This window comes from Streptacidiphilus monticola, assembly GCF_042658505.1.
Taxonomy (GTDB): Bacteria; Actinomycetota; Actinomycetes; order Streptomycetales; family Streptomycetaceae; genus Streptacidiphilus; species Streptacidiphilus monticola.
The window spans coordinates 1-48,206 of the sequence record NZ_JBHSQJ010000117.1; the positions used below are offsets into that span (position 1 = coordinate 1).

A 48,206-nucleotide genomic window follows, 5' to 3' on the forward strand; every position below is an offset into this window, starting at 1 on the left:
CCCGGGTGGTGTGTTCTCGCGCAGTTCCCCGCGCCCCTGCGGGTTACCGCAGCTGCCTCGGCTTGCCGGCGCCGAGGCCGGCGGTGAGGCCGATCGCGCAGCAGAGCAGGAGCAGGGCCAGGGGCAGATTCCAACTGTGCGTCAGCTGCCGCAGCGCCCCGAAGCCCACTGGGCCCGCCGCGGCGATGAAGTAGCCGACCATCTGGGCCATGCCGGAGGCCTGCGACGCCACCGACGCGCTCGGCGAACGCAGCACGATCAGGGCCATCGCCAGGCCGAAGCCGCCGCCCTGGGCCACGCCGAGCAGCGTCGCCCAGGCCCACGCGCCGGGCACGGGGGCGGCGAGCAGGTCGGCGATGCCGCCGGCGTTGCAGGTGACCATCAGCGCCACCAGCTTGCGCTGGTCGCTGGTCCGGCCCGCCGCCAGCGGCACCAGGAAGGCGCCCGCGATCTGGATCAGGTTGCTGTAGGCGAACACCGCGCCGGCCGTGCCGCGGGCCATGCCCTGGCTGGTGAGCACCGTGGGAAGCCAGGCGATCAGGGTGTAGGACAGCAGGGACTGGATGCCCATGAAGACCGCCAACTGCCAAGCCAGCGGCCGGTTCCAGAGTCCCGGCAGCCTCGGGGCGGTCGTTGCCGGCCGGTGCTCGGCCGGGGCCTTCCGCAGTTGCGGCAGCCAGGCGGCTATCGCGACCAGCGCGAGCACCGCCCAGGAGGCCAGCGAGCCGCGCCAGCCGCCGAAGGCGTGCTCCATCGGGACGGACAGCGCCGCCGCCAGCGTCGCGCCGACGATCATCGAGGTGGTGTAGACGCCGGTCATGGCCGCCGCGCGGTCCGGGAAGTCGCGCTTGACCAGCCCGGGCATGGTCACGTTGAGCAGCGCGATCGCCGTGCCCAGCACGACGCTGCCGGCGAAGAGCGCCCACGCGCCCGCCGCGATTCGCAGCAGCACGCCGACGGCCAGCAGGAGCAAGGCGGCGGCCACCACCCGCTCGGTGCCGAGTCGCCGGACCAGCCGTGGCACGAACGGGGCGGTGGCGCCCATGAGCAGGACCGGAAGGGTCGTCAGCAGGCCGCCGGCCGTGGCGGAGAGGTCGTAGTCGCGGCTGACGTCGTCCAGGAGCGGCGAGACCGCCGAGAGGGCGGCCCGCATGTTGAGCGAGACCAGCAGGATGCCCACGAGCGCGGTGACCGGGTGGGCCACGACGCGCACGAGCGCGGGGGTACGGACGGTGGACGCGGGCGACAGCGTGGTGCGGGACATGCGTGTCTTTCGAGGGAGAAGGACCGGGGAAAGGCAGCGTGTCGAGGCGCACCGCGGCGCGGCCCGGCCGGCGGGGAACAGCGCGGCAGGCAGGGAGGCAGAAGTGGTCCGGTGACGCCCGACTGAGGCGGCGTCAGCTACCGGGGCACTTGATCTTGGCGTCCAGCAGTCGGGGGACGACGGAGAGGATGGCCGTCGCAGGGGTCACGGTGCGCATCGGCTCGACCCCTTCCTGATCCCGTGCAAGTGGTGTGACTGCTGGACGGCTCATCCTAACAAGGGGGATCGGACTGCTTGAAACTGCCTATAGCATCCGCATGGCGAGCAGTTTCGAGCAGATCAGGGAGCGCACCGTGATCGTGACGCTGACCCCCAACCCCGCGCTGGACCTCAGCCACCAGGTGGACGCGCTGGTGCCGGGGACCACCCACCGGGTCCGGACGGTGCACGAGCGGGCGGGCGGCAAGGGGCTCAACGTCAGCCGCGTGCTGCACCAACTGGGATGCGCCACCCTGGCGTTGGCCCCGGTCGGGGGGCTCGTGGGCGAGGCATTCCGGGCCGAGCTGGCCGGGTCGGGCGTGCCCCACGGCCTGCTCCCGGTGCGCGGTGGCACCCGCCGCACGGTCGCCGTCGTCCCGGCGGACGGCGCGGAGCCGACGCTGCTGAACGAGCCGGGCGTGCCGCTGTCCGACGGGGAGTGGGCGGCCCTGCTCGCGCTGCTGGAGGTGACGCTGCGTCAGGCGCGGGTCCTCGTCTGCTCGGGTTCGCCGGCAGGGCCGGCGGAGCGGATGGCGGATGTGGTCCGGAGCGCTCGCGCGGCGAAGGTCCCGGTGATCGTCGACACGACCGGCGAGGCCCTGCTCGCCGCCGCGCGGGCCGGTGCCGACCTGCTCAAGCCCAACGCGGCGGAGCTGAGGGAGGCCACCGGGATCGCCGAACCCGTGGCCGCCGCAGGGAAGTTGATAGCAGCCGGTGCGGGCGCGGTGGTGGTCTCGCGGGGCCCGGAGGGCCTGCTGGCCGTCCTGCCGGACCGGGTCGTGGCGGTGGCTCCGCCGCGTAGGGTCGCCGGCAACCCCACCGGCGCGGGCGACGCCGTCGTCGCGGCGCTGGCCCGCGGCCTGGCGGAGGAACAGGGCTGGGAGGCGATGCTCCAGACGGCGGCCCGCTGGTCCGCGGCGGCGGTAGCCGCCCCGGTGGCAGGGGAGTTGGACCTGTCGGTGCTGGAGCCGCGGCCTTCGCGATCCTGAGCGGCGCCGCCGCGTCGCCCATCCGGCCCCGCCTCCGAGGCCGGCGCCCGCCCGGACCCCCAGAGGGCCGGGTCGACCTCCGCCGACGCGCGTGCGCTGTCTCACGGCCCAGACCGCGCGCCACCGTCGCGGCCGCGGGCGGGTGGCAAGGGGCGTCGCGCTCGACGAGGCGGACGCGGGGAGGTTCGCGACGCGGCGGGGCTGTCCGCCGGGAAGGCACGAACCGAGGCGGCGCGACAAGGGCCGACCGCCTGAGAGGCCGGGGCTTCAGCCGAAGAGGCGTTCCAGGACCACCGCGACGCCGTCCGCGTCGTTGGAGAGGGTGACCTCGTCCGCGACGGCCTTCAGCTCCGGGTGGGCATCCGCCATGGCCACGCCGTGGCCCGCCCAGCGGAACATGGGCACGTCGTTGGGCATGTCGCCGAAGGCGATGGCACGTCGGGCGGAGAGCCCGAGGCGCGAGGCGGCGAGCCGCAGCCCGGCCGCCTTGGTCAGGCCGACCGGCAGTATCTCGACGAAGCCCGCGCCGGAGACGACCACGTCGACCAGGCCGCCCGTCGCCTGGCGCGCCGCGTCCGCCAACTCGTCGTCGCCCAGCGAGGGGTGCTGGATGAACAGCCGGCTGATCGGCCGCGCCCAGAACTCCTCGGGGGCGGCGACCGGGACGCAGTCCAGCGCGTCGCCCACTATCCGGTAGCCGGGGCCGGTGAGGACCTCGCCGTCGACGCCGTCGCGGGAGGCGGCCAGGGCCACGTCGCCCACCATGGCCTCGATCTTGGCCAGGGCGACCCGGGCCACCTCGCGGTCCAAGGTGATCGAGGTCAGCAGCAGGTGCCGCGACGAGTCGTAGACCTGCGCGCCCTGCCCGCACACGGCCAGGCCCCGGTAGCCGATGGCGTCCAGGGTCGGCCGGGTCCAGGCCGCGCTGCGGCCCGTGACCACGATGTGCGCGGCGCCCGCCTCCGCCGCCCGGGCGAGCGCCCGCCGCGTGCGCTCGGAGACCGTGTGGTCCGAGCGCAGCAGCGTGCCGTCGAGGTCGGTGGCGATCAGGTCGAACGGCCGGTCGGTGGAGCTCACTTGCCGACGGGCTCCAGGATCTCCCGGCCGCCGAGGTAGGGGCGCAGTGCTTCGGGGACGACGACCGAGCCGTCGGCGAGCTGGTGGGTCTCCAGGATCGCCACGATGGTGCGCGGGACCGCGCACAGCGTGCCGTTGAGGGTGGCCAGCGGGCGGTTGCCGTCCTCGCCGCGCATCCGGATGTTCAGTCGCCGCGCCTGGAACTCGCCGCAGTTGGAGGTGGAGGTCAGCTCGCGGTACTTGCCCTGGGTCGGGATCCACGCCTCGATGTCGTACTTGCGCATCGCGGAGGCGCCCAGGTCCCCGGACGCCACGTCGATGACGCGGTAGGCCAGGCCGAGCTTGTTGAGGAAGTCCTTCTCCCACTGCAGCAGGCGCTTGTGCTCGGCCTCGGCGTCCTCCGGGGCGACGAAGGAGAACATCTCCACCTTGTCGAACTGGTGGACCCGGATGATGCCGCGGGTGTCCTTGCCGTAGGTGCCCGCCTCGCGGCGGAAGCAGGGCGAGAAGCCGGCGTAGCGCAGCGGCAGCCGGTCGGCGTCCAGGATCTCGTCCATGTGGTAGCCGGCCAGGGTCACCTCGCTGGTGCCGACCAGGTAGAAGTCGTCCTGCTCGAGGTAGAAGACGTTCTCCGCGGCTTGGCCCAGGAAGCCGGTGCCCTCCATCGCGGGGGGCTTGACCAGCGACGGGGTGATCATCGGGGTGAACCCGGCCTCGGTGGCCTGCGCCATGGCCAGGTTGACTAGGGCCAGTTCGAGCAGCGCGCCGACGCCGGTCAGGTAGTAGAAGCGCGAGCCGGAGACCTTGGCGGCGCGCTCGGTGTCGATGGCGCCGAGGATGCGGCCCAGCTCGACGTGGTCGCGGGGCTCGAAGCCCTCCGCCCCGAAGTCGCGCGGGGTGCCGACCTCCTCCAGTGTGACGAAGTCCTCCTCGCCGCCGATCGGGACCTCGGGGCTGAGGAAGTTGGCCAGCTGCTTGAGCAGCCGCTCGGTCTCCGCCTCGGCCTCGGTCTGCTCCGCGTTCGCGGCCTTGACCTCGGCGGCGAGCGCACCGGTGCGCTTGAGCAGCTCCGCCTTCTCCTCGCCCGTGGCCTTCGCCACGAGCTTGCCCAACTGCCGCTGCTCGTTGCGCAGTTCGTCGTAGCGGGAACTGGAGGACCGGCGCCGCTCGTCGGCGGCGAGCAGGGCGTCGACGACGTCGACGTCCTCACCTCGGGCGCGCTGGGAGGCGCGCACACGGTCGGGATCCTCACGGAGCAGGCGAAGGTCAATCACGAGGTAGAGGGTACCGGTCCGGGGCTCCCGGCCGTCCTGCGGATTCCCGCGCCACGCGGGCTTCGCGTGGGTTCTGTCACATCTTCGTCGCCAACCGGGCTCAGCTGTGCGATAGGACACGCTCAGCTGATTTTCAGCCTGGCACCCTGGGTCGGGTTGTCGAGCAAGGGAACAGGAACATGGCCATCCGAACCAGGCGTTGGACCACGGGCACGATCGCGGCGGGCGCGCTGCTGGCGCTGACCGCCTGCGGCAGTGCCGCCGTCGGTCACACCTCGGCGGACAGCCGCAGAACCGCTTCCCCGTCCGCGAGTTCGGCCGCCGGCCAGGGGGCGGTCGGCGGGGGCGGTCAGGGCGGCGCCACCCCGAGCCCGACGCCGCGCGCCACCTCGGGCGACATCGCCCCTTCCGGCGGCAACGCCGCCGTGGATCCGCGGATCGAGTACACGATCGCGCACGCGCCCGGCGAGAAGAACATCGCGCTCACCTTCGACGACGGGCCCAGCCCGCAGTGGACGCCGAAGATCCTCGCGCTGCTGGCGCAGTACCACGCGCATGCGACGTTCTGTCAGATAGGCCCGAACGCCCAGGCCCACCCCGAGCTGGTCAAGCAGATCATCGCGGCGGGCGACCGCCTCTGCGACCACACCGTCTCCCACAACGAGCAGATGTCGCGGACCAGCGTGCAGAACCAGACCCGGGAGATCCTCGACGCCCGGACGATGATCGAGACCGCCGGCGGCCCCGGCACCCAGGTGGGCTGGTTCCGCGCACCCGGCGGTGACTTCTCCCCGGTGAACCGTCACATCGCGGCCGCCGCAGGACTGCGTCCGCTGGGCTGGTCCGCGGACAGCGAGGACTGGAAGCGTCCCGGCGTCCCCCGCATCGTGCACAACGTGCTGGCCCAGCTGCGCCCGGGCGCGATCGTGCTGATGCACGACGGCGGCGGCAACCGCGGGCAGACCGTGGCGGCGCTCGCCCAGCTGCTGCCGAAGCTGGTGGCCCAGGGGTACACCTTCGACTTTCTCGACAAATGACCAAGTGGGGTTGTCCACAGGGCCTGTGGACAACCCCACCGCTGTGGAGATCGCGCAGCGCGGGCCCGGAACGGGTTCTCAGCTCGTCAAACCTTGAATTCACGCCCGTTTGCGTGATTTTCGGTATCCAGGAGGCGGCTGGAGCGGAAACTGGTCCTGCAAATCCCTACAAGTCCGAAATGACCTTGTTCGGAGCTTTGGGGATTCGCCTGTGGATAACTCAGGCCGACCTGGGGACAACCGGCGCGCCGTGTCAGAGCCGTCCGTCCAGGGCCCGGGAGAGCCAGTCGGCGGCCTCGGAGAATTCCTGGTCCGAGACGCCGCGGCGGATCTGCGGGGCGATTTCGTCCGCCCGGGGATAGGACCCGAGGAACCGCACCTGCGGGCAGATCCGGTGCAGACCCATCAGCGCCTCACCGACCCGGCGGTCGGTGATGTGCCCCTCGGCGTCCACGGAGAAGCAGTACTGCCCCAGGCCGTTCCCGGTCGGCCGGGACTCGATGCGGGTCAGGTTCACGCCGCGGACGGCGAACTCCTGCAGCAGTTCCAGCAGGGCGCCCGGGTGGTCGTCGCCCAGCCAGAAGACGGCCGAGGTCTTGTCCGCCCCGGTCCGCGCGGAGGTCCGGCCGGGACGGCCGACCAGCACGAAGCGGGTCGTGGCGTTCGCGGTGTCGTGGATGTCGGTGGCCAGCGGCTCCAGGCCGTAGAGCGGCCCCGCCATCTCCCCGGCGAAGGCCGCGTCGAAGCGCCCCTCCTGCACGAGGCGGGCACCGTCCGCGTTGCTCGCCGCGGACTCCCAGTGCGCCGTCGGCAGGTGCTCCGCCAGCCAGCGCCGCACCTGCGGCTGGGCGGCGGGGTGGCCGGTGACCGTCTTCACGTCCTCCAGCTTCGTGCCCGGACGGACCAGGAAGGCGAAGGCGATCGGAAGCAGGACCTCACGGTAGATCATCAGCGGCTGGCCGGTGGCGAGTTCGTCGAGGGTGGCGGTGATGCCGCCCTCGACGGAGTTCTCGATCGGCACCAGCGCGGCCGCGGCCTCCCCGTTCCGCACGGCGTCCAGCGCGGCCGGCACGCTGACCGAGGGCACGAGCTCGCGCGTCGCCGCCTCGGGCAGGGTGCGCAGCGCCTGCTCGGTGAAGGTGCCCTCCGGCCCGAGGTAGGTGTACCGGTTGGTCGAGAGCGGCGAGGGCGGGATGGCCATGAGCGGGTCCTCCGGGGACGTCAGGTACGTCTGATGCAACGTTAACGACTCGGCGGCAGGCCGGGGTCCCCGTCTCGCCATGCAACCACCGCCCCCCGCGGCTACTCGAGCAGCGCCTGGCCGACGTAGCCGCCCTCCGCGGCTCCGCCGGGGACGGCGAACAGGGCGCTGCTCTCGTGGACGACGAAGCGGGACAGCGCGTCGCCCCGGGCCAGCTTCCGCTGGACCGGGACGAAGCCCGTCAGCGGGTCCGCCTGGAAGGCGATGAACAGCAGGCCCGCGTCCGGGGCGCCGTCCGGGCGGAAGCCGTCGTGGTAGCTGTAGCCCCGCCGCAGCATCGCCGCGCCCTGGTTGGAGGCCGGCGCGGCCACGCGCACGTGCGCGTCCCCGGGGATCGCCAGCGAGCCGTCCGGGTTCTGCTTCTCCAGGTCCACCGGCGTCGTCTCGGTCCCGCCCGACAGGGGCGCGCCGCTTGCCTGGTGACGACCGATCACCCGCTCCTGCACCGTGAGGCTCTGCCGGTCCCAGCTGTCCAGCAGCATCCGGATCCGCCGGAACACGACGTAGCTGCCGTTCGCCATCCACGCCGGGGCGGCCTGCGCCGCGGGCACGAACACCTTGGCGGCGAAGTCCTCGTCGCCGGGCTTGGGATTGTTGGTGCCGTCGATCTGGCCCATCAGGTTCCGCCCGGTGTGCGGGTGCGCCGTCGCGCCGGGGGAGCGGCTGAAGCCGTTCATCTGCCAGCGGACCGTCGCCTTGCCCGCCGCCTCGCGCTGCAGCGTCCGCAGCGCGTGGAAGGCGACGAGGGGGTCGTTCGCACACACCTGCACCCAGAGGTCGCCGTCGCTGCGGGCCCGGTCCAGCTGGTCCTCCGGGAACGCGGGCAGCGGCGCGAGCGCCTCCGGCAGCCGCGCCTGAAGCCCGGCCTTGGCGAACACGCTCGCGCCGAAGCCGAAGGTGACCGTGAGCGAGTTGGGCCCCGCGTCGGTGGCGACGTGGTCCTCCCGCGCCCCCGGCGCGGGCTGACCCTGCGTCAGCGCGGCGACGACGACGGACCACCGCTTCATCAGCGCGGTCAGCCCCGGGCGACCGGTGCCGGGGGTGAGATCGAACGCCGCCGTGTGCAGGACCGACTGCATCGGCTCCACGATGCCCGCCTGGTGCGTGCCGTGGAACGGGACGGCGTCGCCGCCGACGGTGGTGAGGGCGGTGGGAGCCTTCGGCTCCACCAGCTCGCCCGCCCCGAAGCCGGCCGCGGCGGCGACCGCGCCGGTGATCCCCGCCGCGCCGAGCAGGCTGCGGCGGCTGAGGTGTCCTGCCTGATGGTTCGTCATGTCGCTTTCCTGCGTGGCGCCTGGCGCGTGGAGCGCGGGTCGGACTTCCGGGTCAGCCGATGGTGACCGCTGTGGTCACGGTGGCCTCGTCGATGTCGTCCGAGCGGATGCTCGTGCTGAGCGTCCAGGTGCCGGGGAGCGGGAGGGAGAGGCTGGTGCTGCCCCAGTGCCCGATGTCCAGCTTGGTGAGCTGGACGTTGAGCGGCCCGAGGCTCTTGGCCGGGAGACTGAGCGAGAGGTCCACCTCGGGGACGTCGACGGGCCTGCCGGTGCGGTCGTAGAGGTAGACGTGCACGGTGTTGAGCCCGGTCCGGGCCGGGTCGATGTCGACCGTCACCTTGCCCTTGGCACCGGCGGTGCTGCCGCCGGTGTCGTAGGCGAGGGTCACGTCCACGGGCTTGACGGCGGCGGCCGCCTGCTGCTCCGCGACGGCGCGGCCGGGCGGGGAGTTGGTCAGCAGGGTGGTGACGACGAGGACGACGACGGCGAAGAGCGCTTCCAGCGCGACGCTGCGCCCCAGCATGCTCCTTGCCGGGGCGGCCTCCCGCTCCCGCCTCACCGCGGCCTCGGCGCGTGCCCGCGCCTGCCGCTCCAATTGCCCCTTCCGCTCCGCGGACACGCCCCCGCCCCCGGTACCGCCCTCCGCGGTGGACGGTGCCCCGCCCCCGCCGGACCCCGCCGCCCCACCGGCGCGGTCCGCGGCTTCGCCGCGACCGGCGCCCGCCGCCCCCAGGGCTGCCGCGCCTTCCGCGCGGTGCGCGGAATCGCCGCCCACCGGGGCTGCCGCCCGTGCTGAGCCGGCGCCTTCGGCGGAGGGCGCCGCCTCGTCTGTGCCGGAGGTGGCGGCTTCACCGCGCCCGTGCCCAGCCTCCCCCGTCGCCCGTGCGCCTTCGGCGCGGAGCGCCGAGGTCTTGGGGCGGTGTCCCGCGCGAGCTTCGACGCTGCCGCAGACTGTTGACGTGGCGTCAGTTTCCGTTTCCCCTTCCACTGCAGTGCCTTCGGCGCGCAGCATTTCCTCCGGGCCGGATGCCTGGGGTGGCCGCGTGCCACTGGCGCGGAGCGGCACTTCGCCGTGGCGGGAGTCCGCCCCCACAGCAGCCGCGGCTTCGCCGCTCGGCGATTCGGCTTCGTCCGTTGCCCGCTCGCCTTCGGCGTGGGGCGGGGCGGGGTCGGTGGGAACGGGGGCGGGGGTGGGGTCGGTGCGGAGCAGCGCGACCCAGCGGCGGGAGATCCAGGCGGCGGCGAGGATGACGAGGACGAGGCCGACCTTGACCAGCAGCAGCCGGCCGTACGTCGTGGACGTCAGCGCGCCCCAGGAGCCGACGCCGCGCCAGGACTGGTAGACGCCCGTGGCCACCAGGGCCGTGACGCACACCAGCGCGATGCGCGAGAAGCGGTTCACCGCGGCCACCGGCATGTCCGCGCGCAGGCCCAGCCACACCGCCGCGAGGCCGCCCAGCCACAGGCCCATGCCGAGCAGGTGGACGACGTCCAGCGGCACCGCGAGTGCCGCCTGCATGCCCACCGAGGCGTGGTCGCCGAGCGCCCATGTGCAGGCCAGGCCGACGGCCAGCAGGGCCGCACCCGCCCCCAGGCCGGCCCGCTGGCGGCGGTCCTCCAGCGCACCGCCCAGCAGGGCGAGGAAGACGCCCATCGCGGCCAGCAGCAGCACCCGCACCACCAGCAACGTCCCCAGCCGCTCCCCCAGCACCTGCTGAAGGACCGTCAGGTCCACCGCCTTCCCCACGCCCGTCCCCGCCTCGTACGGTCCGCGCAGCAGCAGCTGGGCGATGGAGGCGACCAGCAGCCCGGTCCACCCCGCGAGGGCCAGGCGGGGGATGCCGCGCACCCGCAGGCCCCCGGGCCAGCACAGCAGCACCAGCCCCACCGATCCGAACAGCAGCGCGAACGCCGCGTACTGGACGGTTCTTGACGCCCCGTAGAGGAAGCCGACGAGCGCGTCGCCGCTGCTCGGTCCGGCCGTCACCGAGGTCGCCGAGGCATGACCGAAGGAGAAGGTGAACGCGCCCGCGACCGGGTGGCTGTCCGCGGAGACGACGCGCCACGCCACCGTGTAGGTGCCCTGGGGCAGCGCGGCGCTCAGCGCGACGCGCGCCGTGGAGGCGTCGGAACCGGCGTGGCCGGAGGCGCCGTTGTCGACCCGCTTGCCGGCCGGGTCGAAGACCCGGATCGCGTCGGTCTCCAGCACCACCGTCTCGCTGAAGTGCAGCGTCACCGCGCTGGGCGCGGTCGCCAGCACCGACCCCTGGGCCGGGTCGGTGGAGAGCAGGGCCGCGTGCGCGGAGGCGGTCCCCCCCGCGGTGAACAGCAGCGCCGCCACCGCCGCGAGCAGCACGGCGAGGCGTCGGAAGAGCGTGGGCACGGCGGGGCTCCTCAGCTGCCGGGCGGCTGGTAGGTGAGCGGCTCTATGGTCGCCGAGACGGTCACCGTACCGGCGTCCTTGAACTCCAGGCGCAGCTGCACCTGATGCCCCACCTTCGGGGTCTCCGCGAGGCCCATCAGCATCAGGTGCCGTCCTCCCCGGGCGAAGGTGACGGTGCCGTGCGCGGGGACGGGTACCGCGTCCAGCGGCTGCATCGTGGTGGCGGTGCTCTGGTGCATGGTGACGCTCGCGGCCTGGGGGCTGCTGACGCCCGTCAGGGTGTCCGCCTGGCCGCCGGTGTTGCGCAGCACCAGGTAGCCCGCGGCCATCTCGGTCGAGCCGCCGGCCGGCAGCGGGATGTAGGCGCCGCTGACGCTGATCCGTGAACCGGGCGGTGCGGACGACGTGGTGGCGGTCGCCGACGAGCAGCCCGCGGCCGCGGCGGTGAGCAGCACGGCGGCCGTGCCCCGCAGCAGTGCCGTCCTCACGATGCCACGCCCTTGACCAGAAGCGGCAGGTCGTGCCGGAACACGGAGGAGGGCGTGCCACTGGTGTAGAGGACGTGCGCCTTGTCGTCCGTCGGCAGGAAGGCGAGCACCTGGGCGCCGTGCACCGGCTCCTGGCCCTTCACCGGCGCGGCCACGAACACGCCCACGCTCTTCGCGGCCGCGATGATCGTGTTGATGTCGCCGGTCAGGCCGACGAACGCGGGGTTGAAGGAGTCGAGCCACGAGCGCATCTCGGACGGGGTGTCCCGCGCCGGGTCGGTGCTCACGAAGACGACTGCGATCTTCTGCTGGTCGGCCTTGGGCAGCTTGCTCACGGCCACGGCGATGTCGCCCATGGTCGTCGGGCAGACGTCGGGGCAGTGCGTGTAGCCGAAGTAGAGCAGTACGGCCTTGCCGGCCGTGGCCTTGGCCAGGTCGTACGGCTTGCCGCTGGTGTCGGTGAGGGTGACGTCGGGCTTGGCGAAGGTGCGCTGCAGCGCGGTGCCCTGGTAGGCGCTGGACGCGGCCAGGTGGCTGGGCCGGGCGTCCCCTGCGGAGGCGGACGCGGCGCTGCCGCCGGAGGAGCCGCAGGCGGACAGCACGAGGGCGGCGGAGGCGGCGAGCGAACCGAGCAGCAGGGCGCGGCGGGTGGTGGGCTGGGAGGACACGGGGCGGTCCGTTTCTTGGCGTCGTGCGGAAGGCGAAGGGGGTGCGGGGTGGTGCCGGGTCCGCCCCGTACCGCGAGGGCACGGGGCGGACCTGAGGGCCTGTCAGGTCACGAGGCGTCAGGACGCCTTGCGGCGCCAGCCGAAGAAGCCGAGCAGCGCGCCGCCGAGGCCGACGGCGATGCCGACCGCGCCGAGCCAGCGGGCCGTGGTGTCGGCCGCCTCCTTCTTCCCGGCGACGGACGCGGCGGTGGCGGTCGCGTCGGCGGAGCCGTGGGCGGCGGACGAGCCGGACGCGGCGGTGAGCTTCAGCTCCGGGGCCGGGTTGGCCGGCTCGGGCTGGCCCGCCTTCGCCTCCTGGATCCACCGCACGACCTGGCCGTTGCTGTAGGTCTGCAGCGCCTTGAAGGTGAGCGTGTCGGTGTCGGTCGGCAGCGGGCCGAGCGAGACCGCGAAGTCCTGGAACTGGCCGGGCCGGATGGCGCCCTTGGTCCAGGTGATCTCCGAGACGGCCTCGGTGACCTGGCCGTCGTCGGTGGTGATCGGCTTCGCCAGCTTGGTCTTGGTGACGGTCACGTCCCAGCCGGGGACCGGGGTCGTGGAGACCGACGCGATCGGGTGGTCGGTCGGCAGGAAGACCTGGACCTGCGTGGTGTCGGCGCTGTCCTGCTCGTTCGGGACGTGGAACGCGACCTCGGTGTAGCCGCCCTGGACGGCGGTGTTCGGGGTGACGGTCACGTGCGCGGACGCCGGTCCGGCGGCCAGCAGCAGGCCGGCGGCGGACAGGACGGCGAGGGCCGCGCCGCGGCGGCGCATGGTCGAAGACATGGGTGGACTCTCTCCCTGAGAGACGTGACGGATGCACGGGAAGTAATGCGGAAGTGGTGAACCGCCCCGGGCACGGGCCAAAGGTGCCGGGACGTCAGGCAGGGAGGAGGACCGGCGGACCGCGCCGGGAGAGCAGGTGTTCCAGAGTCGCCGCGGCGGGCAGCCGCCAGGCGTCGGCGGCCCAGCGGCGGACCGGCCGCTGGGCCCCGTTGGCCGGGACCAGCCCGAGCAGCAGCGTCAGCGCGCCGGCGAGCGGCGCGAGCGCCAGCCGCAGCAGCCGCCAGCACGCGGCCTCGCCGCGCCGCAGCCACCAGGCCGCGACGAGCGCGGCGAGGAGGTGGCCGGTGACCATGACGAGGGTGATGCCCTGCCAGGACGCGGCGCTGTGCGGGGCGGCGGCCGAGTAGCCGTTGGGGTCGAGCCCGGCGAAGCGGACGATGTCGGCCGAGGACATGCCCGCGGGGAGCGGCCCGCAGAGCAGACGCGCGGCGAGCTGGTCCAGTGGGCTGAGGCCCAGGTGCCCCGGGGTGCCGGCCATGGCGCCCGCGGAGTTCATCGAGGCCATGGCGCTGTCGGACATGCCGGTCTGATGGAACATCAGGTGGAGTCCGAGCTGCCCGAGGAGCAGGCCGGCGGCGATGCCGGGCAGCGAGCGCTCGCGCCCTGCGGACAGCGTCGCGACGCCGAGGACGGCCAGGAAGCCGAGGGCCAGGGTGGTGAGCGGGACGTCACCCCCTCCGGCGAGGCGGTGACCGAAGGCGGACACCACGAGGCAGACCGTCGCGAAGGGCACCGCCCGGATCACGCGAAGGCCCACCGCAGCAGAGGCCATCCGACTCATCGCCCGCCAGTCTCTCATCCCCCCGGCCCCCCACCGCCCCCTGGGGGCGCGAGGATCCCCCACCCTCCCCCAGCCTTCGGCCGGGGACGCCCCCCACGGCGGGAGGCGCCCCCGATGCGACCAGCCCGCCACCGACGGAGGTCCGACCCCATGCGCGGGACGGACCTCCGTGGACCGGCGCTGCTCGTGCAGTTCCTCGCGCCCCGTAGGGCGCCCCACGGGCGCCCTACGGGCGCCGCTGTGCGCCAAGGGGGCGAAAAGATCACCGCGGAGCGGTTCATCGCGCTGTGCCGAGGCAATACCAGAAGGTATGTGGAGCCGGAGCCAGGAGGAGCTTCCGTGGACATCTGGTGGACACTGCACCTGCGCCGCGAAGCGGCAAGCGTTCCGCTCGCCCGGCGCATCCTGCTCGGAACCATGGCCACCGCGGGTGTCGACCCGGAGGTGACGCACGAGGTCAGCATCGCCCTCAGCGAAGCCTGCGCCAACGCCGTCGAGCACGCCGTACCCACCGGGGCCGAGGACGACAGCTTCCAGGTCACCGCGACGATCTCCGGTGACCGGCTCCGCATCGAGGTCAACGACTCCGGCACCGACTGGACCTCCCCGGACCGCCCCGCGCCACGGCCCGTGCGCCGCCGGCCCCGGCCGGTGGCCCGCATCCCCTCCGACGCGGGGCGCTCCCTGCCCGACGGCGGCGCGGAGAGCGGCCGCGGGCTGTTCCTCATCCGCGCGCTGACCGACCACGTCCAGATCAGCAACCACCCCACCACCGGCTCCGTCGTCGCCTTCGACAAGCAGCTGACCTACCGCCGCGAGCGCGAGCTGCTCAGCGCTTGACCCTCACGTGACGTGAGGCCGCAGGCTGGTCGCGAAAGGAGGGCGGAGCCGTGGGCTACTCCGTCGGAGAGGTCTCCCGACTGGCCAAGGTGACGGTGCGCACGCTGCACCACTACGACGAGGTCGGCCTGTTGCACCCCAGCGCCCGCACGTCCGCCGGATACCGGCGCTACGACGACGCGGACCTGGACCGGTTGCAGCAGATCCTCTTCTACCGCGAACTCGGCTTCTCCCTCGACGACATCGCCGCTGTGCTGGACGACTCGGCTGGTACGCCCCCGAGCGAGCACCTGCGCCGCCAGCACGCCCTGCTGACGGACCGGATCGCCCGGTTGCAGCAGATGGCGGCGGCCGTGGAGCGAGCCCTGGAGGCGAGGAAGTTGGGGATCAACCTGACCCCGGAGGAGAAGTTCGAGGTCTTCGGCGAGGACTACGTCGACTACGAGGAGGAGGCCCAGGAGCGCTGGGGCGAGACCGACGCCTGGAAGCAGTCGCAGCGCAGGGCGAGCCAGTACCGCAAGGAGGACTGGATGCGGATCAAGGCGGAGGCCGACGAGCTGAACGTGCGCATCGGCGAGGCGATCGCCGCGGGGCACGCCCCTGACAGCCCGGAGGGCATGGCCGTCGCCGAGGCGCACCGGCAGCACATCACCCGGTACTTCTACGACTGCAGCTACACCATCCACCGCGGGCTGGCCGAGATGTACCTGGCCGACCCCCGGTTCACCGAGTACTACGAGAAGATCGTCCCAGGTGGCGCGGCCTGGATCCGCGACGCGATCCTGGCCAACGCGGCTCGTGGCGAGGGTTCCTGACGGAGCGTCAGCGTCCCGCCCCGGCAAAGGTGCGCCGGTAGGCGCTGGGCGTGGTGCGCATGGCGCGGGTGAAGTGGTGGCGGAAGGTCGCCGCGCTGTCGAAGCCGACGGCGGCGGCGACCTCGTCCACCGTGCCCTCGCCGGACTCCAGCAGCGGCAGGCTGGCCGCGATCCGCTGCGAGATGACCCACTTCATCGGCGAGACGCCGTTGCGGCGGCTGAAGTGCCGCAGGTAGGAACGCTCGGACAGGCAGGCGGTCCGGGCCAGTGCGGCCACCGTCAGCGGTTGGTGCAGCCGTCGCAGCGCCCACTCCATGCTGAGTGCGACGCCGTCGTGCTCCTCGCCGACCGGACGCACCGCGGCCTCGATGAACTGCGCCTGGCCGCCCTCGCGGTGCGGCGGCACCACGAAGCGGCGGGCCACGGTGTTGACGACGGCCGCACCGTGGTCGGCGCGCACCAGGTACAGGCACAGGTCGATGCCGGCCGCGCTGCCCGCGCTGGTCAGCACGTCCCCGTTGTCGACGTACAGCACGTCAGGGTCCACCTCGATCTCCGGGTGCCGTTCCGCGAGGAGGCGGGCGTAGCGCCAGTGGGTGGTCGCCCGGCGGCCGTCGAGCAGTCCGGTCGCGGCGACCGCGAAGGCGCCGGAGCAGATGGAGACCAGCCGCGCGCCCCGCGCGTGCGCCGTGCGCAGCGCCGCCACCAGCGCAGGCGAGACCTCGCCCCCGGCCTTCGGCACGCCCGGCACGATCACCGTGTCCGCCGCGGCGAGCACGTCGAGGCCGTGCTCGGCCCGCAGCGAGAACCCGCCGACGGCACGCAGCTGCTCGCCCGGCCGCTCGGCGCAGACGGCCAGCTCGTACCAGTCCCGTTCGCCCAGTTCTGGTCGGGAAAGCCCGAACACCTCGACCACGACGCCCAGTTCGAAGGGGGCCATGCCGTCGAACGCGAGTGCTGCGACCTGGTGTGCCATGCAGGCATCATGCCCGCTCGGCGATCGCCCACAGCTGGGGGGCGGGACGAGGGAGCCTGAGCGCGGTGCTGCCGGGAGGAGCCCGGCCGTGGTGGCAGGTGCTGTTCAGCGCCCTCTCCACGGCGCGGAGCCGGCTCCGGCTGATCGGCGGAGGCGCCGGAGCCGAGCCCGAGCCGCGGCCCAGCCTGACCGACCCACCAAGGAGCAGCACAGCACCTCCGTCTCGGCGCTCAGCTACCGCACCCGGGTGCGCCACGTCTCCGGCTCGGAGATCGTCTTCCACTTCCGGAGCACGGCCGCCGCGAAGGCCGCCCTGGCCAAGGTGGAGCGCGGCTACGCCGGCTGCCGGAAGCGCCTCAACGCCGCGCACCTGACCGACGTCGTGACCGGCCGGCGGATCACCGCCCGGGTCGACCGCACCGCCACCGTCCGCGGCGGCGTCTCCTACCTGACGACGCTCCGCGAGGGCACCCGCCTGGCCGACCCGGCGAACCTGCCCTCCGACGCCCAGGAGCTCTTCGTCCAGCGCGGCAACCGGCTGGTCCTGGTCCGCGTCGACGGCTTCTCCCGCGCCGTCGACAGCACGAAGGGTGCGCAGCACACGCTGCGCACCCTCGCGAACCGGCTGGGCTGACGGAGGGTCAGCCCCTGAGCTGCGCCATCCAGTTCTCGATGTCCTCGGCGCGCCGGGGGAGCGACGCGGACAGGTTCCGGTTGCCCTCCGGCGTCACCAGGATGTCGTCCTCGATGCGGACGCCGATGCCGCGGTACTCCTCGGGCACGGTCAGGTCGTCGGCCTGGAAGTACAGACCGGGCTCGACGGTGAGCACCATGCCGGGCTCAAGCACGGCGTCCACGTAGGCCTCGACCCGCGCCTGGGCGCAGTCGTGGACGTCGAGGCCGAGCATGTGGCCGGTGCCGTGCAGGGTCCAGCGGCGCTGCAGCCCCAGCTCCAGGACCCGCTCGACCGGGCCCTCGACCAGGCCCCACTCGACCAGCCGCTCCGCGAGCACGCGCTGGGCGGCCTCGTGGAAGTCGCGGTAGCGGGCGCCCGGCTTCACCGCGGCGATCCCGGCCTCCTGGGCGTCGAGGACGGCGTCGTAGATCCTGCGCTGCAGCGGGTTGAAGGTGCCGCTGATCGGCAGGGTGCGGGTGACGTCGGCGGTGTAGAGGTGACGGGTCTCCACACCGGCGTCCAGCAGCAGCAGTTCGCCCTCGCGGACCTCGCCGTCGTTGCGCACCCAGTGCAGCGTGGTGGCGTGCGGCCCGGCGGCGCAGATGGAGCCGTAGCCGACGTCGTTGCCCTCGACCCGGGCACGGCGGAAGAAGGTGCCCTCGATCCAGCGCTCCGAGGTGGCGACGGCCTGGGACAGCTCGCGCACCACGTCGGTGAAGCCCTTGGCGGTGGCGTCGCAGGCGGCCTGCAGCTCGGCGATCTCCCACTCGTCCTTGACCAGGCGCAGCTCGCTGAGGAAGACCTTGAGCTCGGTGTCGCTGTGCTTGGTGGTGTGCTCGGCGAGGGCGGCGTCCAGCGCCGCGTCGTAGCCGCGGACCAGGCGGGTGGGTCGTGGGTCCTCGTCCGCGGCGGCGGTCAGCTCGGCGACGGCCTTGCGCACGTCGCGGGTGGGCAGCCCGAGCAGCGCCTCGGCCTCGGCGAGGCTGTTGCGGCGGCCGACCCAGAGCTCCCCCTGGCCGTCGAGCCAGAACTCGCCGTTCTCGCGGTCGGAGCGGGGCAGCAGGTAGAGGCGGGCGTCGTGGCCGCCCCCGGCGCGCGGCTCCAGCACCAGGACGGCGTCCTCGGTCTGATCGCCCGTCAGGTGCACGTACTCGGTCGCGGCGCGGAAGGCGTACTCGGTGTCGTTCGCCCGGGTGCGCAGGTTGCCCGCCGGGACGACCAGCCGCTCGCCGGGGAAGCGCGCCGACAGCGCGGCCCGGCGCTTGGCCGCGTACGCGGACTGCTCCAGCGGCGCGAGGTCGCGCCGCTCGGTGTCCGCCCAGCCGCTCTTCATGTTCGCGGCGAGCTCGTCCGAGACGGCGGGATAGAGGCCGTTCTTCCGCTGCTTGATCGGCGTGTCCTCGGCGGACGGCGCTGTCTGCTCCTCGGTCACCCTGATGCCCTCCGGCTAGTCGTTCTCGCCATGTCAGGGGCAATCCCCTGTTTTGGCCCGTACCAGCCTAGAGCAACCCCCGCCAGGGGCGCGAGGACACTGCGCGACCAGCCCACCACTCTCGGAGGTTCGACCGGTCGATCGGGGACGGACCTCCCTGGGGGTGGACTGGTCGCGCAGTGTCCTCGCGCCCCTCAGGGGCCTGCAACTCATTCGAAGCGCGCGGCCAGCAGCACGATGTCGTCCGACGGATCCGACTCCGCCGGTCCGCAGGCGTCCAGGAGGTAGGCGCAGAAGCGGTCCGCGTCCCCGCGGACGTCGCGGGGGGCGTCCGCCGCCGCCGCGCGCAAGCGCGTCTGCCCGGCGTGGAGCGACGGACCGCAGCCTCGGGCCAGGCCCTCGGTGTACATGAGCAGGACGTCGCCGCGGTCCGCCCGCAGTTCCACCCCGGGCGCCTCCCAGCAGCTCAGCATCCCCAGCGGGGCGCTCAGCGACGTCTCCACGAAGCTCGCGCCGTAGGTGGTGACCAGCAGCGGGGGGCACTGTCCGGCTCCCGCCAGGGAGAGTTGACGGGTCTTCGGCTCGACGTACGCGTACAGCGCCGTCGCGGAGCGGGCCGGCTCCGTGGACTTGAGCAGCAGTTCCAGGTCGCCCAGCACGGCCACCGGGTCCTCGCCCTCCAGCACCGCGTAGGCGCGGAGCGCCGCCCGCAGCCGGCCCATCGCGGCGGCGGCGTCCGGGCCGCCGCCGGTGACCGAACCGACCGTCAGCGCAAGGGCGTTGTCCGGCAGCGCCATCGCGTCGTACCAGTCGTTGCCCGCCGCCTCACCGCCCAGGGCGCCGTTGCGGCAGCGCGCCGCGAGCTGCACGCCGGGGATGCGGGGGAGCCGGTCCGGGAGCAGGCCGCGGCGCAGGGCGTCGGCGGTGCGGCGCACCCGCTCGTGCTCCAGTGCCTTGCCGATGACCCTGGCCGCCGAGGCCGTGTAGCGGGTGGCCAGCCGCTGCTCGCGCTCGCTGGGGCGGGCCGCCGCGGCCTCGTCGTAGAACCAGACGACGGTGCCGTAGCCGGCCAGCGGCAGCGCGTACGCGGCGCCGATGCCGAGTTGGCGGGCGACCTCCTGGTAGCGGTCGCCGCACGGGGCACCGCCCGGGGGCTGCTCCAGGACCTGGGCGGCGGGGACGGTCTCCAGCGCGCCGAGCGCAGAGTGGTCGAGGCCGTGGCCGACGGTGGTGCCGGGGGTGGAGTCCTGCTGCAGCACGACCATGCCGCGGCGGGCGCCGACCAGTTCCGCGCCGTCCTCCAGCAGGCCGGTGAGGGCGGCCTCCAGCGAGTCCGCGGCGGTGAGCCGGTCGGTGAGGGTGTAGAGGGTGCTGAGATCGTCGAGCGAGTCGGTCGCGGGCTCGTGGACGGCGCCGGGGCGGCGGTCGCCGTCGGTGGGCTCGCTGGGCGGGAGCGGGCTGGGGAAGTCCATGGCCGGTGCCGCGCTGCCGAGAGCCTGGCCGCTGACGCGGACGGGGTGGGGTTCAGCCATGGTTTGCTCCCGGACCCTCGATTACCGACAGTGACGATTCTGCAGGGGCGGATTGTCGGAATTGAAGCATTTTGCACCCCCATGTCATGCCATACGGCAATTAATGCACTACATGTACACACACCGATCGGGTGATGTCCAGAACTGAAAGCTGCCGCGTGGCTGGTGTCCCTGCCCGAAAATATGGCCGAAAAACATCGCTCTCAGTGACGGCCCGCCGCCGGGGCCTCCGCAGCTGTCCGCCTGCCCCGCAACGCCCTTGCCACTTCCCGGCGTTGACGCCACCGCAGTTTCGGCGCGGCCGGCAGATCGAGGACGAGTTCCGTCGTCCGAAAGCCGTTGCGACGCAGGTCGATGATCATTCCGGAAGGCAATCCCGCGCCTTCCGCCAAAGGCAGCGCGGTCCGGAAGGCCTCCGCGGTCACCGCGAAATCCCAGCAGAGCGTCCGGGGCCCGGCATCACTGCGGCCGAAGGCCGCATCCGTCTCGCCCGCGCGGAGCGGCTCCAGCAGCGCCCCCGCTCGCGTGGCCGCCTCCTGCAGACCGGCGCGCAGCACCAGCAGCAGCGGATGACCGGATGCCGCCGTCGCGGCGCGCCGCAGCCCCTCCGCCTGTCGCCAGCCGCCGGCCGGCGCACGCAGCACCAGCGCTCCGGAGTCGGCCGCCACCCGGGCGGTCGAATCGGAGGAGCCGAGGTCCGCCACCACCACCTCGACCACCCCGGGCAGCTCGCGGGCGCGCAGGACGGTCAGGGCGATCCGAGCGGCGTCGTCACGCGCGGTGATCAGAACGGCGGTGTCCGCAGCGGCATCTGACGACCGCTCAACTGAGGAGTGTGAGGCCATTCCCGGATCGTACGGTTGCCATGCCCACGGAGATCGCCCGAACGGAGGAACCGGTCGGTCATGCCGTGCGTCTCCGCGGACGATGCGTCACGCTCGTTGGGGAAAGTCCTGGACGGGGTACAGGTTCCAGTGACGGGACGTAGCGGGGGAATCCGCTACCCCCACGCCACCCTCCGCCAGGTTTCCCCATCGGCCGTCGGCGTGGTGCGCTTCTGGTTGCGCGAGGTCGTACCGATCCTTGACCGTCACGGAAAGGAACGAGTGCTCATGCGCGGGGTCCGTGAACTTTTCCGAAGGAGCGTCAGGAACGTCCGGTCGCGGCAGCTCTGCTCGGCTGCCCTGACCGCCGCCACGAGCTGGGGCTGGCCGGTGCTCCCCGGCGTGGGCCGCGCGGGGGTGGGCAGGTGCAGCTGCTCCCGGCCCGACTGCCCGGTCCCGGGGGCCCATCCGGGCGACCCCGGCCTGCTGGGCGCGAGCACCGACCCGCGGATGGTGCGGTGGTGGTGGTCCTGCCGCCCGGAGGCCCCGCTGCTGGTGGCCACCGGGGACAAGGTCTCGGCGGTCAGCCTTCCCGCCGAGTCGGGGGCGCGGCTGCTGGACTACTTCGACGCGCTGCGTGTCCCCACGGGTCCGGTGCTGGCGACCGCGACGCGCTACGTGCTGTTCGTCGCGCCGTACACGCTGCCGGAGTTGGGCGAGCTGCTGGCCGCCCAGGAGTGGGTGCCGACGAGCCTGCGCTACCACGGCCAGGGCGGCTTCGTGGTGCTGCCGCCCTCGCGGACCGGGCAGGGCCAGGTGCGCTGGGTGCGGGCCCCCCGGGAGGCAACCGAGCCGCCCTGGCTGCCGCCGGTGACCGGGCTGGTCGAGGCGCTGGTCGCGGCGAGCGTCGCCACTCCGGACGGGGCGGGCCTGAAAATGTGAAAGGCCCGGCCGCTGGCGACGGGGGATGCACCAGCGACCGGGCTGTTTAAACCGTAACAAAGTTCAGGGTGGTTGCAAATTCCCTCGGCCCGGGGAAACCGCCGGAATTTCCGACTCCGGCGGGAATTGTGACGCAGATCACCCGCGGCTTTGCCGTGTCCCGCCCCGGTCCGGGCTATTCGCCACGGTAACCGCGGCGGGCGGGCTGACGGGCCGTCAGTTCAGCGTCACCTGGCGGTTCACCAGGCCGGCGCGGGCCCGGCGCTCCTCAGGTGTGAGCGGCTCGGTGCGGGCCAGCGCCGCTTCCAGCCGGGCGGCGAACTCGGCCGCGGGCTTCTCGCAGTCCTCCGCCGTCATCGTCTGCGGCAGGTCCCAGACGGGGACGACGAGGCCGTGCGCCCGGAACGAGCCGACCAGGCGGGTGCCTTCGCCCAGGCCGGCCTCGCCCGCGGCCGCCAGCCGGGCCAGCGCGTCCAGCAGCTTCTCCTCGGACACCGGGCTCACCCACCGCAGGTGGTTCTTGTCCGGCGCGGCGCACCAGTAGGCCCAGTCCACCGAGGACAGCCGCTCGGTCGGGATGACGGCCGCGTTCGCCTGCTCCAGCGAGGCCGCGACCTCACCGGTCGCCGCGGAGGGGTCCTCCAGCCAGAAGTCGAAGCCGGTGTGCACGGTGGGTTCGAACGGCGCGTCCAGGTCCAGCAGTTGCTGGAGCCGCGGCGCGTCCGGAGCGGGACGGCGCGGCGGGATCGGCGTGCCCGGCTCGGCGGCCAGGGCCTGCGCGAGCGCGTCGCCGGTGTCCCGGCTCAGGTCGCCGGAGGAGGTCTGGGTCTGCAGGCCGAGCATGATGCTGCCGTCCTCGCGGCGCATCGCGGGCCAGGCCATCGGCAGCACCGTGGCCAAAGTCACCGCCGGCACCTCGCCGTTGGCCGAGGCCAGCGCCTCCTCGCTGAGCTTCAGCGGGACCGTGGCGGCCGGGACCAGCTCGCGCAGCGCGACCCAGTCGCCCTCCGCGGGAAGCCCCTCGAAGGGACGCTGCACCAGCTGCTGCACCGAGTGCGCGGCCTCGCGCCCGTGGCAGGCCTTGTAGCGGCGGCCCGACCCGCAGGGGCAGGGCTCGCGGGCCCCGACGACCGGGATCTCACCGTCCGTCAGCTGCGGCTGGTTCTTGGGGGCTTTGGGGGCCTTCTTGCCCATGGCGCGGTTCTCCCGATCGGCGGACTAGCTTCCGCCGGAAGCGTAGTGCGGAACCGGCCCCGACTCGCGTCGGCAGGGCTCACCCGGCCGCCGCCGCCGAGTCCGCCTCCCGGCGCGCGTGCCGGGCCCGCACCCGCAGCACGGCCCAGACCGTCTGCTCGCCGGGGGCGCTGCGCACGCCCCAGTCCATCGCCAACTGCCCGACGATGCCCAACCCGCGGCCGCCCCGCGCGGTGAGCGAGGGACTGGACCGCATCGGCCTGGTGTGGCCGCCGCCGTCGGTGACCTCGACCGTCAGCAGGCCGTCGCTGTGCAGTTCCCAAGCGACCACCACGCGCCCGTCCGACAGCTCCTCGACCTCGGCGCCCTCGTCGCCGTCGCCCGGTATCCGGGCCGGCTCCGCCGCGGCCAGCGGCCGGGCGTGCCGGCACGCGTTGCTCAGCAGTTCCGACAGGACCAGCACCGCGTCGTCGATGACCCCCTCGGGTACCCGGTGCTCTCCGAGCTCTCTGCGCATCCGCCGACGTACCGCCCCGACACTGGCCGGACCATGGGGCACAGCCATGGTCGACGAGGAAGTCGGCACATCACGCGCCATCACGAGCGCCACCCCCGGACCTCCTCCTTCGCCTTTCGCCAGGGTGTGAATGCCCGGTCGGAACACGGCGGAAACGAGGGGACACGCAGGCTGTGGCGCCTTTCACCATGGCCGGAAAGGACTATTCACGATGCGTAGTCATTTCGTCACTCTGAGTTTTGGCCAAGGGGTACGCACGCGCGAGACTCCACCATTTTCCGGCCAATTCCCTCACCTTTTTGGCTGATATCCGCAGCTGAGGGGCGTCCGTCCGTTTACGCACCCTTGCGGGCGGCCAGATGCTCGATCACCCGCAGCGGGTGGTTGCTGATGATCGCGTCGACGCCGAGCTCCAGGCAGAGCTCGATGTCCGCCACCTCGTCCACGGTCCACACGTGCACCTGCTGCCCCGCCCGTTGCAGCGCCCGCACGTAGCCCGGGTTGGCCCGCACCAGGTCGATCCCCGGCCCGGCGATCCGCGCCCCGTAGGGCAGGCTGCCGTCGCGCAGCCAGGGCAGCACCCGCTCGGTCAGGAACACCGTCGGCAACTCCGGTGCGGCGTCCCGGATCCGACGCAGCGACAGCTGACTGAAGCTCATCACCCGTACCGGAGAGCCGGTTCGGACCAGGTCGAACCGGCGCAGCAGCTCCAGCAGCCGCTTCTCCACCAGCCCGGCGTACCGGGTGGGGTGCTTGGTCTCGACGGCCAGCTCCACCCGGCGCCCGGCGTCGGCGTGCAGCTCCAGCAGGCGCTCCAGGGTCAGCACACGGGTGTGCTCCGGGCCGGTCCAGTCGGCCTCCTCCGGGCCGTTGCGCCAGTTGCCGAAGTCGAGCTGGGAGAGCTCCGCCAGCTCCAGTGTGGACACCACGCCCTTGCCGTTGGAGGTCCGGTCGACCGTGCGGTCGTGCACGCACACCAGATGCCCGTCGGCGGTCAGCCGGACGTCGCACTCGAGGCCGTCCGCGCCCTGCTCGATCGCCAGCTGGTAGGCGGCGAGGGTGTGCTCCGCGTACGTCCCGGACGCGCCCCGGTGCGCGATGACGCTTGGTTCCCGTTCCACGGGCATCAGCGTAGGCGGCCCAGGTGACCGGAACGTGAACCCCTGCTCCGGACGGGGCCCGCTACCGCCTGGCCCGAAGGGCCAGCGGGAAGGTGAGCAGGCCCGCCGCGAGGAAGGAGAACAGGGAGGCCGAGGTCCAGAAGGTGGCATGAACGCCCGTCACCTGGGAGGCATGCCCCCAGAAGGCCGGCCACCAGCCGCCCCAACCCGTCAGCGCCGCAGGCGCGATGAGCTGGTAGACCGCGAAGCCCACCGCCCACGGCAGCAGCATGACCCACCGGGTCGGCGCGTCCTGCGCCATGTTCCAGCCGTCCTGCCCCCGGCCCGCGCCGAAGAAGAAGTCCACCGCCAGCACCGCCGACAGCGGCACGAACACCGCGCCGATCAGGCTGAGGAAGCCGTAGTAGCCGGAGAAGTCCTTCACCAGCAGCCCCAGCACGGTCACCAGCGCGCCGATGCCCAGCGACAGCACGCGCCGGTCCACCCGCGGCAGCAGGTTGTGCACCGACATCGCCGTGGAGTAGACGTTCGCGAAGCTCTGGTCGGTCTCCCGCAGCACCAGCACCGCGAAGAACAGCCATCCGGCCGTCACGCCCGTGAAGGTCGAGAAGATCTTGTTCGCGTCCCCGCCGACCTGCACCAGGGCGATCATCCCCAGCACGTAGCACCAGACCTGCGCCACGGTGTATCCGGTGAAGGTGCCCCAGAAGGAGCCCTTCGGGCTGCGGGCGTGCCGGGTGTAGTCGGCGGCCAGCGGCACGAAGGAGATGGACACCGCGATCACGTAGTCCGTGGCCGGGAGGAAGCCGTTCCAGTTCCCGGGGGCCGGGTCGTGCACCCCGCGGCGGGCCAGCTCCACGGTGAACCAGAGCATCGCCAGCGCCACCGCGACCGCCACGTAACGGCGCAGCAGCGCGATGGCGCCCAGCGGACGGATCGTCAGGGCCGTGGTGACCACGCCCGCCAGCAGCACGTAGAGCCAGTGCGGGCCGCCGTCGAACAGCGACTCCGCGCCCAGCGCGATCACCGTCAGCTCGTACACGCCCCAGCCGACGCACTGCACGATGTTCAGCACCGTCGGCACGTAGCTCAGCCGGGTACCGAACAGGCCGCGCAGGATCGCCATCGCGGGCGCGCCGGTCTTCGCGCCGATCAGCGCGGCGACGCCGAGCATCAGCGTCCCGATCACGGTGCCCAGCACGATCGCGGTGACCGAGGCCGCCAGGGACAGGTCCTTCCCGCTCGCGGTGACCAGCACGGTCGCGGCGCTCTGGAAGCCGATCAGGCTGATGCCGAGGTTGGTCCAGAAGGCGGCCTGGTCCCGGAAGCCCAGCGTCCGCGGCGGCTGGGTGTCCAGCACCAGCGGTGCCTCGACGGCGGCGGCCGTTCCGCTCTTCCCACTCGTCTCAAGGGTCGACGACATGCGTCTGCAGCGCTCCCTACGCCGGCATTACCCGGTCAGGTTCAGGCGGTCGGCGCTCCGGTTCCCGCTGCGCCCTCTCAGCCTGGAGGTTGGTCCAAGCTCCCGCGGTGGTGTGTGTGGTTGTGTGTGCGTGATGCGGTGTGGTGCGGTCACATCGTAGGACCGCGCCCGGCCGGGTCCAAGCCCACGGCTTGGTCTTACGATGCCCCGACAAGCTCTGCGGAATGCTGGGGACGATCGGTCCCGTGTGGGTCCCGTACGAAGGAGGACATTCGTGAGCACCGAGCACGAGGGTGACCGGCAGGAGTCGGCCGGGCCCGCCCCCGCTGCGTCACCGGCGGCCGATGCCGAACCCACCGTCGTGCAGCCGGCGGCCCCGCCCGCGCCGACGGTCGAGCCCCCCGCCGACCCCACTCTTGCGGACTTCCCCCCGCCCGTCCCCGCCGCTCCGGCGACTCCGCCGGCCGCCCCGCCGCCCGCTCCCGTGCCTTCCGCGCCCGAGCAGCCCTACGCGGCCCCTGAGCAGCCTTACGCGGCGCCCGTCACCGCCGACACCGCCGTGCACGGCGCCTACGCCACAACCGCGATGCCGCAGCAGCACCCTGACGCACCGTCAGCGCCGCCGCAGCCGACCGTCGTCTACGGCGCGCCCGTCCCGCCCCCGCCCGCGGCCCCGCCCGGGCAGCCGCCGTACCACAACGGCCCGCTCTGGGGCGCCGGCGTGCCGGTGGACCAGCCGAAGCCCAGGAAGAAGCGCCGCGGCGGTTTCATCGCCCTGCTCGCGGCCACCGCGGTCATCGCCGGCGCCATCGGCGGGGCGATCGGCTCCGCCATCGAGGACCAGGACTCCGGCTCCTCCGGCAGCAGCACCAGCACGGTGATCACCCCGACCACCGACCCCAACGCGCAGAGCCGCCCGGCCGGCAGCATCGCCGCCATCGCGGCGAGGGCGCTGCCCAGCGTGGTCACCATCGAGGCCAGCGGCTCCTCGGAGTCGGGGACCGGCACCGGGTTCGTCTACGACACCGAGGGTCACATCCTGACCAACAACCACGTGGTCGCCCCGTCGGTCAACGGCGGCAAACTGACGGTCAAGTTCTCCGACGGCTCCAGCTACCCGGCCTCCATCGTCGGCCGCGCGCAGGGGTACGACGTCGCCGTCATCAAGCTGACGCAGACCCCGCGGGAGAAGCTGACCCCGCTTCCGCTCGGCGACTCGGACAAGGTCGCCGTCGGCGACGCGACGATCGCCATCGGCGCGCCCTTCGGCCTGTCCGGGACGGTCACCTCCGGCATCATCAGCGCCAAGAACCGCCCGGTCGCCTCCGGCGACGAGACCGGCGCGCAGACGTCCTACATGAACGCGCTGCAGACGGACGCCTCGATCAACCCGGGCAACTCCGGCGGCCCGCTGATGAACGCCTCCGGCCAGGTCATCGGCATCGACTCGGCCATCCAGTCCACCGGGAGCAACGTCGGCGGCGGCCAGTCCGGCTCGATCGGCCTCGGCTTCGCCATCCCGATCAACCAGGCGAAGCGGGTGGCCGAGCAGCTGATCAGGACGGGCACGCCCATCTACCCGATCATCGGCATCCTGCGCGACGACAGCTACACCGGCGACGGCGCCAAGATCGCCTCCGGCCCGGTCCAGGGCACCCCGGCGGTCACCCCCGGCGGCCCGGCCGACCAGGCCGGCCTGAAGCCGGGCGACATCATCACCAAGTTCGACGGCGTCATCATCGACAGCGGTCCGACCCTGGTCAGCGAGATCTGGTCGCACCAGCCCGGCGACAAGGTCGCCGTCACCTACACCCGCAACGGCCAGACGCACGAGACCACGCTGACGCTGGGCTCCCGCAAGGGCGACCAGTAACGGCTCACACCCACCCCTCTTCTCGTGAGAAGATCCCTGGGCGGCGTCCCCCGCGGACGCCCCCAGGGAGTCGTGCCCGAGCGGCCTAAGGGAACGGTCTTGAAAACCGTCGTGGCGGCGACGTCACCGTGGGTTCAAATCCCACCGACTCCGCACGTGAGCGGCCCCCGGTCAGCCAAGTCGGCCGGGGGCCGTGTCGCTGCCCCCCGCCGAACAGGTCGGGGGGAGGCGTGAGTTGAATGCCGAGGGCGCCGTCGCGCTCAACCACGCGGCCGGGACCACGTCCCGGTGGGGACCGTCGCAGCCCTGGCCAAGGGGGACGCCGGCTCTCCGCGGTGGACCGCTTGGGGCTGTCCTCCTGGCCGGTGTACAAGCGGACCTGGACCCCGGAGGGTGCGGGACCGCACTGCTCGCCCTCGGGGCCGGGCACCGCGGTCGTGCTCTGTCTGGTCCGAAGCATCCACGAGGTCGACGAGTACAACCTGTCCGGCGGTCCCTGACCGCTCGGCCGACGCCGTGACCGCCGCCCCTGCCGCTCAGTCGGGGGTCGGCACCAGCGACGAGATCTCCGCGTTGAGGCTCCGCCGCTCCGACTCGGTGACGAAGGGCAGGACCGCGCCGCAGTCCAGGCAGATCCGGGCGCGCCCGGCCTCGAAGGTGGGGCGCAGCTGGAAGAGGCGCGTCCGGGGGAATCTGACGAGCAGCCGGGTCCCCTGAGCGCCGCCCGTCACTTCGAGGTCTCCCAGCGGGCTCAGCCGCTCGGAACTGCATATGCCGCATTTCATGCGGCGGATGCTATCCCGGCCCCTCCGGGCGGCACATCGGGCCGGCTGACCGGACGCCGCCGCGTAGGCTCCGTTGCGGGTTGCGCTGCCTGAGGGGGGACACCTTGCCCGTCGTCTCGATCGTCACGCCGGTCTTCGGCGCGTCGGTGAACTATCTGACCGAGGCTCACCACAGCCTGCTGGCACAGGACTTGCCCGCCGGATGGGACTGGGAGTGGCTGGTCCAGGAGGACGGCGACGGGGGCACCGTCCGTGACCGCCTGCCCGACGACCCCCGCATCCGCTTCGGCGCGGCACGCCACGGGGGCCCGCACGTGGCGCGGACGATGGCGCTCGCCCGGGCCCGGGGGCCACTGGTGAAGAATCTGGACGCCGACGACGTGCTGCCGCCCGGCACACTCGCCCGGGACATCCACACCCTCACGGCCGATCCCGACGTGGCATGGACGACTTCGCGCGTTCTTGACCTGCTCCCCGACGGCAGCACCGTGGGCTTCGACGCCGACCCGCCGCAGGGCAGGATCGAACGCGGGGCGGTGATCGCGCACTGGAAGCGCCACGACCATCGCCCCCAGGTGCACCCCGCGACGCTGTGCCTGCGCACCGAGCTGGTGCTCGCCCTCGGCGGCTGGATGGCGCTGCCCGCCTCGGGGGACACCGGGCTGCTGCTCGCCGCGAACGCGGTGAGCACGGGCTACTTCCACGCCGAGGTCGGCCTGCTGTACCGCAAGTGGCCCGGCCAGCACACCGCCCACGTGGCCCACTCGCACCACGAACGCGACGAGCGGATCGGCGTCATCGAACGCCGGGCGGACGCCATGCTCGCGACCGGTTGGCACTTCCAGTCGAGCGCCCAACCGGCGGGATAGGGCCGAAGTTCCCCAGGTGGGAGGAACGGCCGTCGGCAGTAAGGGGCTTGGTGGAGCGGAGCGTGGTCCCGCCCGCGCGCATCGGCCTGTGCCGGGCGCATGGATGCCCGCCGCAGGCGGGAAGCCGGCCGCACGCCGTTTCTTCCGCGTCTCGTCAACCATCGTGACCGGCCCGGGCATTTCCGGGTTGCGGCAGTCGGCGCGCCGACATTCGCGAAGTTGCGCGGCCTGACGGGCGGCTACTCGTCCGAGGTCAGATGCGCCGACCTTCGCCGACTCTCCCGCCGCGCAACGGCGTTGCCGCACGTCAGTCGCGCGGGCGTGAGCGAATGGCTCGTGCGCCCCGTCCGTGCGATGCCGTGCGCCTGGGGTCCTCCAAGTGCCGCCTGGGCAGAAGCGTTCCGGCACGAACTTCGGGGGTCTATTCCTCCGCCCTCCAGAATCACGCGCATGGGCGAAAAGCGCCGGTAGCCATGGCTATATGTCGATTCCGTGCGGAAGCCTTGCAGTGCGACGTCGCAGGCCGGGCAGGCCCGCGCCAGGCCACTTGCGGACTGCCCAACCGCCCTTGGCAGCACGCCAGTCACACCGCATGGAGGATCGCATGTCCCGTATCCGCACCGCCCTCGTCGCCGTTCCGCTCGCCGCCTTCGCGCTGATCGCCGGCGCCGGTGCGGCCGCAGCCGACAACGGGGCCTTCGCGGGCGAGGGCTCCAGCAGCTCGGTCGTCTCGAACGTCGGGAGCGGCAACGTCTCCGGCTGGGTGGACGGCAACACCACCTGGACCCAGCAGACCGCCACCGGCGCCGGGGCCACCAACTCCAACAACACCCTCTCCGTGAAGGGCAACAGTGGTGCGATCTGGGCCAACCAGGTCAACCACACGGTGACCCTGAACTTCTGATCCCGGCCGAGCTGCGGCCCCCGGCGCCCACCCGGGAGCCGCGGCGCAGGCATGTCCCGACCGAAAATGCTTTGCCGCCGCTCGGGGCCGCCCCACAGAATCCGGAGCATGACCGACTTTCAGTGGCGATCCATCGAACTCGCCGACATCGAGTCCTGGTTGACGCTGCTGGAGGCCATCGAGGCGGTCGACCAGGAGCACGAGCACTACAGCGTCGACCAGTTGCGCGAGTGGCTCACCGATCCCGACATCGACCGCGAACGCGGCACCGTCGGCGTGTGGGACGGCGATCGGATGGTGGGTTACGCCCGCCTGCGCTGCCGTAGCGCCGCCACGGACGAGCATCTGATGTTCGCCCAGGGCGCGGTCCACCCGGAGTACCGGGGCCGCGGGCTGGGCGGCGCACTGCTGCGCTGGCAGGAGGAGCACGCCCCGGCACTGCACCGTGCCCGCTACCCCGAGCTGCCGCTCAAGCTCTACGGGGCCAGCAAGCAGGGCCAGGAGGACTCCACCGCGCTCTACAAGGCGTACGGCTTCGAGGTCGGCCGCTGGTTCTTCGACATGGTCTGCGACCTCACCACCGCGCAACTGCCCGGCGACCAGCTGCCGGAGGGGGTCGCCAGCGTGCCGTTCGCCGCGGAGCGCCGCGCCGACGGGCTGGCGGTGCGCAACGACTCCTTTCGTGACCACTGGGGCTCCACCCCGGCCACGGAGGCGAGTTGGGAGCACAGCACCTCCGGTTCCGCCTCCCGGCCCGAACTGAGCCGGATCGCCTACGACGACGCCACGGGCGAGGCGCTGGCCATCGTCCTCGCGGAGGAGTACGAGCAGGGCCCCGGGGCTCCCGGCCGCGAGCTGTACATCGCGCTCGTCGGGACACGGCGCGCGGCCCGCAAGCGGGGGATCGCATCCGCGCTGCTGACGGAGGTGCTGCGCGCCGGGCAGGCGGAGGGCTACGCACTGTCCAGCCTCGGCGTCGACGCCGACTCCCCGACCGGCGCTCTGGGCCTCTACCAGCGCTTGGGCTACACGCCCCGCGAGACGTGGCTCTCCCAGCTCAAGCCGGTCGCCTTCTGACGTTCCGTCAACCTGTGCGCCTCGCACGGGCGGGCATGCCGTCCCTGCCGTGCGGGGCGCGTCAGCGTTCGGTGAGGGTCGTGCCCGCACTGGCGGCGATGACGCAGGCGATGCCGGACAGCTGGACGAGGGTCAGGTACTGGCCCAGGACGACCAGTCCGACGAGGGCGCTGACCGCGGGCTCCATGCTGGCGATCACGCTGAACACCCGCTGCCCGAGCCGCCGCACCGCGGTCATCTCCAACATGTAGGGCAGCAGCGGGAACAGCAGCGCCACGCCCGCCACTTCGAGCAGCGGGAGCCACGGGCGGTCGGACCGCGCCAGCGCGTGCGCCGCCTCCGGCAGTCCGACGGGGGCGGTGGCCAGTGCGGCGACGGTGAGCGAGAGGGCCAGTCCTTCGAAGCCGGTGAAGGCCGAGCCGACCGTGTGCGTCAGCAGGATGTATCCGCCCAGGCAGACGGCCGCCCCCACGGCACAGGTCAGGCCGACCGGGTCGAGCCCGCCCCGGCCGGCACCGGCCCCGACCAGGGTGAGCAGCACCACGCCGACCCCGGCGAGCAGCGCCCACAGCACATGGCCCACGCGCCGGGCGAAGAGCAGGGCGACGGTCAGCGGGCCGAGGAACTCGATGGTCGCGGCGGTGCCCATGGGCAGCCGGTCGACAGCGGCCGCGAACATCAGGGTCATGCCCGCCGAGGCGAGGCCGAGCAGCGCCGCCGCGCCGAGCGCCCGCGGGCTGCGGCCGCGCAGCCGGGGCCGGTTGACGAGCAGCAGCAGTCCGGCGGCGACCAGCAGCCGCAACGAGGTGGTTCCGGCCACGCCGAGCACCGGGAACAGCGGGGTCGACAGGGCGATGCCGGTCTGCACGGTGAGCATGGCCGCCAGACAGAACAGCGGCGCCGGGACCGAGTCCAGACGCCGCTGCCGGGTGGAGGCCGTGACCGGGCCGGCACCGGGCGGCGCCACCGCTCGCTCGCTCCAGCCGCCGTGCTCCTCAAGAGGGGTCACGGACACCGACGGGGTCTGGCTGGAGGCGGACATGCCGTCGAGTATGGCGTAAGGACCATACATGCGGCAAACCGCTTACTTCCGCGTGTTATATACGACTATTCATGGCATTTGACTGAGCATCAGGTGTGACCTCGTTGCGCACCGCAGCCGCGGCCGCACTGGCTGCCGTGCTGCTCACTGTGACCTCCGCGCTCCCGGGTGCGGCCGCCGAAGCCTCCGCCGCCATGCCGCAGACCTTTGACGGGCAGGCGTTCGACACCTGCAGCGCACCCGATCTGACGTTGCTTCAGGCCTGGCGCACGACCTCGCCCTACCGGGCCGTCGGCATCTACATCGGCGGCAGCAACCGTGCCTGTGCCCAGCCACAGCTCAATCACGCCTGGACGCGCGCCGCCAACGCCCAGGGCTGGAAGCTGCTGCCGCTCTACGTCGGCTCGCAGGCGCCCTGCGTCCGCAACCCGCGGATCACTCCCGACCGGCGGATAGACCCCAAGCGGGTGCTGACGCAGGCTCAGCAGCAGGGCCGCGACGCCGTCAACGCGGCACGGGCCCTCGGCATCGGCCCTGGCTCCCCGATCTACCTCGACATGGAGTCCTATCCGCGGGGCAGCGGGGCCTGCACCCTCGCGGTGCTGCGCTTCACCGCGGCCTGGACCCAGGCTCTCCACGCGGCGGGCTACCTCTCGGGCTTCTACTCCAGCGCCGACTCCGGCATCGCCGACCTCGCCGCAGCCGCCCTGGAGCCGGCCTCGCGCCGCTCGGCCGGCTCCTACCCCGACGCCGTCTGGTACGCCCGCTGGGACGCACGCAACGACACCTCCGGCTACCACGCCCTGCCCAGCGGGGGCTGGGCCGGCCACCGCCGAGTCCACCAGTACCGAGGGGGGATCACCGAGCGCTACGGGGGCCGCGCGGCGAACATCGACCGCAACGCCGTCGACGCCCCGGTCGCCCTGGTGCGATAGCGCCGGGTGCGGTGCTGCCCAGCGGCGGGCGGCCGCCTGGAGACGCGTGGAGGCGGGCGGAGGCGGGGCGGGCTCTTCCCAGGTGCGGGCGGCAGGTCCAGAATTCCGCTACCGGCAGGTAGGCCGATGGGCGCAGGTCAAGGAGGACCCCCAGTGCGAAGCACCATGCAGGACGTCCCACTCACCGTGTCGCGGATCCTCGCGCACGGCTCCACGTTCCATGGCTCGGCCACGGTGTCCACCTGGACCGGGGACGGGGTCGAGTCCCGGACCTTCGCCGAGGTCGGCGCCCGGGCCGCACAGCTCGCCCACGCCCTGCGCGACGAACTCGGCGTCACCGGCGACCAGCGGGTGGCCACCCTGATGTGGAACAACACCGAGCACCAGGAGGCCTACCTCGCCGTCCCCTCCATGGGCGCGGTGCTGCACACCCTCAACCTGCGGCTGCCCGGCCACCAGCTCGCCTTCATCGTCAACCACGCCGCCGACCACGTGGTCCTGGTCAACGGCAGCGTGCTGCCGCTGCTCGCGGCGGTACTGCCGCACCTGCAGCCGACGCTCCGTCACATCGTGGTGGTCGGTCCCGCCGACCCCGCCCTGCTCGACGCGTTCAGCACGGCGGGGATCGCGGTCCATGACTACGAGCAGCTGATCGCCGACCGGCCCACCAGCTACCCCTGGCCGCAGGACCTCGACGAGCGCAGCGCCGCCGCGCTCTGCTACACCTCCGGCACCACCGGGGACCCGAAGGGCGTGGCCTACAGCCACCGCTCCGTCTACCTGCACTGCATGCAGGTGGTGTCGGCGGAGAGCTTCGCCTTCAACTCGCGGGACAAGCTGCTGCCGGTCGTGCCGATGTTCCACGTCAACGCCTGGGGTCTGCCGCACGCCGCCTTCATGGTGGGCACGTCCATCCTGATGCCGGACCGCTTCCTGCAGCCCGACCACCTGGCTCGCATGATCGACAGGGAGCACCCGACCGTCAGCGGCGCCGTCCCCACGATCTGGACCGGACTCCTCGCCGAACTGGACCGCGGCAGCTACGACACCTCCTCGCTGCGGCGGGTGGTCATCGGCGGCTCCGCCTGCCCGCCCTCGCTGATGAAGGCCTTCGAGGAGCGGCACGGCATCCCGCTGGTGCACGCCTGGGGCATGACGGAGACATCCCCGCTGGGCACCGTCTCGCTGCCCCCGGCCGGGGTCAGCGGCGAGGAGGAGTGGGCCTACCGGCTCACCCAGGGCCGCTTCCCCTCCTCCGTCGAGCCCCGGCTGATCGGGCCGGACGGCACGCCGCTGCCCTTTGACGGCCAGTCAGCGGGCGAGCTGGAGGTCCGTGGCCCCTGGATCGCGGGCGCCTACTTCGGCGACGACGAGAACGGCGAGCTGAGCGACAAGTTCAGCCCGGACGGCTGGCTGCGCACCGGCGACGTGGGCACCATCAGCCCGGACGGCTTTCTGACGCTGACCGACCGCGCCAAGGACGTGATCAAGTCCGGCGGCGAGTGGATCTCCAGCGTCGAGTTGGAGAACCAGCTGATGGCCCACCCGGCGGTGCTGGAAGCGGCGGTCGTCGCCGTCCCGGATGAGAAGTGGGGCGAGCGGCCGCTGGCGACCGTGGTCCTCAAGCCCGGCGCGACAGCCGACTTCGCCGAGCTTCGGGCGTTCCTGGCCGAACGGGTCGCCTCCTGGCAGCTGCCCGAGCGCTGGTCCCTGATCGAGGCGGTGCCCAAGACCTCCGTCGGCAAGTTCGACAAGAAGGTGATCCGGCGAGAGTACGCGGACGGCGAGCTGAAGGTCGCTTACCTCGGCAAGGACGGCCGGGACGTGAGCTGACGCTGTGTCAGCAGTGCTGCGCCCTCGGATGTTTCACGTGGAACAGTGGAGCAACCGAGGGCGCGTGGTCCGCCGGCCTCAAGCCTCCGTCGCGGAGGCGATCTTGCCCAGCAGGTCCACGATGCGCGCCTGCACCTCGGGGCTGGTCGAGCGTTCGGCGAAGAAGAGCATGCTCGCCCCGGTACTCAGCCCGCGCCGCTGCTCCCGGTCGTCCACCACGGAGGTGTAGACGACCAGCGGGGTGCGGTAGAGCCGGTGGCTGCCGCGCAGCCAGTCGATGATCCCCTGCCGGCGGCGGCGGATCAGCATGAGGTCCATCACGACCAGGTTGGGCTGCACGCTGCTGGCCCTGGAGACGGCGTCGTTCTCCGAGGGCGTGTGCTCCACCTGCATGCCGCGCCGCTCCAGCGAGGCGGTGAAGGCCCCCGCGATGTCCTGGTCCTGCTCGACCAGCAGCACCCGCGGGGCGTGCCGCTCGCTGTCGCGCGGCGCCAGGGCCCGCAGCAGCACGGCGGGATCGGCGCCGTAGACCGCCTCGGGCGCGGCCAGGCCCAGACCCGCCGTCACCAGCATCGGCACCTCGGCGTCGCCGCTGGCCGTGCGGAGGGTCTGCAGCGCGCTCCGGGTGATCGGCCCGGTGAGCGGGTCCACGAAGAGCGCGGCCGGACGGGTCGGCGCCTGAGCCTCCACCTCCTCGCGCGAACTGACCAGCACCGGGCCGAAGCCGCGGGCCCGCAGCGCCTGCTCGGTGGCGGGCTCCGGCTCGGGCCACACCAGCAGCCGACGCGGCCCCGCGCTCTCCTCCCGGGCCGCCGGTACCAGAGCCGGCAGCGGCACCCCCTGCGGCGGCGTCTGCACCGCCTGCAGCGGAGACTGCGCCAGGCTCATCACGCCGGTGTTGCCGCTGCCCGCCGCCGGGACGTCCGGCGCCCCGTGGAACGGCTGAACGGCCGCGTGCCGACTCCGACTGACCTGCACCCCACGGCCGTTGGTGCGGGTGCTGCTCTCCCGCGACCCCGACTCCTGCTGGTCCGGCGTGCCCGCATGGGCGGGCGCCGACGGCCAGGACTGCGAGATCGGCGTCATCGGGGCGGGGGGCGCCAGCGGCGCGGGCGCCATCGGCTCGGCAGGCTGCAGCGCCGCCGAGGACAGGTCGTGGTCCGGCGCGGGGGCTGACGACTCGTCACCGGCCGCCGGCCCCAGGGCGAGCCGTCGCCGGCGCCCGCCCGTGGAGCGCCGCTCCGGTACGACGGCGCTGCCCGCGGGCGGCAGCGCGTGCTCCAGGCCGGGATACACCGGCGCGCCGATCAGCCCGGGGAAGGAGCCGTCCGGCCCCTGCGGGTGATCCGCCTGCGACTGCTCCGGTTCCTGCTGCGGCCGCGGCGGACGGATCACCTCGGGCTCGGGCAGGCGGTTGCGCCGCCGCGACCGGTCGGTGCCCTCCGCCTGGCCCTGCATCCCGTCGACCGCCCCTGGGGCGGCGGTCGCGTCCTCCTCGGGCGCCCGCCTGGCCGCGGGCAGCGCCGGGGCGGCCTCGGCCGCGTACCCGTCCCCCTGCTCCGGACGGCCCCGACGCCGGTGCCCGGTCCGTGCCTGACCGCCGCCCTGTGACTGGCCCTCCCGCTCCTGACGGCCCGTCGGCTCGGAGCTCGCGGACCCGGCCGACCCGGAGAGCTCCGCGGGCAGTTCGGGCAGCAACGTCGTCGCGTTCTCGCGCGGCGGCGCCGGCGGCCGGAAGACGGGCGCCGCGTCCGGATCCAGTGGCAACTCGACCACATAGGTCACGCCCTGACGTCCCGGCAGCTCATGCGCCTGCAGCACCCCGCCGTGGCGCTCCACGATGCCCCGGGCCAGCGGCAGGTGCACCCCGCCGCCCTGGCCGGGGCCGCGGACCTCCACCCGGGCCACCTCGCCGCGCTGTGCGGCCGCTATCACCACGGTCCGGTCCGACTCGGCGCCCGCCGCCAGGCCGGAGGCCACGCCGACCGCCATGCCGTAGAGCCCGTGCGGCCCGGCGGCGGCGGTCGAGGTCCCGTCCAGGATGGCGACGTCCGCGATCAGATGGGCCAGCGCGTCCACCAGCCGTGCCTCGTCCACGACCAGCTCGACCGGCGAGGGGTGCACCGAGAACTCCACCCGGCCGACCCCGATCAGCTCGGTCGCCGCCCGGACCGCCTGGTCCACCACCCGGTCCAGCCCGACCGGACGCCGGTCCAGCTGCTCGGTGCCGCGCTCCAGGGCCTCGTCCAGCCGCTGGTACTCGAGCACCCCGTCCACCAGCCGCGCGGTGCGCCGGCATTCGTCGGCGAGGCGGCGCAGCACCCAGTTCGCCTCCGGCCACAGCTGACCGGCCGGGTCGCGGGCCAGCTGCTCCAGGGTCTCGTCGAGCCGGTCCAGCGGCCCGCGCAGCTCGTGCTCCAGCAGCGCGCCGAGCTGCCGGTGACGCTCCGTCAGGGCGCGGAAGGCGGACCGGTCCGAGAAGGTCATCACCGCGCCGACCAGCTGCTCGCCGTCCCGCACCGGCGCCGTCGCCAGCTCCACCGGCACCGGCCGCCCGTCCTTGCGCCACAGCACCGCGTTCTTCACCCGGTGCCGGCGCCCCGAGCGGAGCGTGTCCATCAGCGGGGACTCCTCCGGCGGCAGCGGGGCGCCGTCCGGCCGCGAGTGCATGACCAGCGGCAGCAGCTCCTGCCCGCCCAACTCGCTGGCCCGGTGCCCGAGCAGGTGCGCGGCGGCCGGGTTGACCAGAACCACGCGTCCGTCGTTGTCCACGCCGACGACGCCCTCGGCGGCGGCGCGCAGGATCATCTCGGTCTGCTTGTGCTGACGACGCAGCTCGGCCTCGACCTCCAGACGGGCCGTCAGGTCGCGCACGGTGATCAGCAGCAGCTCGCGGTCGCTGCCCCGGCCGTAGGAGGAGATCGAGCCGTAGCTGTCGAAGCTGCTGCCGGAGCCCCCGCTCAGTCCGAAGCCGATGCCGTCGTGCTCGAACTCGTGGGCCAGCACCTCGACGGTGAACTCGGATCCGTCGGTACGCCGGGCCGTCATCCGCACGGCGGTGTCGTCGTCCGCCCCGCCCTCGGGTCGCATGGAGCCGGGGATCCGGCTCGGGTCGAACTCCGGCAGCAGCGACAGCACACCCCGGCCGACCAGGGACGTCCCGGGCGCCTGCAGGCTGCGCACGGCGGCGGAGTTCGCGTCCACGACGGTGCCGTTGCTGTTCACCAGCAGCAACGCGTCCGGAAGAGCGTCGAGTATGGCTGCGAGGCGAGCAGTGCCTCGGTTCGGCCTGCTGCTCACGACGACAGGTCCTCCTACTCACGTGCGTGTGCTGCCGGTCGGCCCGTGGGGCTGTCCGAGCACTATCCCATTGTTTTTGCGCCTGCGGCGACCCGCCTAGTAACGTGTCCGGGGGTTGGCCGCACCCGCCAGGGTTGTGGCATCATCCCTGCAGAAGGTTGTGATCGCCAGTCGGTCGACCATGATCCTCTGTGGAGGCGTCGCCTAGTCCGGTCTATGGCGCCGCACTGCTAATGCGGTTTCGGGGTTACTCCTGATCGAGGGTTCAAATCCCTCCGCCTCCGCCACCAAGGCCCGCCCTGCTCCGCAGGGCNGCTTTCCCGGCGTCCCCGCCGAGGTCCGGCTGCCCCTCCCCTCCCGCCGCGGTGCCGACACCCCGGCTGCCCCCTCTAAGCAACACCCCAGCTCAGGGCCCGCGGTAACCCGTTTTGGCGTCCGGGCCGCCCTCGTGTAATGTTCTTCTCGTCAGGCCGACGGGGCCGACGAAAGAAAGCCCCGGACAGCAGGACAGGCGCTCGTAGCTCAACGGATAGAGCATTTGACTACGGATCAAAAGGTTGCAGGTTCGAATCCTGCCGAGCGCACCACATAGCAGCAGGTCAGAGGCCCTGATCCTTGGAAGGCGGATCGGGGCCTTCGTCGTGTCGTCTCACAAGTTCTCACACTTCGTCAGCAAGGCGGCTTAGCTGAGCAGTTCGGCCAGCTTCTCCGACCCGGCCATCAGAGACTGCGGATCGGGGTGCACGTAGATCCTCTTCGTGAACGAGAGGTCGCTGTGTCCCGCCCATGCGGAGACCACGGTGTCGGGCACGCCGTTGTTCGCCATCCACGGGAGACAGGCATGCCGGGCGTCGTACAGCCGCACCTTCCTGACTCCCGCCGCGGCCATGAGCTTGTACGCCTCCCGGCGCAGTTTGTCCGTCTTGAACGGCCTCCCCAGCTCGTCGACCAAGACGTAGCCGCTGTTCTCGTAGCCTTCGCCGGCCTGGAGGCGTTCAGCGGCCTGCAGAGTCTTGAACGACTTGAGCGCGCGGTGGACGGGTGCTGGCAGGGGTAGCTTCCGCTTCCCGGCCTCGGTCTTCGTCTGCTTCTCGATCACCTTCGAGCGCTGGCCGCGTTCGAGGGTCTTGTCGTAGACGAGAGTCCGGGTGTTCTCGATCGCCACGGTTCCGGCGCCCTCGAGGTCGACGTCCTCGTCCCACCGCAACCCGCAGACCTCGGCGGGCCGTTCGGCGATCAGCGCGAGCATCATCGGCGCGTACAGCCGGTGATCCTTGATCGCGGCCAGGAAGGTTTTTACCTCGGTCTCGTCCCAAGGGCGCCGGATGGCCCTGATCGCCCATCTCGGCATCTGGAACCACTTCCACAACCAGATCATCGGGGACCGCGAAGGCCGTCTGGAACGCCGTCGCCGGGTTCTTCACCACCGTGTGGAACGACATCGTCCGAGGCGTCCGAGCCATCTGGAACCTGATCTACCAGGCCGTGGTGAGGCCCGTCGAAGCGATGTGGCACTTCATGCAGCCCGTGATCCGGGCGATCCGACCGCCTGGAACGACATCCTCGCCGGGGCCCGCGCCGTGTGGAACCTGGTGAAAGCCGCCCTGATCAACCCGATCACGGAGGCCTGGCACACGATCACCAGCACCGTCTCGAAGATCGGCTCCGCGATCGGCTCTGGCCTGTCGAAGGCGTGGACCGCGGTGAAGGACATCGGCTCGAAGTTCCTGTCCATCGGGGCGTCGATCGTCGAGGGCATCATCAACGGCGTTGAGAACGCGGCCAGCTCCCTGTTCTCGTCGCTGAAGAACCTGGCCAGTGGCGCCCTGAACGCCGCCAAGAGCGCCCTGGGCATCAACAGCCCGTCGAAGGTCTTCGCCTCGGTCGTCGGCGTCTCCATCCCGGAGGGCATCGCGAAGGGCGTCGACGACCACGCCATGGTGGCGCACAACGCGGTGAAGAAGATGACCGCGGCGCTGCCCACGTCTGCCTCGGCGTCGTTCACCGGCTCCACGAAGCTCGCTGCCCCGCTGCCGACCCTCGCCGCGCTGCCTGCAGGCGGCGGCAGGGGCAACGTCGGCCAGGCCCCGATCGTGTTCGACTTCCGCGGCAGCAGGTCATGTCCGACCGCGACATGGACTTGCTGGTGCAGAAGGTCGGCTGGCGAATCGCCACGCACACGCTCCCGTCCCGGGTGTGAGTAGTTGCGGTACAGAAAGTGCCGCTGAGATTGATCTTGATCGGCTAGCACGCCGGCCGGGGCTCTCGCTGGGGTTCCCGGAAAGATCGTCGGGCGGGTGTCGGCGCTGGCTACGGTCCGCCTCGTGCCGGTGGAGTTTCTGACTGATGAGCAGGCCGAGGCGTACGGGACGTTCACCGAGGTGCCCACGCGCCCGGAGCTGGAGCGGTTCTTCTTCCTCGATGACGGCGACCGCGATCTGATCGCGCTGCGGCGTACGGACGCGCACCGGCTGGGCATGGCCGTGCAGATCTGCACGGTCCGCTACATCGGCCGCTTCCTCGGGGAGGACCCGCTCGCGGTGCCGTGGGAGGTCGTGGAGTACCTGGCCGGGCAGCTCGGCATCGCCGACGCCTCGTGCGTGAAGCGGTACGCGGAACGCCGCAGGACGCCGTACGAGCACGCGGACGAGATCCAGCAGCGGTTCAGGTACCGGGATTTCACCGACCGCAGGTGGGGGCGAGAGTTCCGTAGCTTCCTGTACGGGCGGGCGTGGACGCACGCCGAGGGGCCGGTGGCTTTGTTCAACCATGCGGTGACGTGGCTGCGGAAGAACCGGGTGCTGCTGCCGGGTGTGTCGGTGCTGGCCCGGCAGGTGTCGGAGGCCCGTACGGCGGCCGAGCGGCGGTTGTACGAGGCGGTGGCCCGGGCCGCACACCGGGCCGACCCCACCCTCGCGCCGGCGCTGGCTGAGCTGCTGACGGTGCCGGAGGGCAAGCGGGTCTCGGAGCTGGAGCGGCTGCGCACACCGCCGACGAAGTCGACGGGCACGGCGATGGTGCGGGCCATGGAGCGGGTGGAGGAAATTTCCGCGTTCGCGCTGGGCCGGGTGAACCTGTCCCGGGTACCGGTGAACCGGCTGTCCGCGCTGGCCCGGTACGGGCAGCTCAGCAAGGCGCAGACGATTCTGCGGGCTCCGGAGCCGCGGCGGACCGCGCTGCTGACGGCGGTGGTGCGTCAACTGGAGGCGCAGGCGGTCGACGACGCGCTCGACCTGTTCGCAGTGCTGATGGCGAACCGGCTGATCAGCCCCGCCAGGCGGGCGTCGGACCGGGAGCGCTTGGCGATGCTGCCGCAGCTGGAGAAGGCGGCCCGCATCCTGGCGAAGGCGTCGAAGATCCTCACCGAGGAGCTGGACCTGGTCGCCGAGCACGGCACCGATCTGGATGTGGCCGCGCTGTGGACGGCAGTGGAGGAGGCCGTGCCGCGCACAGCGGTCTCTTCCGCGGTCGCGGCGGTGGAGGCCCTGGTGCCCGAGGACGACGGGTCGGCCGAGGCGGCGATGCGAGAGAAGCTGGCCCTGCGCTACAACACCGTGCGCCCGTTCCTGTCGCTGCTGGGCGAGTCGGACGCCCTGGGTGCCGCGCCGGCCGGGCGGCGCATCCTGAAGGCGGTGCGCCGTCTTCCCGCGCTCTCGCGGCGCCGGGTCAAGGACCGGCCGCTGCTGCCCCGCGAGGTCGACGCCGAGTTGGTCCCGGCGATGTGGAAGCGGGCGGTGTTCTCCAATACGAAGCTGCCGCAGGGCGCGGTCGACCGCGACGCGTACGTGGTGTGCGTCCTGGAGCAGCTGCACCGCGCCCTGAACCGGCGCGATGTGTTCGCCGCCCCGTCCAACCGGTGGGCCGACCCGCGCGCCCGGCTTCTGGACGGGCCGCGGTGGGAGGCGATGCGCGCGGACGCGCTGGCGGGCCTGTCCCTGACCGAAGACGCCGGCGAGCACCTGGCCCAGCTCACCCGGGGGCTGGACGCGGCGTGGCGGCAGATGGCCGACCGCCTTCAGGAGGCCGGCGCCGACGCGAAGGTGGAGATCGTCGTTCCCGAGGGCGGCGGACGCGCCCGCCTGTCGGTGGACAAGCTCGGCGCGGCGGGCGAGCCGGAGTCGCTGACCTGGCTGAAGACCACCACGGAGGCGATGCTCCCGAGGATCGACCTGCCGGACCTGCTGTTTGAGGTCCACTCCTGGACCGGCTTCCTCGACGCCTTCGGCCACGTTTCCGAGCGGCGCACCCGCATGGAGGGCCTGCTCGTCTCCCTGGTCGCACTGCTGGTGTCGCAGAGCTGCAACATCGGCCTGACCCCCGTCATCGACCCTACGATCAAGGCGCTGACCCGCTCGCGGCTGTCCCACGTCGACCAGAACTACCTGCGCGCCGACACCATCGCCGCGGCGAACGCCGCGCTCATCACCGCCCAGTCCCGCATCGAGCTGGCCCAGATGTGGGGCGGCGGGCTGCTCGCCTCCGTCGACGGCCTGCGCTTCGTCGTACCCGTCAAGAGCATCAACACCGGCCCCTCGCCCAAGTACTACGGCTACAAACGGGGTGTGACCTGGCTTAACGCCGTCAACGACCAGGTCGCCGGGATCGGCGCGATGGTCGTACGCGGCACCCCGCGCGACAGCCTCTACACGCTGGACACCCTGCTGAACCTCGACGGCGGGGTGAAGCCGGAGATGGTCGCGACCGACAACGCCTCGTACTCCGACATGGCCTTCGGTCTGTACAAGATGCTCGGCTTCCGCTTCGCCCCGCGCTTCCGCGACCTTTCCGACCAGCGGTTCTGGCGGGCCGACCTGCCCGACGGCGAGGCATCGGCTTCCGGGTACGGGCCGCTGGAGGAGATCGCCCGCAACAAGGTCAACCTGAAGCGAATCGAGACCCACTGGCCAGACATGCTCCGGGTGGCCGGATCGCTGATCACCAACCAGGTCCGCGCCTACGACCTGCTGCGGATGTTCGGCCGCGAGGGCCACCCCACCCCGCTGGGCGCCGCATTCGCCGAGTACGGCCGCATCGACAAGACCATGCACCTGCTCGCCCTGGTCGATCCGGTCGACGATACGTACCGCCGACTGATGAACCGGCAGCTCACCGTGCAGGAGTCCCGCCACCGGCTCGCCCGCGCCATCTGCCACGGCGGCCGCGGCCAAATCCGCCAGGCGTACCGCGAGGGCCAGGAGGACCAGCTCGCCGCCCTCGGCCTAGTCCTCAACGCCGTCGTCCTGTGGAACACCCGCTACCTCGACGCCGCCGTGGCCCGGCTCCGCGTCGAGGGCCACGACATCAAGGACGAGAACGTCGCCCGCCTCTCCCCGCTCAAGGACCGGCACATCAACTTCCTGGGCCGCTACCTGTTCAACATCAAAGCCAGCAGCCCGGGTCAGGGCCTGCGCCCGCTGCGCGACCCGGACACACCGGAAGACACCGACGACGAGGGATAGGACGCGCCATTCCCCACCGACGATGACCACGGACGCTACATGGGGGCCCGCTTTGACCACTCAGCCGGACGCCGCTACCTGATCGCGGTAAGTGCTGGTGCCGCGCCGTTGGCGCGGCCGAGGCGGCCATGACAGACCGGCCTGGCTCCATGAGTCAGGAGGCGAGGGCAACTGCCTTTGTTGACCTGTTTGAATGCCAGGGTGACCCCTGACATTCTCTTTCTCCGCGTCTTCTGCGACGCGAACGGCAACCACGGCAATGTCCTGGGCGTAGTGCGCGACGGCCGTGCCTTCCCAGGCGAGGAGTCCAGACAGGCCCTGGCCCGAGAACTGGGGCTCAGCGAAACCGTATTCATAGACGACGCCCACCGGGGCATCGTGGACATCTACACGCCAGGGGTGCGCCTCCCGTTTGCCGGGTACCCGCTCGTCGGCGTGGCCTGGCTCCTCGGTCTGGAGAGGTTGGAGCTTCCTGTGGGGAGCATCCCCGTCCGCCGTGCCGACGGATTCACGTGGATCAGTGCGCGAGCAGAGTGGGTGCCGCCGCGCACGCTGCGGCAGTACGGCAGCACGCAGGAGGTCGATGCGCTGGAGGCGCCGGAACCGGGAGAGTGGGTGTACGCCTGGGCCTGGCAGGACGAGGCCGCCGGCCGAGTTAGGGCCCGGGGATTCCCGGGCCGTGGCGACGGCATCAACGAGGACGAAGCCACCGGCGCGGCAGCGCTCCTGCTCGCTGACCGGTTGGGGCGGGCTGTTGCGGTCACTCAAGGTAGAGGGTCGCAGATCATGGCGGCCCCCGGCTCTGACGGGACGACGCATATCGGCGGACGGGTCTGCGCCGTTGAGAAGCCTGCGTGCTGAGCTCCAGGTCATGGCCAACTGGGTGCCTGAAGGCGCCCGGTTGGTAGCGTCACTGGCATGAATCAAGATCGCGTGCTCGAAGCGTTTCGCCAGGAATCTGGGGCGCTCACTGATGCCATATCAGGACTGTCTGAAGCTGAGTGGAGCCTCCCGACACGCTGCACCCCGTGGGCCGTACGCGACCTGCTCGGGCACGTGTGCGTCGTGATCGATTGGCTTCCGGGCATGCTGGACGCGCCAGCCCCGGGTGCGGCCACGATCTCCGCTGCGGAGTACTACCGCCCGGACGACCGCTTTTCACCCCAGACCAACAGTGCCCGCATCGCTCTGGCTCAGGACCGAGCAGCAGAGCCGGCTGATGGTGCCGCCTTCGCCGAGGGTTTCACCGCGACCTGGCAGCGGGTCGACCGGCTGTGCCGGGTCCAGCCGACCAGCCGTACCGTCTGGACGCGTCATGGCGACGCCATGCTCTTGTCGGAGTTCCTGCTCACCCGAGTCGTCGAAGTCGCTGTCCACGGCCTCGACCTGGCGGATGCACTCGGACGCGAACCCTGGCTCACCTCGTCAGCCGGTGACGCCGTGCTGGAGCTGCTTCTCGGCGCAGAGCAGATGGAGGCCGCCGACAAGTTGGGTTGGAGCCAGCCGCACTTCTTGCGCAAAGCTACCGGCCGCGAGCCGTTGGACGAAACAGAGGCCGTGCAGATCGAACAGCTCGGCATCCGATGGCTCGCCCTGGGCTGACACCCGCGCTCCACTGCAACAAGATCATCCCACGACAGCGCTCGGAATGATTGCTGCCGACGTTCAACAAACCTTCGTTTTCTGAAGATCGCCCCGCGAGGCCGCCCAGACCCTCCCGGGCCTTCAAAAACCCCTTCAAAAACCAGGATCATTCAACAACCAGGAACCACCGTTTTCTGACATGATCCAGGGCCATGACCGCCCTCGAACCGGTCGACGAGCCGGACCTCCTCGTCGCCGAACCGCTTCACCGCACCGAAATCAAGATCGGATACGCCCGGGTCTCCACCGGCGGGCAGAAGCTCGAACGGCAGCTCGACGCGCTCACCGCCGCCGGGTGCCGGAAGATCTTCGCGGACAAGAAGTCCGGCAAGAACGCGCTCCGCCCGGAGCTGAAGGCGTGCCACGCCTTCCTCGACCCCGGCGACACCCTCGTGGTCCCCTCGCTCGACCGCTACGGCCGTAGCCTCCAGGACCTCATCAACATGGTCGCCGAGCTGCGCGAGCGCGGGATCGGCTTCACCTCGCTGCACGAGAATCTGGACACCACCACCCCCGGCGGCCGGCTCGTCTTCCACGTCTTCGCCGCCCTCGCGGAATTCATCCGCGAACTCATCGTCATCGGCACCAACGAGGGCCTGGCCGCCGCCCGCGCCCGCGGCCGCATCGGCGGACGCCCCACCGTCGCCACCGAGGAAGTCATCCGCGCCGCACGCGACCTGCTGCCCGACCCCGGCCGCTCCATCACCTCGATCGCCAAGCTGCTCGGCGTCTCCCCGGGCACCCTGTACAACCACATCCCCGACCTACGCGAACTGCGCGCCGGCGCCGTCCCCCGCCAGCTCGAAGCTCCCGCGAAGTAGCCCAGCCCGAACAAGATCAACCTCAGCGGCACTTTCTGTACCGCAACTACTCACACCCGCGTCCGCGGGGGTGCGCATCCGTGCCTGACACCACCACGACCGCCCCGCCGATCGGCCACATCTGGGAAGACGACGACGATCCGGTCGTCGCGATCGACCCGCAGATGCCGCTGCTGCAACCGGGCACCGACCCAAAGGCGTTGACGTGCCCGACGTGCGCCACCGAGCCGTACCTGCGGCTCGCCGAGTCGGGTCACCTGCTCTACGCCTCGTGATGCACCGCCGAGGCTGCAGCTGGCTGTCCGACCTGTACGCCAACCCGTCCACCGCCCTGTACGTTCCCTGACCCCGGGTGACCGCCCATGTCCGACACCGTTGAGTCGTCCGAGCAGCTCGCCGCCCAGGCCCTTGAGTACTGTGAGACCGCCGAGCACAACCGGCAGCAGGCACAGCAGCTGCGGGCCGCCGCGGAAGCCGAGGTCGCCCGCACCGAGGCCAACCGGCTGGAGCAGGAAGCGAGGAGCCGCGACTACGACGCGGGCAAGGCGGAGGAGCGGGCCAGCCACCTGCGGCGCGCCGAGCAGCTCGACGGCGAGATCCCGGCCGCCGAGCAGATCGTCCTGCAGCTGCAGGCAGAGGCGTCCGAACTCGCAGACCAAGCCGACGCGCTGGCCCAGCGCCTGGCCGAGCTGGGTGTCGACCGCGAGGGCCTCAACGTGGAACTCGGACGAGTCCGGGACGCCGACGACATCAACGCCGTGGCGGAGCTGCGGTCCCGCATCGCCGCCGTCGACGACGTCACTGCCGCGCTGAGCACCCAGCAGCATGCCGCGCAGGGTCGCCTGGCCGCCATTGGCGACGCCGAGGGTGTCGGTGAACTCCGGGAGGCGTTGGGTCGGTTCAGGAGCCTGCAGGCCGAGCTGCGGCGCATCGAGAACTGGCTCTACCCCGACCGCCCCGAGGCCCAGCTCGACCGGCTCATGGAGCACTTCCAGGGCTCCCTCGAGGGCAACCTGCAGCGGATCTCAGCAGACCGGGCGGCGACGCCCGCCCCGGGTCTCGTCGTCGAAAACACCCGCTGCTGACCGCGGCACCACCACCTGGTGTACGACGCCGACGGGAACCTCGTCGGCATCGTCGACCCCGAGCAGATCACGCCGGTGGTCGACCAGGACGGCGAGACCGCCGCCAAGTCGCTGCCGAAGCCGACCCGTTCGGCCGCCGTCGAGGCGAAGTCCGGGCAGGAGCCGCAGATGGGCATCGCGAAGCAGCGGGCGCAGGTCGAGCAGACGCAGCAGATCGCTCAGCTGCGGAAGGGCCTCAATGGGCCGCGGACTGCAGCGGAGAACGACGCCCAGGCAGCTGCCATGGGAGCCGCCGCGGTGAAGATGCTGCGCCGGATCCACGGCCGCCCGTCGGCGGCCTGACCCCCAAGCCCCTCGCTGGTGCCGTGTCCTCGGAGATGCCAGCGGGAAGCCCGGTTCTTCCAGTTGTCATCGGGCTGCGCCCCGTCTCCTGCACGCCGTTCCCCCCTTCGGTGGTGCAGGAGCGGGGCGTTGTGCACGACTACCGAATTGAAGGAGCGTCAGATGTCGGAGCAGTCGAGGATGAGGCGCACCCCGCCGCCCGAGGTCGGGGCGACGATCAACCGGGCCCGGCTGCGCGCTGGCTTGCTCGGGCGCCGCCGCCGCAGCGGCGGACGTCGACCGACTCTGGCAGGCCTTCCTACGGCG

43 protein-coding genes, 3 tRNA genes and 1 riboswitch are annotated in these 48,206 nt (G+C 72.2%); of the genes, 24 read left to right on the top strand and 22 right to left on the bottom strand.

The features are described from left to right. Positions 1–43: 43 nt before the first annotated feature. The gene (locus tag ACFP3V_RS24530; protein WP_380587426.1) at positions 44–1,264 is read right to left on the bottom strand and encodes a CynX/NimT family MFS transporter; all 1,221 of its coding nucleotides are present in this window, start codon (positions 1,262–1,264) and stop codon (positions 44–46) included. 317 nt (positions 1,265–1,581) lie between these two features. Between ACFP3V_RS24530 and ACFP3V_RS24535 the strand changes: the two genes are divergently transcribed. Then, positions 1,582–2,511, top strand: a complete 930-nt coding sequence (locus ACFP3V_RS24535; protein ID WP_380587429.1) for a 1-phosphofructokinase family hexose kinase — start codon at positions 1,582–1,584, stop codon at positions 2,509–2,511. Between the two features lie 267 nt (positions 2,512–2,778). Here ACFP3V_RS24535 and ACFP3V_RS24540 read toward each other — a convergent pair whose 3' ends face one another. Together ACFP3V_RS24540 and serS are read right to left on the bottom strand one after the other, a co-directional pair. Then, positions 2,779–3,588: an HAD family hydrolase gene (locus tag ACFP3V_RS24540; protein ID WP_380587432.1), complete on the bottom strand. Its 810-nt coding sequence runs from the start codon at positions 3,586–3,588 to the stop codon at positions 2,779–2,781. Continuing rightward, positions 3,585–4,862, bottom strand: coding sequence for a serine--tRNA ligase (serS, locus tag ACFP3V_RS24545; RefSeq protein WP_380587435.1), 1,278 nt, complete (start codon positions 4,860–4,862; stop codon positions 3,585–3,587). The genes ACFP3V_RS24540 and serS overlap by 4 nt, the downstream gene beginning before the upstream one ends. A 179-nt stretch (positions 4,863–5,041) precedes the next feature. On the opposite strand from serS, the gene ACFP3V_RS24550 reads away from it, so the two are divergent. Beyond that, on the top strand, positions 5,042–5,899 hold the full coding sequence (locus ACFP3V_RS24550; protein ID WP_380587438.1) for a polysaccharide deacetylase family protein: 858 nt from the start codon (positions 5,042–5,044) through the stop codon (positions 5,897–5,899). Between the two features lie 253 nt (positions 5,900–6,152). Here the strand turns inward: ACFP3V_RS24550 and pheA are convergent, their stop codons facing one another. The 7 genes from pheA to ACFP3V_RS24585 form a co-directional block, all read right to left on the bottom strand. After that, positions 6,153–7,100, bottom strand: coding sequence for a prephenate dehydratase (gene pheA, locus ACFP3V_RS24555; protein WP_380587441.1), 948 nt, complete (start codon positions 7,098–7,100; stop codon positions 6,153–6,155). Positions 7,101–7,201: 101 nt separating this feature from the next. Beyond that, a complete protein-coding gene (efeB, locus tag ACFP3V_RS24560) occupies positions 7,202–8,434 on the bottom strand; it encodes an iron uptake transporter deferrochelatase/peroxidase subunit (RefSeq protein ID WP_380587444.1) in 1,233 nt (410 codons plus the stop codon). A 52-nt stretch (positions 8,435–8,486) separates the two neighbouring features. Beyond that, the gene (locus ACFP3V_RS24565) at positions 8,487–10,817 is read right to left on the bottom strand and encodes a copper resistance protein CopC (RefSeq protein WP_380587446.1); all 2,331 of its coding nucleotides are present in this window, start codon (positions 10,815–10,817) and stop codon (positions 8,487–8,489) included. Positions 10,818–10,828: 11 nt separating this feature from the next. Continuing rightward, a complete protein-coding gene (locus tag ACFP3V_RS24570; RefSeq protein ID WP_380587449.1) occupies positions 10,829–11,305 on the bottom strand; it encodes a copper chaperone PCu(A)C in 477 nt (158 codons plus the stop codon). Further along, complete coding sequence (locus ACFP3V_RS24575) at positions 11,302–11,973, bottom strand: SCO family protein (protein WP_380587452.1); 672 nt, start codon at positions 11,971–11,973, stop codon at positions 11,302–11,304. The genes ACFP3V_RS24570 and ACFP3V_RS24575 overlap by 4 nt, the downstream gene beginning before the upstream one ends. A 117-nt stretch (positions 11,974–12,090) precedes the next feature. Then, on the bottom strand, positions 12,091–12,798 hold the full coding sequence (locus ACFP3V_RS24580) for a YcnI family copper-binding membrane protein (RefSeq protein ID WP_380587455.1): 708 nt from the start codon (positions 12,796–12,798) through the stop codon (positions 12,091–12,093). Between the two features lie 94 nt (positions 12,799–12,892). Beyond that, positions 12,893–13,639 carry a hypothetical protein gene (locus ACFP3V_RS24585; RefSeq protein ID WP_380587458.1) on the bottom strand — a complete coding sequence of 249 codons (747 nt, stop codon included), beginning with the start codon at positions 13,637–13,639 and terminating at the stop codon, positions 12,893–12,895. A 339-nt stretch (positions 13,640–13,978) separates the two neighbouring features. Here ACFP3V_RS24585 and ACFP3V_RS24590 point away from each other — a divergent pair, with 339 nt between their 5' ends. Together ACFP3V_RS24590 and ACFP3V_RS24595 are read left to right on the top strand one after the other, a co-directional pair. After that, entirely contained in the window at positions 13,979–14,479 is a 501-nt protein-coding gene (locus ACFP3V_RS24590; protein WP_380587461.1) for an ATP-binding protein, read from the top strand. Positions 14,480–14,529: 50 nt separating this feature from the next. Further along, positions 14,530–15,294 carry a MerR family transcriptional regulator gene (locus tag ACFP3V_RS24595; RefSeq protein ID WP_380587464.1) on the top strand — a complete coding sequence of 255 codons (765 nt, stop codon included), beginning with the start codon at positions 14,530–14,532 and terminating at the stop codon, positions 15,292–15,294. A gap of 7 nt (positions 15,295–15,301) precedes the next feature. On the opposite strand, the gene ACFP3V_RS24600 is transcribed toward ACFP3V_RS24595, so the two are convergent. Then, positions 15,302–16,270 (bottom strand): helix-turn-helix domain-containing protein, encoded by a 969-nt coding sequence (locus tag ACFP3V_RS24600; RefSeq protein WP_380587467.1) that lies wholly within the window; start codon positions 16,268–16,270, stop codon positions 15,302–15,304. A 247-nt stretch (positions 16,271–16,517) separates the two neighbouring features. Here ACFP3V_RS24600 and ACFP3V_RS24605 point away from each other — a divergent pair, with 247 nt between their 5' ends. Continuing rightward, positions 16,518–16,904, top strand: coding sequence for a hypothetical protein (locus tag ACFP3V_RS24605; protein ID WP_380587470.1), 387 nt, complete (start codon positions 16,518–16,520; stop codon positions 16,902–16,904). Between the two features lie 7 nt (positions 16,905–16,911). Here the strand turns inward: ACFP3V_RS24605 and ACFP3V_RS24610 are convergent, their stop codons facing one another. The 3 genes from ACFP3V_RS24610 to ACFP3V_RS24620 all read right to left on the bottom strand — a co-directional run bounded on the left by ACFP3V_RS24610 (position 16,912) and on the right by ACFP3V_RS24620 (position 20,755). Beyond that, positions 16,912–18,378: an aminopeptidase P family protein gene (locus tag ACFP3V_RS24610; RefSeq protein ID WP_380587473.1), complete on the bottom strand. Its 1,467-nt coding sequence runs from the start codon at positions 18,376–18,378 to the stop codon at positions 16,912–16,914. Positions 18,379–18,587: 209 nt separating this feature from the next. Beyond that, positions 18,588–19,910, bottom strand: a complete 1,323-nt coding sequence (locus ACFP3V_RS24615) for a PP2C family protein-serine/threonine phosphatase (RefSeq protein ID WP_380587476.1) — start codon at positions 19,908–19,910, stop codon at positions 18,588–18,590. A 203-nt stretch (positions 19,911–20,113) separates the two neighbouring features. Next, positions 20,114–20,755, bottom strand: coding sequence for a glycosyltransferase family protein (locus ACFP3V_RS24620; protein ID WP_380587478.1), 642 nt, complete (start codon positions 20,753–20,755; stop codon positions 20,114–20,116). A 267-nt stretch (positions 20,756–21,022) separates the two neighbouring features. Here ACFP3V_RS24620 and ACFP3V_RS24625 point away from each other — a divergent pair, with 267 nt between their 5' ends. Continuing rightward, positions 21,023–21,676 (top strand): bifunctional DNA primase/polymerase, encoded by a 654-nt coding sequence (locus tag ACFP3V_RS24625; RefSeq protein WP_380587481.1) that lies wholly within the window; start codon positions 21,023–21,025, stop codon positions 21,674–21,676. A 216-nt stretch (positions 21,677–21,892) separates the two neighbouring features. Here the strand turns inward: ACFP3V_RS24625 and ACFP3V_RS24630 are convergent, their stop codons facing one another. The 4 genes from ACFP3V_RS24630 to ACFP3V_RS24645 form a co-directional block, all read right to left on the bottom strand. Continuing rightward, positions 21,893–22,870, bottom strand: coding sequence for a DUF5926 family protein (locus ACFP3V_RS24630; RefSeq protein ID WP_380587484.1), 978 nt, complete (start codon positions 22,868–22,870; stop codon positions 21,893–21,895). Between the two features lie 79 nt (positions 22,871–22,949). Continuing rightward, positions 22,950–23,387, bottom strand: a complete 438-nt coding sequence (locus ACFP3V_RS24635; RefSeq protein ID WP_380587490.1) for an ATP-binding protein — start codon at positions 23,385–23,387, stop codon at positions 22,950–22,952. A 335-nt stretch (positions 23,388–23,722) separates the two neighbouring features. After that, positions 23,723–24,514: a glycerophosphodiester phosphodiesterase gene (locus ACFP3V_RS24640; RefSeq protein WP_380587493.1), complete on the bottom strand. Its 792-nt coding sequence runs from the start codon at positions 24,512–24,514 to the stop codon at positions 23,723–23,725. 55 nt (positions 24,515–24,569) lie between these two features. Next, positions 24,570–25,931: a purine-cytosine permease family protein gene (locus tag ACFP3V_RS24645; protein ID WP_380587496.1), complete on the bottom strand. Its 1,362-nt coding sequence runs from the start codon at positions 25,929–25,931 to the stop codon at positions 24,570–24,572. Next, a riboswitch (TPP riboswitch) is annotated at positions 25,926–26,047 on the bottom strand. It overlaps the preceding gene by 6 nt. 158 nt (positions 26,048–26,205) lie before the next feature. Here ACFP3V_RS24645 and ACFP3V_RS24650 point away from each other — a divergent pair. From ACFP3V_RS24650 to ACFP3V_RS24660, 3 genes are all read left to right on the top strand, one after another. Further along, the gene (locus tag ACFP3V_RS24650; RefSeq protein ID WP_380587499.1) at positions 26,206–27,804 is read left to right on the top strand and encodes a S1C family serine protease; all 1,599 of its coding nucleotides are present in this window, start codon (positions 26,206–26,208) and stop codon (positions 27,802–27,804) included. Between the two features lie 66 nt (positions 27,805–27,870). Beyond that, a tRNA-Ser gene (locus ACFP3V_RS24655) sits at positions 27,871–27,957 on the top strand. Positions 27,958–28,139: 182 nt separating this feature from the next. After that, positions 28,140–28,304 carry a hypothetical protein gene (locus ACFP3V_RS24660; RefSeq protein WP_380587502.1) on the top strand — a complete coding sequence of 55 codons (165 nt, stop codon included), beginning with the start codon at positions 28,140–28,142 and terminating at the stop codon, positions 28,302–28,304. Between the two features lie 36 nt (positions 28,305–28,340). Here the strand turns inward: ACFP3V_RS24660 and ACFP3V_RS24665 are convergent, their stop codons facing one another. Then, the gene (locus tag ACFP3V_RS24665; protein ID WP_380587505.1) at positions 28,341–28,589 is read right to left on the bottom strand and encodes a hypothetical protein; all 249 of its coding nucleotides are present in this window, start codon (positions 28,587–28,589) and stop codon (positions 28,341–28,343) included. A gap of 104 nt (positions 28,590–28,693) precedes the next feature. Between ACFP3V_RS24665 and ACFP3V_RS24670 the strand changes: the two genes are divergently transcribed. From ACFP3V_RS24670 to ACFP3V_RS24680, 3 genes are all read left to right on the top strand, one after another. Further along, complete coding sequence (locus ACFP3V_RS24670; RefSeq protein ID WP_380587507.1) at positions 28,694–29,458, top strand: glycosyltransferase family 2 protein; 765 nt, start codon at positions 28,694–28,696, stop codon at positions 29,456–29,458. Between the two features lie 604 nt (positions 29,459–30,062). Then, complete coding sequence (locus ACFP3V_RS24675; protein WP_380587508.1) at positions 30,063–30,362, top strand: hypothetical protein; 300 nt, start codon at positions 30,063–30,065, stop codon at positions 30,360–30,362. Between the two features lie 108 nt (positions 30,363–30,470). Beyond that, positions 30,471–31,439, top strand: coding sequence for a GNAT family N-acetyltransferase (locus ACFP3V_RS24680; RefSeq protein ID WP_380587511.1), 969 nt, complete (start codon positions 30,471–30,473; stop codon positions 31,437–31,439). A gap of 61 nt (positions 31,440–31,500) precedes the next feature. Here ACFP3V_RS24680 and ACFP3V_RS24685 read toward each other — a convergent pair whose 3' ends face one another. Further along, entirely contained in the window at positions 31,501–32,481 is a 981-nt protein-coding gene (locus tag ACFP3V_RS24685; protein WP_380587514.1) for an EamA family transporter, read from the bottom strand. Between the two features lie 104 nt (positions 32,482–32,585). Between ACFP3V_RS24685 and ACFP3V_RS24690 the strand changes: the two genes are divergently transcribed. Then, positions 32,586–33,416, top strand: coding sequence for a glycoside hydrolase domain-containing protein (locus tag ACFP3V_RS24690; RefSeq protein WP_380587517.1), 831 nt, complete (start codon positions 32,586–32,588; stop codon positions 33,414–33,416). A gap of 153 nt (positions 33,417–33,569) precedes the next feature. Next, the gene (locus ACFP3V_RS24695; RefSeq protein WP_380587520.1) at positions 33,570–35,249 is read left to right on the top strand and encodes a long-chain fatty acid--CoA ligase; all 1,680 of its coding nucleotides are present in this window, start codon (positions 33,570–33,572) and stop codon (positions 35,247–35,249) included. Positions 35,250–35,327: 78 nt separating this feature from the next. On the opposite strand, the gene ACFP3V_RS24700 is transcribed toward ACFP3V_RS24695, so the two are convergent. Further along, positions 35,328–38,549 (bottom strand): response regulator, encoded by a 3,222-nt coding sequence (locus ACFP3V_RS24700; protein WP_380587522.1) that lies wholly within the window; start codon positions 38,547–38,549, stop codon positions 35,328–35,330. Positions 38,550–38,742: 193 nt separating this feature from the next. Here ACFP3V_RS24700 and ACFP3V_RS24705 point away from each other — a divergent pair. Both ACFP3V_RS24705 and ACFP3V_RS24710 read left to right on the top strand, forming a co-directional pair. Then, a tRNA-Ser gene (locus tag ACFP3V_RS24705) sits at positions 38,743–38,836 on the top strand. A 224-nt stretch (positions 38,837–39,060) separates the two neighbouring features. Continuing rightward, a tRNA-Arg gene (locus tag ACFP3V_RS24710) sits at positions 39,061–39,136 on the top strand. Between the two features lie 95 nt (positions 39,137–39,231). On the opposite strand, the gene ACFP3V_RS24715 is transcribed toward ACFP3V_RS24710, so the two are convergent. Next, positions 39,232–39,900: a site-specific integrase gene (locus ACFP3V_RS24715; RefSeq protein WP_380587524.1), complete on the bottom strand. Its 669-nt coding sequence runs from the start codon at positions 39,898–39,900 to the stop codon at positions 39,232–39,234. Between ACFP3V_RS24715 and ACFP3V_RS24720 the strand changes: the two genes are divergently transcribed. The 8 genes from ACFP3V_RS24720 (at position 39,875) to ACFP3V_RS24755 (ending at position 47,900) form a co-directional block, all read left to right on the top strand. Beyond that, positions 39,875–40,753 carry a phage tail protein gene (locus ACFP3V_RS24720; protein ID WP_380587526.1) on the top strand — a complete coding sequence of 293 codons (879 nt, stop codon included), beginning with the start codon at positions 39,875–39,877 and terminating at the stop codon, positions 40,751–40,753. The genes ACFP3V_RS24715 and ACFP3V_RS24720 overlap by 26 nt on opposite strands. A gap of 120 nt (positions 40,754–40,873) precedes the next feature. Continuing rightward, positions 40,874–44,008, top strand: coding sequence for a Tn3 family transposase (locus ACFP3V_RS24725; RefSeq protein WP_380587528.1), 3,135 nt, complete (start codon positions 40,874–40,876; stop codon positions 44,006–44,008). Between the two features lie 201 nt (positions 44,009–44,209). Beyond that, on the top strand, positions 44,210–44,869 hold the full coding sequence (locus ACFP3V_RS24730; protein ID WP_380587531.1) for a PhzF family phenazine biosynthesis protein: 660 nt from the start codon (positions 44,210–44,212) through the stop codon (positions 44,867–44,869). 57 nt (positions 44,870–44,926) lie between these two features. Continuing rightward, positions 44,927–45,610 (top strand): maleylpyruvate isomerase N-terminal domain-containing protein, encoded by a 684-nt coding sequence (locus ACFP3V_RS24735; protein ID WP_380587534.1) that lies wholly within the window; start codon positions 44,927–44,929, stop codon positions 45,608–45,610. A 194-nt stretch (positions 45,611–45,804) separates the two neighbouring features. Next, positions 45,805–46,473 (top strand): recombinase family protein, encoded by a 669-nt coding sequence (locus ACFP3V_RS24740; RefSeq protein WP_380587537.1) that lies wholly within the window; start codon positions 45,805–45,807, stop codon positions 46,471–46,473. Positions 46,474–46,553: 80 nt separating this feature from the next. Next, entirely contained in the window at positions 46,554–46,748 is a 195-nt protein-coding gene (locus ACFP3V_RS24745; RefSeq protein ID WP_380587540.1) for a hypothetical protein, read from the top strand. Between the two features lie 87 nt (positions 46,749–46,835). Further along, positions 46,836–47,558 (top strand): hypothetical protein, encoded by a 723-nt coding sequence (locus ACFP3V_RS24750; protein WP_380587543.1) that lies wholly within the window; start codon positions 46,836–46,838, stop codon positions 47,556–47,558. 18 nt (positions 47,559–47,576) lie between these two features. Beyond that, the gene (locus tag ACFP3V_RS24755; RefSeq protein WP_380587546.1) at positions 47,577–47,900 is read left to right on the top strand and encodes a hypothetical protein; all 324 of its coding nucleotides are present in this window, start codon (positions 47,577–47,579) and stop codon (positions 47,898–47,900) included. Positions 47,901–48,206 lie beyond the last annotated feature (306 nt).

What these genes read in the sequence shown, in the direction of transcription:
- ACFP3V_RS24530 (WP_380587426.1), bottom strand. Translation starts at nt 1,264, where the DNA reads ATGTCCCGCACCACGCTGTCGCCCGCGTCCACCGTCCGTACCCCCGCG.
- ACFP3V_RS24535 (WP_380587429.1), top strand. Translation starts at nt 1,582, where the DNA reads ATGGCGAGCAGTTTCGAGCAGATCAGGGAGCGCACCGTGATCGTGACG.
- ACFP3V_RS24550 (WP_380587438.1), top strand. Translation starts at nt 5,042, where the DNA reads ATGGCCATCCGAACCAGGCGTTGGACCACGGGCACGATCGCGGCGGGC.
- pheA (WP_380587441.1), bottom strand. Translation starts at nt 7,100, where the DNA reads ATGGCCATCCCGCCCTCGCCGCTCTCGACCAACCGGTACACCTACCTC.
- efeB (WP_380587444.1), bottom strand. Translation starts at nt 8,434, where the DNA reads ATGACGAACCATCAGGCAGGACACCTCAGCCGCCGCAGCCTGCTCGGC.
- ACFP3V_RS24580 (WP_380587455.1), bottom strand. Translation starts at nt 12,798, where the DNA reads ATGTCTTCGACCATGCGCCGCCGCGGCGCGGCCCTCGCCGTCCTGTCC.
- ACFP3V_RS24585 (WP_380587458.1), bottom strand. Translation starts at nt 13,639, where the DNA reads ATGAGTCGGATGGCCTCTGCTGCGGTGGGCCTTCGCGTGATCCGGGCG.
- ACFP3V_RS24600 (WP_380587467.1), bottom strand. Translation starts at nt 16,270, where the DNA reads ATGGCACACCAGGTCGCAGCACTCGCGTTCGACGGCATGGCCCCCTTC.
- ACFP3V_RS24615 (WP_380587476.1), bottom strand. Translation starts at nt 19,910, where the DNA reads ATGGCTGAACCCCACCCCGTCCGCGTCAGCGGCCAGGCTCTCGGCAGC.
- ACFP3V_RS24620 (WP_380587478.1), bottom strand. Translation starts at nt 20,755, where the DNA reads ATGGCCTCACACTCCTCAGTTGAGCGGTCGTCAGATGCCGCTGCGGAC.
- ACFP3V_RS24625 (WP_380587481.1), top strand. Translation starts at nt 21,023, where the DNA reads ATGCGCGGGGTCCGTGAACTTTTCCGAAGGAGCGTCAGGAACGTCCGG.
- ACFP3V_RS24630 (WP_380587484.1), bottom strand. Translation starts at nt 22,870, where the DNA reads ATGGGCAAGAAGGCCCCCAAAGCCCCCAAGAACCAGCCGCAGCTGACG.
- ACFP3V_RS24635 (WP_380587490.1), bottom strand. Translation starts at nt 23,387, where the DNA reads ATGCGCAGAGAGCTCGGAGAGCACCGGGTACCCGAGGGGGTCATCGAC.
- ACFP3V_RS24640 (WP_380587493.1), bottom strand. Translation starts at nt 24,514, where the DNA reads ATGCCCGTGGAACGGGAACCAAGCGTCATCGCGCACCGGGGCGCGTCC.
- ACFP3V_RS24645 (WP_380587496.1), bottom strand. Translation starts at nt 25,931, where the DNA reads ATGTCGTCGACCCTTGAGACGAGTGGGAAGAGCGGAACGGCCGCCGCC.
- ACFP3V_RS24665 (WP_380587505.1), bottom strand. Translation starts at nt 28,589, where the DNA reads ATGAAATGCGGCATATGCAGTTCCGAGCGGCTGAGCCCGCTGGGAGAC.
- ACFP3V_RS24675 (WP_380587508.1), top strand. Translation starts at nt 30,063, where the DNA reads ATGTCCCGTATCCGCACCGCCCTCGTCGCCGTTCCGCTCGCCGCCTTC.
- ACFP3V_RS24680 (WP_380587511.1), top strand. Translation starts at nt 30,471, where the DNA reads ATGACCGACTTTCAGTGGCGATCCATCGAACTCGCCGACATCGAGTCC.
- ACFP3V_RS24685 (WP_380587514.1), bottom strand. Translation starts at nt 32,481, where the DNA reads ATGTCCGCCTCCAGCCAGACCCCGTCGGTGTCCGTGACCCCTCTTGAG.
- ACFP3V_RS24720 (WP_380587526.1), top strand. Translation starts at nt 39,875, where the DNA reads ATGGCCCTGATCGCCCATCTCGGCATCTGGAACCACTTCCACAACCAG.
- ACFP3V_RS24715 (WP_380587524.1), bottom strand. Translation starts at nt 39,900, where the DNA reads ATGCCGAGATGGGCGATCAGGGCCATCCGGCGCCCTTGGGACGAGACC.
- ACFP3V_RS24735 (WP_380587534.1), top strand. Translation starts at nt 44,927, where the DNA reads ATGAATCAAGATCGCGTGCTCGAAGCGTTTCGCCAGGAATCTGGGGCG.
- ACFP3V_RS24740 (WP_380587537.1), top strand. Translation starts at nt 45,805, where the DNA reads ATGACCGCCCTCGAACCGGTCGACGAGCCGGACCTCCTCGTCGCCGAA.
- ACFP3V_RS24750 (WP_380587543.1), top strand. Translation starts at nt 46,836, where the DNA reads ATGTCCGACACCGTTGAGTCGTCCGAGCAGCTCGCCGCCCAGGCCCTT.